This is a genomic window from Thermalbibacter longus, assembly GCF_023806485.1.
Classification (GTDB): domain Bacteria; phylum Chloroflexota; class Chloroflexia; order Thermomicrobiales; family Thermomicrobiaceae; genus Thermalbibacter; species Thermalbibacter longus.
This window is the reverse complement of the sequence record NZ_JAMSLR010000011.1, coordinates 1-57,671: the sequence shown is the minus strand read 5'-3', so window position 1 is coordinate 57,671 and position 57,671 is coordinate 1. Positions and strand designations below refer to the sequence as shown.

General features: G+C 68.0%; 51 protein-coding genes (1 of these 51 running past the window's edge). 36 read left to right on the top strand and 15 right to left on the bottom strand.

Going from position 1 to position 57,671, the window contains the following annotated elements:
• The 7 genes from NET02_RS13435 to NET02_RS13405 all read left to right on the top strand — a co-directional run.
• Positions 1-626, top strand: the 3' end of a protein-coding gene (locus tag NET02_RS13435; RefSeq protein ID WP_284057940.1) for a D-alanyl-D-alanine carboxypeptidase family protein. 1,150 nt of this gene lie to the left of the window's left edge; only the last 626 of its 1,776 coding nucleotides appear in the window; its start codon lies off the left edge, out of view; the stop codon is at positions 624-626.
• 327 nt (positions 627-953) lie between these two features.
• The gene (locus NET02_RS13430; RefSeq protein WP_284057939.1) at positions 954-1,310 is read left to right on the top strand and encodes a heat shock protein transcriptional repressor HspR; all 357 of its coding nucleotides are present in this window, start codon (positions 954-956) and stop codon (positions 1,308-1,310) included.
• 76 nt (positions 1,311-1,386) lie between these two features.
• Positions 1,387-3,999: an ATP-dependent chaperone ClpB gene (clpB, locus tag NET02_RS13425; protein WP_284057938.1), complete on the top strand. Its 2,613-nt coding sequence runs from the start codon at positions 1,387-1,389 to the stop codon at positions 3,997-3,999.
• 205 nt (positions 4,000-4,204) lie between these two features.
• Positions 4,205-4,339, top strand: a complete 135-nt coding sequence (locus tag NET02_RS13420; protein WP_284057937.1) for a hypothetical protein — start codon at positions 4,205-4,207, stop codon at positions 4,337-4,339.
• 87 nt (positions 4,340-4,426) lie between these two features.
• Positions 4,427-4,651, top strand: a complete 225-nt coding sequence (locus NET02_RS13415) for a DUF2905 domain-containing protein (RefSeq protein ID WP_284057936.1) — start codon at positions 4,427-4,429, stop codon at positions 4,649-4,651.
• A gap of 186 nt (positions 4,652-4,837) precedes the next feature.
• Positions 4,838-5,773 carry a DUF4349 domain-containing protein gene (locus NET02_RS13410; protein ID WP_284057935.1) on the top strand — a complete coding sequence of 312 codons (936 nt, stop codon included), beginning with the start codon at positions 4,838-4,840 and terminating at the stop codon, positions 5,771-5,773.
• 52 nt (positions 5,774-5,825) lie between these two features.
• Positions 5,826-6,572: a ribonuclease activity regulator RraA gene (locus NET02_RS13405; protein ID WP_284057934.1), complete on the top strand. Its 747-nt coding sequence runs from the start codon at positions 5,826-5,828 to the stop codon at positions 6,570-6,572.
• Here NET02_RS13405 and NET02_RS13400 read toward each other — a convergent pair.
• Positions 6,569-7,789, bottom strand: a complete 1,221-nt coding sequence (locus NET02_RS13400) for a M20 family metallopeptidase (RefSeq protein ID WP_284057933.1) — start codon at positions 7,787-7,789, stop codon at positions 6,569-6,571. The genes NET02_RS13405 and NET02_RS13400 overlap by 4 nt on opposite strands.
• Before the next feature lie 257 nt (positions 7,790-8,046).
• Here NET02_RS13400 and NET02_RS13395 point away from each other — a divergent pair, with 257 nt between their 5' ends.
• Positions 8,047-8,880, top strand: a complete 834-nt coding sequence (locus NET02_RS13395) for an HAD-IIA family hydrolase (RefSeq protein WP_284057932.1) — start codon at positions 8,047-8,049, stop codon at positions 8,878-8,880.
• Entirely contained in the window at positions 8,877-9,686 is an 810-nt protein-coding gene (locus NET02_RS13390; protein ID WP_284057931.1) for a class I SAM-dependent methyltransferase, read from the top strand. The genes NET02_RS13395 and NET02_RS13390 overlap by 4 nt, the downstream gene beginning before the upstream one ends.
• A 29-nt stretch (positions 9,687-9,715) precedes the next feature.
• Here the strand turns inward: NET02_RS13390 and NET02_RS13385 are convergent, their stop codons facing one another.
• On the bottom strand, positions 9,716-10,264 hold the full coding sequence (locus NET02_RS13385) for a hypothetical protein (protein WP_284057930.1): 549 nt from the start codon (positions 10,262-10,264) through the stop codon (positions 9,716-9,718).
• Between the two features lie 378 nt (positions 10,265-10,642).
• Between NET02_RS13385 and NET02_RS13380 the strand changes: the two genes are divergently transcribed.
• Both NET02_RS13380 and NET02_RS13375 read left to right on the top strand, forming a co-directional pair.
• A complete protein-coding gene (locus NET02_RS13380) occupies positions 10,643-12,904 on the top strand; it encodes an MMPL family transporter (RefSeq protein WP_284057929.1) in 2,262 nt (753 codons plus the stop codon).
• Between the two features lie 175 nt (positions 12,905-13,079).
• Complete coding sequence (locus NET02_RS13375) at positions 13,080-13,706, top strand: class I SAM-dependent methyltransferase (RefSeq protein WP_430981084.1); 627 nt, start codon at positions 13,080-13,082, stop codon at positions 13,704-13,706.
• A 7-nt stretch (positions 13,707-13,713) separates the two neighbouring features.
• Here NET02_RS13375 and NET02_RS13370 read toward each other — a convergent pair whose 3' ends face one another.
• The 5 genes from NET02_RS13370 to NET02_RS13350 form a co-directional block, all read right to left on the bottom strand.
• On the bottom strand, positions 13,714-14,589 hold the full coding sequence (locus tag NET02_RS13370; protein WP_284057927.1) for a sulfurtransferase: 876 nt from the start codon (positions 14,587-14,589) through the stop codon (positions 13,714-13,716).
• Positions 14,590-14,648: 59 nt separating this feature from the next.
• Positions 14,649-15,071 carry a helix-turn-helix domain-containing protein gene (locus NET02_RS13365; protein ID WP_284057926.1) on the bottom strand — a complete coding sequence of 141 codons (423 nt, stop codon included), beginning with the start codon at positions 15,069-15,071 and terminating at the stop codon, positions 14,649-14,651.
• The gene (locus NET02_RS13360) at positions 15,068-15,490 is read right to left on the bottom strand and encodes a secondary thiamine-phosphate synthase enzyme YjbQ (protein WP_284057925.1); all 423 of its coding nucleotides are present in this window, start codon (positions 15,488-15,490) and stop codon (positions 15,068-15,070) included. The genes NET02_RS13365 and NET02_RS13360 overlap by 4 nt, the downstream gene beginning before the upstream one ends.
• Before the next feature lie 274 nt (positions 15,491-15,764).
• Positions 15,765-17,252 carry a leucyl aminopeptidase gene (locus NET02_RS13355; RefSeq protein WP_284057924.1) on the bottom strand — a complete coding sequence of 496 codons (1,488 nt, stop codon included), beginning with the start codon at positions 17,250-17,252 and terminating at the stop codon, positions 15,765-15,767.
• Positions 17,253-17,257: 5 nt separating this feature from the next.
• Positions 17,258-17,821 (bottom strand): DUF1684 domain-containing protein, encoded by a 564-nt coding sequence (locus NET02_RS13350; RefSeq protein WP_284057923.1) that lies wholly within the window; start codon positions 17,819-17,821, stop codon positions 17,258-17,260.
• 813 nt (positions 17,822-18,634) lie between these two features.
• Between NET02_RS13350 and NET02_RS13345 the strand changes: the two genes are divergently transcribed.
• The 4 genes from NET02_RS13345 (at position 18,635) to NET02_RS13330 (ending at position 22,605) form a co-directional block, all read left to right on the top strand.
• Complete coding sequence (locus tag NET02_RS13345) at positions 18,635-19,171, top strand: OsmC family protein (protein WP_284057922.1); 537 nt, start codon at positions 18,635-18,637, stop codon at positions 19,169-19,171.
• 45 nt (positions 19,172-19,216) lie between these two features.
• Entirely contained in the window at positions 19,217-20,122 is a 906-nt protein-coding gene (locus NET02_RS13340) for a sulfurtransferase (protein ID WP_284057921.1), read from the top strand.
• Between the two features lie 335 nt (positions 20,123-20,457).
• On the top strand, positions 20,458-21,849 hold the full coding sequence (locus tag NET02_RS13335; protein WP_284057920.1) for a selenium-binding family protein: 1,392 nt from the start codon (positions 20,458-20,460) through the stop codon (positions 21,847-21,849).
• A 75-nt stretch (positions 21,850-21,924) separates the two neighbouring features.
• A complete protein-coding gene (locus NET02_RS13330) occupies positions 21,925-22,605 on the top strand; it encodes a hypothetical protein (protein WP_284057919.1) in 681 nt (226 codons plus the stop codon).
• Between the two features lie 69 nt (positions 22,606-22,674).
• On the opposite strand, the gene NET02_RS13325 is transcribed toward NET02_RS13330, so the two are convergent.
• The 6 genes from NET02_RS13325 to NET02_RS13300 all read right to left on the bottom strand — a co-directional run bounded on the left by NET02_RS13325 (position 22,675) and on the right by NET02_RS13300 (position 29,918).
• A complete protein-coding gene (locus tag NET02_RS13325; protein WP_284057918.1) occupies positions 22,675-23,664 on the bottom strand; it encodes a zinc-dependent alcohol dehydrogenase family protein in 990 nt (329 codons plus the stop codon).
• 51 nt (positions 23,665-23,715) lie between these two features.
• Positions 23,716-24,531 (bottom strand): cyclase family protein, encoded by an 816-nt coding sequence (locus tag NET02_RS13320; RefSeq protein WP_284057917.1) that lies wholly within the window; start codon positions 24,529-24,531, stop codon positions 23,716-23,718.
• Positions 24,532-24,551: 20 nt separating this feature from the next.
• Positions 24,552-26,933, bottom strand: a complete 2,382-nt coding sequence (gene cutA, locus NET02_RS13315) for an aerobic carbon-monoxide dehydrogenase large subunit (protein WP_284057916.1) — start codon at positions 26,931-26,933, stop codon at positions 24,552-24,554.
• A 29-nt stretch (positions 26,934-26,962) separates the two neighbouring features.
• Positions 26,963-27,478: a (2Fe-2S)-binding protein gene (locus NET02_RS13310; protein WP_284057915.1), complete on the bottom strand. Its 516-nt coding sequence runs from the start codon at positions 27,476-27,478 to the stop codon at positions 26,963-26,965.
• Positions 27,475-28,356: an FAD binding domain-containing protein gene (locus tag NET02_RS13305; protein ID WP_284057914.1), complete on the bottom strand. Its 882-nt coding sequence runs from the start codon at positions 28,354-28,356 to the stop codon at positions 27,475-27,477. Before NET02_RS13305 ends, NET02_RS13310 begins: the two co-directional genes overlap by 4 nt.
• Before the next feature lie 164 nt (positions 28,357-28,520).
• The gene (locus tag NET02_RS13300; RefSeq protein ID WP_284057913.1) at positions 28,521-29,918 is read right to left on the bottom strand and encodes a solute carrier family 23 protein; all 1,398 of its coding nucleotides are present in this window, start codon (positions 29,916-29,918) and stop codon (positions 28,521-28,523) included.
• Positions 29,919-30,324: 406 nt separating this feature from the next.
• Between NET02_RS13300 and NET02_RS13295 the strand changes: the two genes are divergently transcribed.
• Positions 30,325-31,326: a tyrosine-type recombinase/integrase gene (locus NET02_RS13295; protein WP_284057912.1), complete on the top strand. Its 1,002-nt coding sequence runs from the start codon at positions 30,325-30,327 to the stop codon at positions 31,324-31,326.
• Positions 31,327-31,335: 9 nt separating this feature from the next.
• On the opposite strand, the gene NET02_RS13290 is transcribed toward NET02_RS13295, so the two are convergent.
• Complete coding sequence (locus NET02_RS13290) at positions 31,336-32,958, bottom strand: bifunctional aminoglycoside phosphotransferase/ATP-binding protein (protein ID WP_284057911.1); 1,623 nt, start codon at positions 32,956-32,958, stop codon at positions 31,336-31,338.
• Between the two features lie 394 nt (positions 32,959-33,352).
• Between NET02_RS13290 and NET02_RS13285 the strand changes: the two genes are divergently transcribed.
• The 13 genes from NET02_RS13285 (at position 33,353) to NET02_RS13225 (ending at position 47,924) form a co-directional block, all read left to right on the top strand.
• Positions 33,353-34,921, top strand: a complete 1,569-nt coding sequence (locus NET02_RS13285) for a DUF8173 domain-containing protein (protein WP_284057910.1) — start codon at positions 33,353-33,355, stop codon at positions 34,919-34,921.
• Between the two features lie 9 nt (positions 34,922-34,930).
• The gene (gene folB / locus NET02_RS13280) at positions 34,931-35,311 is read left to right on the top strand and encodes a dihydroneopterin aldolase (RefSeq protein WP_284057909.1); all 381 of its coding nucleotides are present in this window, start codon (positions 34,931-34,933) and stop codon (positions 35,309-35,311) included.
• Entirely contained in the window at positions 35,308-35,862 is a 555-nt protein-coding gene (gene folE / locus NET02_RS13275) for a GTP cyclohydrolase I (RefSeq protein WP_284057908.1), read from the top strand. The genes folB and folE overlap by 4 nt, the downstream gene beginning before the upstream one ends.
• Before the next feature lie 44 nt (positions 35,863-35,906).
• Entirely contained in the window at positions 35,907-36,740 is an 834-nt protein-coding gene (gene folP, locus NET02_RS13270; protein WP_284057907.1) for a dihydropteroate synthase, read from the top strand.
• Positions 36,734-37,243 (top strand): 2-amino-4-hydroxy-6-hydroxymethyldihydropteridine diphosphokinase, encoded by a 510-nt coding sequence (gene folK, locus NET02_RS13265; RefSeq protein ID WP_284057906.1) that lies wholly within the window; start codon positions 36,734-36,736, stop codon positions 37,241-37,243. Before folP ends, folK begins: the two co-directional genes overlap by 7 nt.
• Positions 37,244-37,407: 164 nt before the next feature.
• Complete coding sequence (locus NET02_RS13260) at positions 37,408-38,907, top strand: gluconokinase (protein WP_284057905.1); 1,500 nt, start codon at positions 37,408-37,410, stop codon at positions 38,905-38,907.
• Between the two features lie 365 nt (positions 38,908-39,272).
• On the top strand, positions 39,273-40,328 hold the full coding sequence (locus NET02_RS13255) for a LacI family DNA-binding transcriptional regulator (RefSeq protein WP_284057904.1): 1,056 nt from the start codon (positions 39,273-39,275) through the stop codon (positions 40,326-40,328).
• 152 nt (positions 40,329-40,480) lie between these two features.
• Entirely contained in the window at positions 40,481-41,491 is a 1,011-nt protein-coding gene (locus tag NET02_RS13250; protein WP_284057903.1) for an ABC transporter permease, read from the top strand.
• Positions 41,488-42,411 (top strand): nickel transporter permease, encoded by a 924-nt coding sequence (gene nikC / locus NET02_RS13245; RefSeq protein ID WP_284057902.1) that lies wholly within the window; start codon positions 41,488-41,490, stop codon positions 42,409-42,411. The genes NET02_RS13250 and nikC overlap by 4 nt, the downstream gene beginning before the upstream one ends.
• Before the next feature lie 91 nt (positions 42,412-42,502).
• Positions 42,503-44,260 carry an ABC transporter substrate-binding protein gene (locus NET02_RS13240; RefSeq protein WP_284057901.1) on the top strand — a complete coding sequence of 586 codons (1,758 nt, stop codon included), beginning with the start codon at positions 42,503-42,505 and terminating at the stop codon, positions 44,258-44,260.
• Positions 44,261-44,443: 183 nt separating this feature from the next.
• Positions 44,444-45,289 (top strand): dimethylarginine dimethylaminohydrolase family protein, encoded by an 846-nt coding sequence (locus NET02_RS13235; protein WP_284057900.1) that lies wholly within the window; start codon positions 44,444-44,446, stop codon positions 45,287-45,289.
• A 7-nt stretch (positions 45,290-45,296) separates the two neighbouring features.
• Positions 45,297-46,580, top strand: a complete 1,284-nt coding sequence (locus NET02_RS13230) for an ArgE/DapE family deacylase (RefSeq protein WP_284057899.1) — start codon at positions 45,297-45,299, stop codon at positions 46,578-46,580.
• Between the two features lie 303 nt (positions 46,581-46,883).
• On the top strand, positions 46,884-47,924 hold the full coding sequence (locus NET02_RS13225; RefSeq protein WP_284057898.1) for a methyltransferase: 1,041 nt from the start codon (positions 46,884-46,886) through the stop codon (positions 47,922-47,924).
• 31 nt (positions 47,925-47,955) lie between these two features.
• On the opposite strand, the gene NET02_RS13220 is transcribed toward NET02_RS13225, so the two are convergent.
• The gene (locus tag NET02_RS13220) at positions 47,956-49,194 is read right to left on the bottom strand and encodes an HAD-IIA family hydrolase (RefSeq protein WP_284057897.1); all 1,239 of its coding nucleotides are present in this window, start codon (positions 49,192-49,194) and stop codon (positions 47,956-47,958) included.
• A 171-nt stretch (positions 49,195-49,365) separates the two neighbouring features.
• Here NET02_RS13220 and NET02_RS13215 point away from each other — a divergent pair, with 171 nt between their 5' ends.
• The 7 genes from NET02_RS13215 to NET02_RS13185 form a co-directional block, all read left to right on the top strand.
• The gene (locus tag NET02_RS13215) at positions 49,366-50,433 is read left to right on the top strand and encodes a glycosyltransferase family 2 protein (RefSeq protein WP_284057896.1); all 1,068 of its coding nucleotides are present in this window, start codon (positions 49,366-49,368) and stop codon (positions 50,431-50,433) included.
• Entirely contained in the window at positions 50,423-51,421 is a 999-nt protein-coding gene (locus NET02_RS13210) for a class I SAM-dependent methyltransferase (protein ID WP_284057895.1), read from the top strand. The genes NET02_RS13215 and NET02_RS13210 overlap by 11 nt, the downstream gene beginning before the upstream one ends.
• Before the next feature lie 132 nt (positions 51,422-51,553).
• Complete coding sequence (locus tag NET02_RS13205; protein WP_284057894.1) at positions 51,554-52,741, top strand: M24 family metallopeptidase; 1,188 nt, start codon at positions 51,554-51,556, stop codon at positions 52,739-52,741.
• Between the two features lie 72 nt (positions 52,742-52,813).
• Positions 52,814-54,598 (top strand): ABC transporter substrate-binding protein, encoded by a 1,785-nt coding sequence (locus NET02_RS13200; RefSeq protein WP_284057893.1) that lies wholly within the window; start codon positions 52,814-52,816, stop codon positions 54,596-54,598.
• Positions 54,599-54,695: 97 nt separating this feature from the next.
• Positions 54,696-55,655, top strand: coding sequence for an ABC transporter permease (locus tag NET02_RS13195; RefSeq protein WP_284057892.1), 960 nt, complete (start codon positions 54,696-54,698; stop codon positions 55,653-55,655).
• Between the two features lie 41 nt (positions 55,656-55,696).
• On the top strand, positions 55,697-56,596 hold the full coding sequence (locus NET02_RS13190) for an ABC transporter permease (RefSeq protein ID WP_284057891.1): 900 nt from the start codon (positions 55,697-55,699) through the stop codon (positions 56,594-56,596).
• Positions 56,597-56,786: 190 nt separating this feature from the next.
• Positions 56,787-57,671 (top strand): J domain-containing protein (locus NET02_RS13185; protein ID WP_284057890.1); only part of this gene is annotated, 885 nt, incomplete at its 3' end.

Below are 57,671 nucleotides of genomic sequence, written 5' to 3'. Positions count from 1 at the left end.
TACTGGGGCTCGGCAGCCTGCTCTGGCAGCGCCGGGAACGCGCCCGGCGACGCGCCGCCGAGCGCCGGTTGCTCAGGCAACCGGTAGCCAGGCGCTGGGACACGCGTGATGAGCGGCGGAGCCGTTACCGCGGCACAGCCAGGCATGGCATAGCAAGGGACCCGCTGGCACGGGGGCCGAGGCCCACCCGCACACGACCAGCCGGCCTGGAGCGGCCGATCTCTGCTCCAGCGAGCGGCTCCGGCGACCAGCCACGCGTCGTCGCGTTCAACGCCGCCGAGGCGATCACCGCCCGCGCGATCAAGCTGGCTCGCCGTGGCGACTACCATGCCGCCGAGAGCGAGTTCCGGCACGCGCTCAGGGTCGATGCCAGCTACGACTTCACCCGTTGCCCAGGGTTCTGGAGCATGCCTCCAGCCGGCTATGTCATGGCGGCCCGCGCCTACCGCGCCGTCCGCCGTGGCCGGGACGCCAGGACGTTGCTGACCGTCGTGCGGCTGAGCTTCGGCAGCACCCCGCTGCTCGAGGCGGAGCTCGACCAGGCTGCCGCCATCGTCGAGCCGTTGGAGTCACCCGTGTACAAGATGGCCAACCGGCCACTGGCGCGCAGTGGACAGCCGGGGTAGTCCTCTGCTGGGCGTGGATCTGCACGGTCGCGCCCGCATCCCGCGCGCCGGGCGCGTGCGCCGGTAGGCCCTCTGGCTGCTCACACGGAGGTATCGACCCTCGCAACACCGCCCTGCCCCGGGCGCGTTCTCGACGGCCAGCGATGAGTGGCACGCGTGACGTGTGAGGGGCGCCGGCCGGAGCTCGCTACCGAAGCGGGTGTGTACACACCGCAGCACGACCTCGATCGCTGCACCGCGCTGACTACGGCATTGGTTTGATACACTCCGTGTCAGGTGTGCTATAATCCGTCTGTGTCAAGATGGTGAAGTAGCCGGGGAGAGGCTATGCGACGATCGGAACCGCTCTATGTGATCAGTGTGGCGGCGCGACTGCTGGAGTTGCACCCGCAGACATTGCGCAAGTACGAGCGCGAGGGGTTCGTCGCGCCATCGCGGACGCCGGGTAACTTGCGGCTCTATTCAGCCGAAGACCTGGAGAGGCTGCGCCAGGTGAAGCACCTGGTCGAGGAGCGTGGGGTGAATCTCGCTGGCGTTCAGCTCGCGCTCGGGTTGACATCGCGCCTGCGACAGCTTCGGGAGCGGTGCCTGGCGATCTCCGAGCAGTATGACCGGATCTTCGACAGCGTCGTGGCGGAGATCGACACGATGCTACAGGAGATCGGCGCCAGCGTGGAGTCGTAACGCCCCGCGCTTCACCATACCGGTCGCACACTGAACCTACGAAGATGCGAGACGACAGGAGGGGTCGTTTTCTGTCATGAGCACGCAGCGATTCACCGAAAAGGCGCAGGAGGCGTTGCTCGCCGCCCAAAGGGCGGCTGAAAGCCATCAGCACGCTCAGCTCGATGTCGAACATCTGCTGCACGCGCTCGCGGCGCAGCCCGATGGGGTTGTGCCGCAGGTCTTGCTGCGCCTGCAGCTCGATCCACGAGCGGTAACGGCCGAGCTGGAACGCCTCGTCGAGCGCCTGCCGCGGCTCCAGTACGCCGCCCAGCCGACGGTAGCGCCGGCCCTGCGACGGGTACTGGAGCGAGCCGACGCTGAGGCCCAGTCGTTCGGCGATGAGTACATCAGTACTGAGCACCTGTTGCTGGCGGCGCTGGACGCGGCGCCGCGGTCGCCCGCGGTCCAGGCGCTGGCACGACTCGGCGTGACGCGCGAGCGCGTCCTCTCGGCGCTGAGCCAGATCCGCGGCGCCCAGCGGGTCACCACGCCGACGCCCGAGAGCACGTATCAGGCACTCGAGCGCTACGGGCGTGACCTGACCGCCTTGGCCCGGCAAGGAAAGCTCGACCCGGTAATCGGGCGGGACGAGGAGATCCGCCGGGTGATCCAGGTGTTGCTCCGCCGGACGAAGAACAACCCGGTGCTGATCGGAGACCCTGGCGTGGGCAAGACGGCGATCGTCGAGGGGCTCGCCCAGCGGATCGTCCGCGGGGACGTGCCCGAGGGCCTCAAGGACAAGCGGATCGTGCAGCTCGACCTGGCGGCGATGGTCGCCGGGGCGAAGTTCCGCGGCGAGTTCGAGGAGCGGCTGAAGGCCGTCCTCAACGAGATCCAACAGGCGGAAGGCGAGATCATCGTCTTCATCGACGAGCTGCACACCGTCGTCGGCGCCGGCGCAGCCGAGGGCGCGCTGGATGCCTCGAACATGCTCAAGCCGATGCTCGCGCGCGGCGAACTGCACGCGATCGGCGCCACGACCCTCGACGAGTACCGCAAGCATATCGAGAAGGATCCGGCGCTGGAGCGGCGCTTCCAGCCAGTCTACGTCGACGAGCCGTCCGTCGAGGAGACGATCAGCATCCTGCGGGGACTGCGCGAGCGGTACGAGCTGCACCACCAGGTTCGGATCCTCGACTCGGCGCTCGTGGCGGCGGCGGTGCTCTCTCACCGCTACATCACCAACCGCTTCCTGCCGGACAAGGCTATCGACCTGGTCGACGAGGCGGCAGCGCGGCTCCGGATGGAGATCACCAGCATGCCGGCCGAGCTGGACGAGCTGCTGCGCCGGATCACCCAGCTCGAGATCGAGCGCGAGGCCCTGCGCAAGGAGCGGGACGAAGCCTCGCGCCAGCGGCTGCAGGAGCTGGAGCGCGAGCTGGCTAATCTTCGCGAGCAGGAACAGGTGCTGCGCTCTCAGTGGGAGCAGGAACGCCAGGCGCTCCAGCGTATCAGCGAGCTGAAGCAGCAGATCGAGCAGACGCGCCACGAGATCGAGCAGGCGCAGCGCCAGGCCGATTACGCGCGCGCCTCGGAGCTCCAGTACGGCCGGCTGGTGGAGCTCGAGCGGCAGCTCCGCGAGGAGGAGCGACGGCTGAGCGAGGTGCAGACGCACGGCCGGCTGCTCAAGGAGGAGGTCGACGCTGACGACATCGCCGAGGTCGTGAGCGCCTGGACTGGCATCCCGGTGGCGAAGCTGATGGAGAGCGAGATGGAGAAGCTCGTCCACATGGAGGAGCGACTCCACGAGCGGGTCGTCGACCAGGACGAGGCGGTCACCGCAGTGTCCAACGCCATCCGCCGCGCTCGGGCTGGGCTGCAAGACCCGAACCGGCCATTGGGCAGCTTCATCTTCCTGGGCCCGACTGGCGTCGGGAAGACCGAGCTGGCCCGCGCCCTGGCCGAGTTCCTCTTCGACGACGAGCGGGCCATGGTGCGCATCGACATGTCGGAGTACCAGGAGCGGCACACGGTGTCCCGGTTGATCGGCGCGCCGCCGGGCTACGTGGGGTACGAGGAGGGCGGCCAGCTCACCGAGGCCGTACGGCGGCGGCCCTACTCGGTGGTGCTCTTCGATGAGATCGAGAAGGCACACCCCGAGGTGTTCAATGTCCTGCTCCAGGTGCTGGACGATGGCCGGCTGACCGACGGGCAGGGACATACGGTCGACTTCCGCAACACGGTCATCATCATGACCAGCAACCTCGGCTCGTCGTACATCCAGTCCAGCGGCCCGCAGGGCGAGCAGGAGATCCGGCGACGGGTCATGGAGGCGGTGCGCGCCCACTTCCGGCCGGAGTTCTTGAACCGGATCGACGAGATCATCATCTTCAAGCCGCTCACCCGCGAGCAGCTCGCGGAGATCGTCGAGATCCAGCTCCGCCAGGTGCGCAGCCGGCTGCAAGACCGTAACCTGACCTTGCAGGTGACGCCACGGGCCAAGGAACTGCTCGCCGAGCGGGGCTACGACCCGGTGTTCGGCGCACGACCGCTCAAGCGCGTGATCCAGCGTGAGCTGCTCGACCCGCTGGCCACGAAGCTGCTCCGCGGCGAGATCCGCGACGGCGAGACAGTGCTGGTGGACGTGGGGCCAGACGGCAATTTGAGCATCCGTGGCGTGCTGACCGAGGCCGAGGTGGTCGCCTGACCGGTGGCATGGGCTCGCGGAGGGGTCGGGGCACGAGATGCCTCCCCCTCCGCGCTCAGCTCGCCGGTAAGGGGCTGAGGCGGGCACGGTCACGGTTGCATCCGAAGTCGAGCAGAGCTGTAGAGCGACGCGAGGTTGCCGCGGGTGACGGCGCGCCGTACCCTGGAACGGAGACGGGCAGCGCGGCACTCCGGAGGGACGCACGATGGAGTTCGGTACCATCTTTGCCGAGCTGATCAAGTTCCTGCTGATCCCGATCGTCCTGCTGCTGGTGCCCTTGCTGGTCATGCTCATCTTCGATATCGCGGCACACCTCGGGGAGCTCTTCGGCGAGCGGTAGGCAGCGTGAACTCGCGGCGACGCCTGGAGAGCAGCCAAGCGTTGAATCGCATCTCTCGGCCCGGTCGCAGGGGAAAGCGGATCAGCGATGAGCGGGATCGACACACTGGCCAAGGCGATCATCCTAATGGGCGTGGCACTAGTCGTCATCGGCCTGCTGCTCTTGCTGGCCGGACGCGTGCCCTACCTCGGCCGGCTGCCTGGTGACATCATTTACCGGCGCGATAACGTGACGATCTACATCCCGCTGGCGACCATGCTCCTCCTGAGCATCCTCCTCACTATCGCGCTCAACCTCTTCTTCCGGCGCTGACGACCTGTGGAGATCGGCACGGGCGCACCAGCACCGCTGGGTCCCTAACAGCCCGTCGTCGCGGTCGTCGATGACCTGGAAGTTATCTCCGGTTCCCTGCGATCCAGTCCTCGCGAGGGAACCCTCTCCTCGCCGCCGTCGTCTTCAACGGTGACAGCAGAGTCGTCCACGACGAGGAGGCAGGAGATGGGATCGACCCGAACCGCACGGCCGTACTCCATGTTGCTCCTCTCGCTGCTGCTCACGCTGGCTGTGGTGACGGCCTGCAGCCGCGGCGAGCGCCCCGAAGGGCAATCGGCTGAACCTGTAGTGGCATCCACCGCTGTTGCCCCCGACCAGGCACGAACGGCGCCGGCGAGCGGGACGCTCGAGGTGCCCGCCCCAGCCTCGAGCGGAACGACGATCGGCGGGACGTTCGACCGGTTCGTTATCCGAACTGGCGAGCTCGAACTCCAGGTGAGCGACGTCGGGCAAGCGCTGGTGGCCATCCGGCAGTTAGCAATCGATGCTGGGGGCTTCGTGCTCAGCTCCTCCACTTACGCGCAGGGAGAGGAAGAGAAGCGGCAGACGGCCACGCTGACCATCCAGGTGCCGTCCGACCGCTTCGACCAGTTCCTCAACCAGGTGCGCACGAGCCCGCTCGTGGTAGAGGTCGAGCGGGAGCAGCTCCAGAGCCAGGACGTGACCGAGGAGTACCTCGATCTCGATGCCCGGCTGCGCAACCTCCAGGCGACCGAGCAGCGCTACCTGGCCCTCCTCGACCGGGCCAGCACTATCGAGGAGATCCTGCGTGTCGAGCAGGAGCTGAGCCGGGTTCGCTACGAGATCGAGCAGGTGACCGGGCGCAAGCAGTACCTCGAGCGGCACATCGCGTACGCGCAGGCGACCATTACCCTGGTCCCGGTACCGTCGGCCCAGAGCGCGACAGGCCCAGCGTTCGACCTCGCGCGCGCCGTCGAGCGCGCCTGGCAGGCGTCGCTGCGGTTCATCGGCGGTGTCGCCGAGATCACGGTGATGGTCCTCGTGTTCTTCTGGTGGCTGTGGCCGGTGCTAGCAGCACTCGCCCTGCTCGCGCTGCGCTGGCGCAGCCGCCGACAAGCGCCGGGCACGACCAACCCGTGATACGATACCCAGCGGCCCGTTCGAGAATCCGAATCCCGAAGGGAGGATCGTGGTGTCGGAGACCCGGCAGGCGCAGCCTATCGATCCGGGAGTACTGGAGCTGCTGCGCGCGGTCAGCACGGCGACGTTGAGCACCCAACTCTACCGCCGAGGCTTTCGCAACCTGTTCATGCACGACGTTCAGCCACTGCGTCCCGACCTGCGACTGGTCGGCCAGGCATTCACCCTGCGCTACATCCCGTTGCGGGAAGACCTGGAGCGTACCGGCGAGTTCGACAACCGGACGAACAAGCAGCGCATCGCGGTCGAGTCGGTCGGCCCAGGTGACGTGCTCGTGATCGACGCGCGGGGCGACACGCGGGCCGGCGTGCTGGGCAACATTCTGGCCGCCCGGATCAAGGCCCGCGGCGCGGCAGGCATCGTCACCGACGGCGCCTTCCGCGACACGCCGGAGATCCGTGAGCTGGGAATCCCGGCCTACGCCCGTAGCCAGAACGCGAACCTCTCGATCAGCATCCACCACCCGGCGGACATCAACGTCCCCATCGCCTGCGGAGGCGTCGCCGTCTTGCCGGGTGACGTGATCGTGGGGGATGCGGAGGGCGTGATCGTCGTCCCGCGCTCGGTCGTCGAGGAGGTAGCGCGCGCCGCCTACGAGCAGGAGCGGCTCGAGGCGTTCATCTTCCAGAAAGTGGCAGCGGGCAGCAGCATCCTCGGCGTCTACCCGCCAGACGAGGCGACGCTCGCCGAGTACGAGGCGTCGCGGAGCGGAGGCGATCCGGGGGATCCTCCTCGCTAGCCTCGAGCGCCGAGGAACGCCAGCGCGGCCAGCGCATACGCCCTGGTCGCGGCCATCACCTCGTCGATGCCGACCCACTCGTCCGGCTTGTGCGCCAGCGAGGGGTCTCCCGGGCCGTAGATGATCGTCGGGTACCCCTTGGCGGCGAAGAAGCGCCCATCGGTGCCCATGCTGAACCCGGTCAGCTCGGTGTCGAGCCCCAGGAAGCGGTTGACCGCGAGCATGCCCTGGACCACCGGGCTCTCTGGGGGGCTCATAACTGCCGGTCGACCACCCCACTCCCGCGCCGGGCCGACCTCGACTCGCAAGCCAGGCACGCCGGCCACTGCTCGCTCGGCCACCTCGCGCACCTCGGCGATCGCCTCCTCCGGCATCTCGCCCGGGATCAGCCGGCGATCGATAAAGATGGAGCAGCGGTCGGGAACCACGTTCGTCTTGACTCCACCCTCGATCAGGCTAATCGTGGCGGAGGCATGGGCGAAATAGGGGTGGGTCTTCCGCTCGAGCCTCGGCCACAGCTCCTGTTGCAGCGCGGTGATGACCCTGGCCATCCCCTCGATCGCGTTGACTCCCTCCCACGGGAGCGCGCCATGCGCCGTGCGGCCGTAGACCACCACGCTGATGCCGACTCCGCCGCGCTCACCCACACAGATGCGATTCAGGGTGGGCTCGCCGACGATCACGTAGTCCGGCTGGATGTCGGGCCGCTCGGCGATCAGGTGCGCTCCGAGCCGCCCGCCCACCTCCTCGTCGGCCACCTCGTTGACGATCAATGTGCCGCGGATGGGAACGCCCGAGCGCTTCAACGCGATCGCCCCCATCACCTGGGCGGTGACACTGGCCTTGTCGTCGTTGGCGCCCCGGCCGTAGACCCTGCCTTCGGAGATCTCGGCCGCGAACGGCGGGTGTGTCCAGCTCGCCTCCTCGCCGACCGGGACGACATCGAGGTGAGAGTTGAAGAGGAGAGTGGGCCCGTCCCCGGCGCGCAGCCAAGCGATCAAGTTCGGCTTGCTAGGTTCGGCGGTCTCGAACTCGGTCTCGAAGCCCTCGGCGGCGAGCGTGCGCCGGCAGTACTCGGCCGCGTCGCGGACATCGCCTGGTGGGTTGACGGTCGGGATCCTGACCAGATCGCGCAGGAACGCGATCACCTCATCCTCGCGGATCTCTGCCAGCACGCGCTCTGCAAGCGTCGCATCGAGCCGGGGGTCGGCGCTCATCGACCGAGACCTCCTCATCTTGGGCGCTGCCGCCACTCGATCGCTGGGACGACATACCCGGGCCGTGCTGCCCAGAGCGGCGGCCGGGGCTATGCTATGCTCGCCGATGGTGTGCAGAGCGTCAAGGACGACGCGATGCCCGGCAGGCTTGCGGTGTTCGAGACGCGATCCGGCACTACGATGCTAGCGGCCAGAGCCGCGATCGAGCAGCCGGAATCGGCGAGCGAGTCGAGTGATCGAAGCAAGGAGGAGGCCAGGTGACGGCTGTCCTGAGCGGAAAGGTGGAGATCGAGCAGGTGCTGCGCGACGTCCGCGCGCTCGTTTTCGACATGGACGGGGTGCTGTATCGGGGCAACACCCGGCTGCCGCACGTGCGTGAGCTGCTTGCGGAGCTCGACCGTCGAGGACTCCCCTACGCGATGGTCACCAACAACTCGACCCGCACGCCCGCCCAGTACGCCGAGAAGCTCGCCGGGATGGGGATCTCCACCCCGCCAGATCGCATCTTGACCTCGAGCCTGGTGACCCGAGCCTGGCTGGAGCAGCAGTACCCACCCGGCACTCGCATCTACATCGTCGGGATGGCCTCGCTGCAGCAGGCCATCCTCGGCGATGGCCACTTCGCGCCAGCAGAGTCCGATGCCGAGGTGGTGGTGAGCGGAGCCGACTTCAGCCTTACCTACGATAAGCTTCGAATCGCGACGCTGGCCATCCGCCGGGGAGCGCACTACGTGGCGACCAACCCGGACAAGACGTTTCCCTCGGAGGAAGGCCTGATCCCGGGGGCTGGGGCAATCATCGCGGCGCTGGTCGCCGCGACCGACGTCACGCCGGTCGTGATCGGCAAGCCGGAGCCGGCGATCATGCTCCAGGCCGCCGCGCTGCTCGGCGTCGAGCCAGCGCAGGTGCTTGCGATCGGCGACCGGCTCGATACGGATGTGCTCGCCGGGCAGCGCGCTGGCTTCCGAACCGCGCTGGTTCTGACCGGCGTCGCCACGCTGAGCGACGTGGACGACAGCCATGTGCGCCCCGACCTCGTGCTGCCGAATCTGGAGCCGCTCGTCGACTACTTCCGCGAGGAGCGTTCGTGAGGCAGGTCGGCCGCTACCACGTCGAAGATCCGGCCAAGATCCAGGGGCGGGATGACCTCCGGCCCTCAGACCGTAACCCGGGCGGTTTGCGGTTGCGCTACGCCTTGCAGGCGCTGGCCGAGGCTCGAGGGCGCGTCCTAATACCCGGCTGCGGGGCAGGACGCTATGTGCGGGCAATCGCCCAGGCTCGGCCAGATCTGGAGCTCATCGGCGGCGACCTGAGCCTGACGGCCGTGAGGGAGGCGTGCCAGCGCCACGCGGGCGGCCGCTATCTGGCGCTCGACGCTGCCAGGTTGCCCTTCGGTGACTGCACCTTCTCAGCAGTCGTCTTCTTCGATCTCCTAGAGCATGTGCCGGACTATCGGGGCATGTTGGCAGAGATTGCGCGCGTGCTCCGGCCCGGCGGCATCCTGCACGCCTATGTGCCGCTCGAGGCGCAGCCAGCGACGGTCTACCGGCTGCTGGAGCACAGCCAGCGCATCCCGATCCACCGTTGGAAGCGCGACCACGTCGGCCACATCAACCGGTTCGACGACGAGCAGGTGTCGCGGCTCGTCTGGGAAGCGGGCCTGGAGATTCGCCATCTTGCGTACAGCTTCCACCCCGTCGGCCAATTTCACGACCTGGTGGACTACTGGCAGCGCGAGCGCCAGGCCGGCGGGCCTGGCTGGCTCCCGCTGCCAGCGGTGCGCTGGGTAACCCGAGCCATCTTCGCCGTGACCTGGCGCCTTGCCTACCTGGAAGACCGGATTGCCCGCGGACGGATGCTCGCCTCCGGGCTGCACCTCACGGCCATTAAGCCGTAAGGGCGTGCCCTAATACCCTGCCCGACCGCTCACCGGCGCTTGCGGTTGGAGTCTCCATCGAGCATCGCGTTCAACGCGCGTACCCAGCGGTTCGGTTTGCCGCCTTGCCGCGTGCTCGCCATCCGCACGGCCGTGCCGAGCGCTCGGCCGATCGACTGCTCAGCCACCGGTCGTGCCTGCGCAGCGGGCTGGGTGCGAGGTCGCGACGATGCGCGGGCAGCCGATGGGGAGGGCGAAGGCGGCGAATTGGCCGGACGAGCGGGGGTAGCGGGCTTGGTGCGCATAGCGCGAAGCGCCCGAGAAAGCCGGTCATCAGCCGGCTGGAGATGGCCCCCACGGCGCTTCCAGCGATACCGGCTGACGATCATCCCGGCAAAGCCGCCGGAGTAGGCGACGGCCGCTCCAGGGCCGACCGGGTTGGCCGAGATGATGTCGATCCCTCCGACATCCGTGACCCAGATCACCCCTGCCGTCAACAGGTAGCCGATGATCCAGGCAGCGGTCTCGTTCACCGCCTGGCCGAAGCGGTGGCATGTCTTCCATGAAAGGAGAAAGACGAGCGGAACGATAAGCCACACAGTTGCACGCAGCCTCTGCTCAGAACCGACCTCCGGCTCAAGCGTACCGGAATCCTCGCGAACGCGCCAGCGTTCCCCCACTCTCGTCACCGGGTCCCTAGCGACCGGGTCGAATTGGCCGGTCGAGGGTAGTGGTATGCGGAGACCGCGGCGCGGCGAATGACATGGCGTTGGCAGGCCCGCGTGGTGGTGCGGATAAACCGGTGAGAGTTCAGGGAAAACGGTCACGCGATCGCGGGTGAATCTGCCGCAGTGGCCGTCGCCGGCGGCCGCGCTTTGGTAGCCTTGGGGCCGCCGGAGGGCGTACCCCTCTGAGGTCTTGTAGTATACGAGTATATAGGTAAACCAACGGGAAGTGGGAAGGGAAGGGAGCGATCGATGACCGGTATCCCATCGACGCGCTCGATCGCCAGGACCAGCGCGCGCTACCCTCAGCCAGTGATCGGCTTCTGGCTCCTCGCGCTCGTCCTCGCCGCCATGGCGGCGACCCACCTGCAACTCGACACCACCGCACGCTTCACGAACAAGCCCGAATCCGTGCGCGGGCGCGAGCTTCTGCTGCAAGGCTTCCACTCCGATAACCCTGCCATCGAAACGCTCATCGTCCGCTCGGACATCTCCACGGTCGATGACCCGGTATTCCAGGCCACCGTCCAGGACATCGTTCGCCGGCTCACCGAGCGCTCGCACCTTATCGACGCCGTCGTGACCTACTATCATCTCGAGGCGCTCGGCCATCCCGCCGCCGGGTCGATGGTCTCCCCTGATCGCCACGCCTTGCTGATGCGGGTTCAGATGGCCGGAACGGTCGAGCAGATCTCCGGGCGCGCCGAAGAGTACGAAGCACTGGTTCGCGAGCTTAACCGGCCCGGCTTCGAGGTGCTCTCCCTGGGATCGATCACTGTCCACCACGAGTTCAATCAGGTCGCCGAGTCGGATCTTCGCCGCGGCGAGGCGATCGGGCTGCCGATCGCGTTGCTGGTTCTCATCGCCGTCTTCGGCGCGCTGGTCGCGGCGGGCGTCCCGGTGATTCTGTCGATCGTCTCGATCATCATCGCGCTGGGGCTGACCACCTTCGTCGGCCGCTTCGTCGATCTTTCCCTCTACGTCGTCAACATGATCACGATGATCGGGCTGGCGATCGGCATCGACTACGCGCTGTTCATCATCTCGCGCTACCGCGAGGAGCGCAGCAAGGGCCTCGCGGTCGTGGACGCGGTGGGGAATGCCGGCGCCACGGCCGGCAAAGCGGTGCTCTTCTCCGGGATGACCGTCGTGCTGACGCTCGCCGGTCTTGTGTTCCTCCCCACGAACATCTTCCGCAGCCTGGGGGCAGGGGCCGTGGTGGTCGTGCTGGTAGCCATGCTCGCTATGCTCACGCTGGTGCCAGCGTTGCTGGGGCTCCTGGGAGACAGGATCGACTGGCCACGACGGCGTCGCACCCGGGTAATGACGCCGAGCATGGTATCCAATCAGGGCGCCGGCTCCGCCGGTAGGATTGGCTTCTGGTGGCGCATCACGCACCTGATCATGGCACGGCCGCTCCTGAGCGCCGCCGCTGCCGGACTAGTGCTGGTCGCGCTGGCGCTCCCCTCGCTCGATCTCCGGCGAGGGAGCGCGGACAACCTTTCCACCTTGCCCGACGGCGAGGTCAAGCACGCCTACCAGGCACTGGCGAGAGACTTCCCCACCGGATTGCTGGACCCCATCGAGATCGCGGTCGATGGGCAGCGCACGCCTGAGTCCGAGGCCGCCATCGCCAGGCTCGTCGAGCGCATGCGTCGAACCCCGCCGTTTACCCCAGCGGCCGAGGTCGAGTGGACGACTGCCGGCAACCTGGCCGTGATCAGGGTACCGCTTGCGGTAGACCCCTCGAGCCCCGAGGCGATTCAGGCGGTCAAGACCCTGCGCGGTGAGCTGATCCCCACCGCCTTCAACGGAGTGCCAGCACGGGTCTACGTTACCGGGAGTTCAGCCTTCAACACTGACTTCCTCGACCTGATGGACCGCTTCACCCCCTGGATCTTTGCCTTCGTCCTGAGCCTGAGCTTCATCCTGTTGCTGATTGCCTTCCGCTCGATCGTGATCCCGGCGAAGGCCATCTTGCTCAACCTGCTCTCGGTCGGCGCAGCGTACGGCACATTGACCATCGTCTTTCAGAAGGGCATCGGGAACGAGCTCCTCGGATTCACGCACACGCCGGTGATCGAAGCTTGGGTGCCGATCTTTCTCTTCTGCGTGCTCTTCGGACTCAGCATGGACTACCATGTCTTCCTGCTCAGCCGCATCCAGGAGCACTACCTGTTGACCGGCTCGAACCGCGAGGCGGTCGCCGCTGGGCTCACCGCAACCGGGCGACTGATCTCCGGAGCGGCGCTCATCATGATTGTCGTCTTCGCGGGCTTCGCCTCCGGCCGGCTCATCGTGTTCCAGCAGCTCGGCTTCGGGCTCGCGGTCGCCGTCCTGCTCGATGCCACCGTCATCCGCACCGTGCTGGTGCCGGCGACGATGGCGGTCCTTGGCCGCTTCAACTGGTACCTGCCCGCCTGGCTGCGGTGGCTCCCGGATCTGCGCATCGAGGGTCCTCGGCGAGTCCCGGCACACGAACCGGCACTGGCAACCGATCCTTCCGGCGAGTAGTGGCTAGCTTCACAGGGGCTTCCGAAGCGGCGATACTCGGTGACGAGTCGTTACCAGCGGTACTCCTCGTGCTTCGAGAAGGAGGCTTGCCTTGCGCGGGAGGCGACTGTTTCTCTCGGCTCTCGGGCTGCTCGGGGCCCTCACCCTCTGGAGGCTGGCCAGCCAGCGATCACCAGTGACGCCGGCTGAGGAGACTGAACAGGTGCGGCGCTTCTACGACCGGATAGCGACGCGCTACGACCGGGGAATCAGGCTGGGTGAGTGGGTCCTCTTCAAAGAGGGTCGCCGCTGGGCCGCCGCGCAAGCCCGCGGCGAGACGCTGGAGATCGGCATCGGTACGGGGCGCAACCTGCCGTACTACCCAGCCGAAGTCCGCCTGACCGGTATCGATGTCAGCCCGGCCATGCTCGAACTGGCTCGCGAGCGGGCGCGGCAACTGAACCGCCCGGTCGAGCTGCGCGCCGGCGACGCCCAGGCACTCGACTTCCCCGCTGCCTCATTCGATACAGTAGTCTCGACGCTCTCGCTCTGCACCATTCCTGACCCAGCACAGGCCGTCCGGGAAGCCGCGCGCGTGCTCAGGCCCGGCGGGCGGCTCATCCTACTGGAGCACGTGCGGAGCCCGCTGTTGCCGGTCCGGGTGATCCAGCGGCTGCTGGAACCGATCACCGTGCGGCTGGAGCATGACCACCTGCTGCGGGAGCCGCTCGAGTATGTCGAGGCGGCCGGGCTCGTGGTGGAGCAGCTCGAGCGCTCCCGGCTCGGACTGGTCGAGCGGCTGGTGGCGCGCAAGCCGGAATAACCGGGCTTCAGGTGCGGTCAGGGGGACCGGTCTCGACCGGCACGTCGTCGCGGTTGCCCCACTCCGCCCAGCTCCCCTCGTAGACCCGCACATTCCGGTAGCCGGCCAGCAGCAACGCCAGCGCCGCGTGGGCAGCGCGCACGCCTCCCTGGCAGTAGGTGATCACCGGCGTGTCGGGGGTGACGCCGACTGCCTCGTGCCGGGCCCGGATCTCCTCGGGCGACTTAAAAGTGCGGTCCCCGTCCCAGTCGAGATTCTCCTGCCAGAAGCGATGAATGGCGCCGGGCACATGCCCGCCGCGCCGCGACCGCACCTCCTCGCCGGTGTACTCGCTCAACCGGCGAACGTCGAGGATCACAGCCTCAGCGGTGTTCATCGCCTGGAGGACATCGTCGAGTGTCGCGATCAGCTCGGGATGCGCGTCAGCGGTGAGCGTGAAGCGGGCAGGCACCACCGGGGCCTCTTCGGTACTGACCGGACGCCCTTCGGCAAGCCACTTCGTCCAGCCGCCCTCGAGGATCCGTACCTGGTGCCCGCGGCCGTAGCGGGTGAGGACGAGCCAGACCCTGGCACCGAAATGCCCGCCTTCGTCATCGTACGTGACGATCAGGTGCTCATCGCCCACCCCGTGCCGACCCAACTCGGCAGCGACGCGCTCTGGTGGGGCCATCATGAATTCGACCGGGTGGTTCGGGTCGCTGAGCGCGGCGTCCCAGTCGAAGTAGATGGCCCCCGGGATATGCCCCTGGCGATACTCGTGGTAGGGATCTCGGCCATCGAAGTAGTAGCGGCAATCGAGGATACGCAGGCTCGGGTCACCAAGACGCTCGGCCAGCCATTCGGTGCTGACCAGGACATCTTCTCGGCGAAGCTCCAGAGGCATACCCGATCTCCGATCACGAGCCCGAATCGCCAAATGAGTATACGAGGACGCCAGGGCATTCACGATGTGGACTGCGGGTTCCCTGGCTCAGAACGTAATCGCTCTCGCCGCCAGCGGAGATAGGCCGCATAGCGCAACAACTCGGCCAGATCTTCCTGGGTCAGGCCGGTGAGGACATCTGGCGGAGCAGCCGCGGGAACCTCCTCGGCTGGAGCCGGCTCGAGCTGGTCAGCGATGGCCCGGAGCAGGCCGGCCAGCGAGAGACCATACGCACCAGCCAGGCTCTCCAGCGCTTCCGGTGAGGGGGCCTTCAACCCGCGCTCCAGCTCGCTCAGGTAGGGAACCGAGAGACCAGACCGCTCGCTGAGCTCGCGTAGCGACCACCCGTGACCGTGTCGCAACCCCGAGAGCGCTCGCGACAGCGCTGCCCGATACTCCGCTCCCGCAGCCGGATCACCGGTCGAATCCCCTCGCACGCTCACTGGCCCAGCACCTGGATAACGACGTTGCGGGTTCGGGGATGAGTATCGAAGTCGATCAAGACCACCCGCTGCCAGGTCCCGAGCAACATCTCGCCGTTCTCGAACGGGACCGTGACCGACGGTCCGAAGACCAGAGCCCGCAGGTGACTGTGCGCATTGTCGTCGTAGTTGAGCCGGTCGTGGAGATAGTCGCAACCGGCTGGGGCGATTCGCTCTCCTACCTGCTTCACGTCCTCGATCAGTCCAGGCTCGTACTCACTGATCGTGACACCGGCGGTCGAGTGAGCAACGAAGACGGTTACGATGCCGAGCTGGAGCCCGCTCTCGACGATCGCCTCGCGAGCGATCGGTGTTAGGTCGATCATCTGATCGTTCCCCTGCGTCGGCACCTGAGCGCGCGCCGAGTAGACCCTGCACATACCCGACATCCATTCCACTTCTCCACGGACTGCTCGCGGGCGAAACCTGCAGCAGGTCATCGACTGCGCCGCAGCCCTGGCTGCACGCTGCGCTCTGGTTGGCTAGACGATCGGGAACCGCCGCGCCCCTCTCCGAACCTTCTGCGCTCGTGGTCTCTTCTCCCCTGTCGTCCTCTAGCTCGCGTTTCCCCCCTCGCAGCGCCTACCGCGTCGACTGGCTACCGACCGAGCAGGCGACTGGAGCGGGACGCATCGAGCGACGGCCCGCTACTCGCTAGGAGCGGGCAGCGTACTCTTCGAGGAAGTAGAGCAGTGTCCGCACGCCGTGCCCAGTCCCGCCAGCAGGCCCGAGCGGTCCTCCCCGTTCGGCCCAAGCCGGCCCGGCGATATCCAGATGCGCCCAGCTCACCCCTTCGGTGAACTCGCGGAGGAAGAGCGCGGCGTTGATCGCCCCTCCCCAGCGCCCGCCGGTATTCTTGATATCCGCGTGCTCGCTCTTGAGCAGCTCTCGGTATTCGTCCCACAAGGGCATTGGCCAGAGCTTCTCGCCGGCACGCTGACCAGCGCGTACCAGCGCATCGACCAGGTCCTGGTCGGTCCCGAAGAGTCCAGTGCCCTGCTTGCCCAGCGCCACGACGCAGGCTCCGGTCAGCGTCGCCAGGTCGATCATCACGTCCACGCCCTGCTGGGCGGTGTAGGTCAGGGCATCAGCCAGCAGCAGCCGGCCCTCGGCATCAGTGCTGATCACCTCGATCGTCTTGCCGTTGAGCGCCCGGAGGATGTCGCCGGGGCGGAACGCCGCTCCATCAGGCATGTTCTCGGCTGCGGCGACGACGCCGTGCACGGCAATCGGCAGTCCCAGCGTCGCCACAGCCTGCATCACGCCGATCACCGCCGCCGCTCCGGCCATGTCGCCCTTCATCCGCTCCATGCCCTCGGCCGGCTTGATGCTGATGCCGCCGGTGTCGAAGGTTACCCCCTTGCCCACCAGCCCTACGCTCGCGAGCGGCTGCCCGGCGGGACGGTAGACGAGGTGGATCAGGTGTGGCTCGTGCCGGCTCCCCTGGCCCACAGCCAGGATGGCGCCGGCACCGAGCTCCTCGAGCGCGCCGCGATCGTAGACCCTGCACTCCAACCCGGCCCGCTCGGCGATCTCCCAGGCTATCCCGGCCAGTCGCTCAGGCGGCAGCTCGTTGCCCGGCCGGTTCACCAGATCGCGAGCGAGGCACACCGCCTCTACCGCCGTCCGCCCGCGCTCGATCCCCCGCTCGACTTGCCCGGCGGTGGCCAGGAAGATGACCTGTTCGAGCGATAGGGTCGTCTCCACTCTGGTGCGGTATTCCAGAAACCGGTACGTCCCCAGGCCAGCGCCTTCCACTGCCGCCTGGCAGACCCTTTCCGGATCGAGCCCAGGTACCGCTGGCAGCGGCGAGTAGAGCGTGCGTGCCCCTGCCTCGGCAGCCGCCTGCGCGGCCGCGCCCCAAGCCCGTCGAATATCGTCGGCCGTACGCGCTTCGGGTGACCCGATGCCAGCGATCACCAGCCGTTGGGCCGGGAGCTGTCCCCAGGTCGGCAACACGGTCACCTGGCCTACCCGCCCGGTGAGCCCGAGATCCCCTACGCTCTGGCATAGCTTTCCGTCAAGTATCCGATCCAATTCCTGGATCGAGGCATCGATGGAACCGCCGGCCTCGACAGGAACCAGCAGGGTGTCCGTGAGCTCGGCTGGGGAGCGCCGCTCGGCGGTGAAGCGGATGGTCATCGTGCCTACTCCTCCGAGCCCTCGATCGTGAAGCTGAACGAATGAACCGACACGTAGTCCGGATAGCTCTTCTCGCCGGCCCGGATCGGCACGTCGACCACGTTTTCGGCTGGCGGAATCGGGCAGGTCCAGCGATCGTTATAGGCGCAGTACGGGTTGTAGGCGTAGTTGAAGTCGATGACCAGCTTACCGTCGGGCGTCTCCTGTGGATCGAGGTAGCGACCGACCGGGTAGGTCTCCTTCCCGGCACTGGCATCGCGGAAGGGCAGGAAGTAGCGCCCTCGCCCCACCTCCCGATAGACGACGAAGCTGACTGGCTTGTCCTCGATCGTCACGGTGACCTTACCAGCCGGGATGAATTCCTTCGGCTCGCCCGTCGTCGTCGCCAGCAAGACCGGATCGTGAGACACGGCGTCCCGATCGAGTTCCACCACGAAGCGAAGCTGCGGATTCTCCGGATAATAACTCAATCCCGCAAAGCGCTCCTTCTGCTCCGGCAGAAGCGGTGAGTTGGCATGATTGCGAAAGAATTCGTCGCGGCGCCGACGAAAGTCCTCCAAGCGGCTCATGGGGCTACTCCATCCGTCTTCAGCTCAGCGGGCCGCCACGACCAGACCCGCAAGCTAGGATACCGCAGGTGAACGGCCTGCGGGGCAAACGGAAAGCCGGCCCATGGAGATGGCCGGCTCCCGGTTCTCTCGGGCGCTCACCGAGAAGTCCCAGATTGCGCTCACCGCGCCTGTGGCTAGGCGAGCTAGCTGGTGACCTCCACGGTGACGCCCGTCAATGTACCACTACTCATATCCGGGCATCACCTCCTTCCACCCTGCACGGTGTAGCAGGCTACCGATCAACGCCTCGAGCCTATCATGGTCCCCCCAGTAGTGTCAAGTTAGGCCATCTCACCAGCCTCTTCGGCACCCGGCGAGCCCATTCCGCAATTGACACCGATCGAGCATCCCCATATACTGTGGTATTGTGCACGTCTGAGCGGCGGCACGTCGCAGCGTAGCGCTCGACCAGGAAGGGCCTGCGTCCGGCATGACCGAGCGACCGCCACTCGATCGCTATGGCATCTCCCACTCGCCGGTGCCACCGTGCCCGCCGATGATCGGCGTCTTCTCCTTCTGGCCCCGGATCTGCTGCTGTACCTGCCGCTGACCGGCCGCTCCATCGAGCGACCTGGTCAGCCCCCTTTGTGCTCGACAAGCCCAGTTGATTGAACGTGAACTGGTCGCGGTCCACATCGCGACCGGTGAACCCTGTAACCATTCGGCCCGCCAGCGCCAGCATCTCGCGTCCTTACCATGCGCTGGAAACCTGGCGGGGCTGCACGACCGGCGCTTCGTTATCACGGTCAGGAAGGCGCAAAGAGGGAAACGATGAGCAGAAACGGGCACGTTATCGACGCGATCCGCACGTTGAGCTCGGCGATCCTGGCGAACCCGGCAATGGCGGAGGGTATCGTCCAGGCGCGGACTCGCTGGACGGGTGGGACGAGGGTTACCGGCAAGGTTCGCGAGTTCGATCCGATCACGATCGACGAGCCGCCAGGGCTCGGTGGCGAGGATCAGGGGCCGACACCGGTCGAGCTGCTGTTGCTCGCGCTGGGCTCCTGCCAGGAGATCGTCTACGCTGCCTATGCTGAGCAGCTCGGTATCCAGCTCGACGCGATCGAGATCGAGCTGACCGGAATGCTGGATCTGCGTGGCTTTCTCGGCCTCGACCCATCGGTGCGCCCCGGCTTCCGCCAGATCGAGGCTCGGGTCCGGCTTGTCAGTCCAGAGCCGGAGTCCCGGCTACGCGAGCTGGCTGATCTGGTCGAACGGTTCTGCCCGGCTCAGGACATGCTGACCAACCCGGTACCGATCACGACGACGCTCGCGATCGAGCGTCCTGCTCAGACCTCAGCGGCCTAGGACGTGGGGGCAGGATTCCGGAGGGAGAGGAAAGGAGGAATCGTCATGGCAGAGCGCGCGACCCTGGAAGTCGATCCGCGAGTGCTCGACCGGGGCTATGCCCACCCCGAAGCGCTGGTGACCACTGAGTGGGTGGCCGAGCACCTCGACGATCCGAATATCCGCATCGTCGAGTCGGACGAAGATGTGCTGCTCTACGAACTCGGGCATGTCCCCGGAGCTGTCAAGATCGACTGGCACACCGATCTTCAGGATCCACTGGTGCGGGACTTCATCGGCCCGGAGCAGTTCGCCCAGCTCTGCTCCCGACTGGGGATCAGCCCGCAGACCAGGGTGATCTTCTACGGCGACAAGAACAACTGGTGGGCAGCCTATGCCTACTGGTTCTTCCGCTACATGGGCCACGGCCCGCTCTCGATCATGGACGGCGGCCGCAAGAAGTGGGAGGCCGAAGGACGGCCGATGACCCGCGAGGTGCCGCAGTACCCACCCGCCGAGTACCCGGTGCCGACGCCCCACCCCGAGCTACGCGCCTTCCGCGATCAGGTGCTGGCGCATATCGGCTACCGCGATCGGCAGAAGGTTGCCGAGGGCAAGCCACTCGTCGACGTGCGCAGCCCGGGCGAGTACACCGGCGAGCTGCTGCACATGCCCGACTATCCCCAGGAGGGCGCGCTGCGCGGTGGGCACATCCCGGGAGCGGTGAACATCCCGTGGGGCCAAGCCGTCACCGAGGAGGGCACCTTCAAGAGCGCCGAGGAGCTCAAGCAGCTCTACGGCAGCAAGGGCATCCTCCCGGACAAGGACATCGTCGTGTACTGCCGGATCGGTGAGCGCTCGTCGCACACGTGGTTCGTCCTGCACGAGCTGCTCGGGTACCCGCAGGTCCGTAACTACGACGGTTCCTGGACCGAGTGGGGCAACGCGGTCGGGCTCCCCATCGAGCGCTAGACCGACGGAGAGAGGCGGGACGCCGAGCTCCACTCGGGCGTCCCGCCCCGGCTCTCGGGCCTGGGGTGGACGCCACAGGCGCGTCCTGGTCACTCGAGGAGGAAGCGATACCGTCGCGGTGATCCGCCGCTCACGGTTCATCCCGCGCGAGTTGATCGCTGTGCCCTCGACGGCTCTCTTAGGGCACGTCTTGCAGCGGGAGCGAGGCGGAGAGTCTGCGTCGCTTGACATACGTCACTTGACAGTTGTGTCTCGTGGTTCGAAACTGGCGTAAGCCAGCAGCCCGGTGACACTTACCCGCGCGCTGCGCGCGGCGATCTACGGAGGGAGGCACCATGGCAGTCTGGCGGCCCGACCCGACGTTCTACCCCTCTCCTCGCTCGGCAATGAAGGCTCCCCCGGAAGAGCTAGCCTTCGTGGTGCGGATCAATCCCAACGGCGACAGCCGGCCCGACGCCATCTGCGTCGTGGACGTCAACCCCCAGTCGAGCACCTACGGCCAGGTCGTCGGCGAGGTCGAGATGACCCACGCTGGGGACGAGCTGCACCACTTCGGCTGGAACGCCTGCAGCTCGATGCTCTGCCCCAACGCGCCGCACCCGCACGTCGAACGGCGCTATCTCGTCGTGCCCGCGCTCGGCTCCTCGCGGATCTACATCGTCGACACCAAGCCCGATCCGACCCGGCCGAAGATCGTCAAAGTCATCGAGCCGGAGGAGGTCGCCGACCGGGCCGGCTACGCCAAGGGCCACACGGTGCACTGCGGCCCGGACGGCATCTACATCAGCGCCCTCGGCGCGCCCGACGGTGATGGTCCAGGCGGGATCTTCATCCTCGACCACGACAGCTTCGACGTGCTCGGCCGCTGGGAGATCGACCGCGGTGACCAGTACCTCCACTACGACTTCTGGTGGCACCTCGGCTATGACACTATGGTCACCAGCGAGTGGGGCACGCCGAAGATGGTCGAGAACGGTGTCCAGGGCGACCTGCTGCTCGAGGGACAGTACGGCCACCGGCTGCACTTCTGGGATCTGCGCCGGCGGCGGCACGTGCAGACTATCGATCTGGGCAAGGAGCACCAGATCGCGCTCGAGCTGCGCCCGGCCCACGACCCGACCAAGTCCTACGGCTTCGTCAATACCGTCGTCAGCCTGAACGATCTCTCCTCCTCGATCTGGGTCTGGTATCGCAAGAACGGCTCCTGGGATGTCCGCAAGGTTATCGACATCCCAGCCGAGCCGGCGGAGGAGGACCAGCTCCCGGACATCCTGAAGCCGTTCAAGGCGGTTCCGCCGCTGGTCACCGACATCGACTTGAGCGTCGACGACCGGTTCCTCTACGTCTCGTGCTGGGGCACCGGCGAGCTGCGGCAGTACGACGTCTCCGACCCGTTCAACCCGAAGCTCACCGGCTCGGTGCACATCGGCGGCATCGTCCGGCGGGCCGGCCACCCGGCCGCTCCCGGGCCGCTCAACGGCGGGCCGCAGATGGTCGAGGTCAGCCGCGACGGGCGGCGAGTCTACTTCACCAACTCGCTCTACCTGCCCTGGGACGCCCAGTTCTACCCGGACGGCATCCGGGGCTGGATGGTCAAGCTCGACGTCAACCCGGAGGGAGGCATCAGCTTCGACCCGAACTTCTTCCTCGACTTCGGCGACCAGCGGGCCCACCAGATCCGGCTCCAGGGCGGCGATGCCTCGACCGACTCGTACTGCTTCCCGTAGTGCAGGTCGTCGTCGATTCTCGACCCACCCCTCCCGGCGACCGGGAGGGGAGGGCAGCCATGCTGGTGCTCGTTGATGGCTGATCTGGGCACTGCCTGGCCCTGGCTCTCACTGATCCTGCTCGGGGCGTTTCACGGGCTGAACCCGGCGATGGGCTGGCTCTTCGCGGTTGCGCTGGGCTTGCAGGAAGGGCGCCTGCGCGCGGTCGTCGAGGCGCTTCTGCCGATCGCGATCGGCCATGCCGCCTCGACCGGCTTGGTGGCCATCGCCATCGGCCTCTTGCAGCTCGCGGTCTCCCGCGAGCTCCTGCTGCTCCTCGGTGGGGCACTGCTGCTGGCGTTCGCGGCCTACAAGGTCGCGACCCGCTTCCGTCACCCGCGCTGGGTCGGCATGCGCGTCAAGCCGCACGAGCTGGCGCTCTGGTCGTTCCTGATGGCGACCGCGCACGGCGCCGGGCTCATGCTCGTCCCTGTGCTCGCCCACCTGCGGCCAGCCAGTGCCGTGCCAGCGCTGGCGACCGCTGGGCACGCGGGCCATGCGATGGCAGCCGGGAGCTCGATCGGATCGGGGCTTGCGGCCGTGGCGCTGCACACGCTGGCCATGTTCCTGGTGATGGGCCTTATCGCCGTGGTGGTCTACCAGGAGGTGGGCGTGGAGGTGCTGCGCCGAGCCTGGATCAACCTGGACCTGATCTGGGTCGGCGCGCTGGCGCTCGCCGGGCTCATCACGCTCGTCCTCGGCCTCTGGGCACTGTAAGGACAACCCGCGAAGACCAACACAATAGACTGTCGGGGCGAATGGTCATTCGCCCCGACAATGTTCCCCCTACGATGCCACCACCAGCACGGCGGCACCGTGGACGCGGCCGGCGCGCAGGTCTTCCAGCGCCCGGTTCGCCTCCTCCAGTGCGTAGGGTTGGATCGTGGTCCGGACCGGCACTCGCGGCGCCAGCGCTAGAAACTCCTCGCCGTCCTGCCGGGTCAGGTTGGCCACCGAGCGGAGCACCCGCTCGCCCCAGAGGATCTCGTAGGGGAATGAGGGGATATCGCTCATGTGGATCCCAGCGCAGACGACGACGCCACCCTTGGCCACCGCGCGCAGCGCCTGGGGCACCAGCCCACCGGCTGGAGCGAAGATGACCGCGGCGTCGAGCGGCTCGGGCGGGAGCTGGTCGGAGCCGCCAGCCCAGACGGCGCCCAGCTCGCGGGCGAACCGCTGCCCCTCGAGGTCGCACGGCCGGGTGAAGGCGTACACCCGCTGGCCGCGGTAGCGCGCGACCTGCGCCACGATGTGCGCTGACGCGCCGAAACCGTAGAGGCCGAGCCGCTCGGCCTCACCAGCCAATCGCAGGGCCCGGTAGCCGATCAGGCCAGCGCAGAGCAGCGGGGCAGCCTGCAAGTCCGGATAGTCCTCGGGGATCGGGAAGCAGTAGCGAGCGTCGGCTACCGCGTACTCGGCGTAGCCGCCGTCGCGCTGGTAGCCGGTAAAGCGCGCTTGGTCGCAGAGGTTCTCCCGGCCACCCAAGCAATACCGGCAGCGCCCGCAAGTCCATCCTAGCCAGGGCACGCCCACCCGGTCGCCGACAGCGAACCGCCCGACGCCCTCGCCCACCTTCATGACCACGCCGACGATCTGGTGGCCGAGCACTAGCGGCAGCTTCGGCTCCGGCAGCTCGCCATCGAAGACGTGCAGATCGGTCCGGCAAACACCGCAGGCCCGCACGCGGAGCTGTACCTGCCCCGGCCCAGGCTCGGGGGTGGGCACCTCCCGGAGCTCGAGCGGTCGGCCAGGCTCGGTCAACACCATCGCCCGCATCGTGACAGCTCCAGACCGCAGCCGCCCGGCCCGAACGCTCGTTCGGACCGCCTACTCCTCCGGCACGAAGGCCACGAACCGGCAGAAGGCCGCCTCGCCGCCCTTGAAGCGCCAAGGGAAGCAGCCGACCATCACCCGCCGGTCGAGCACCTGATCGATCTCCCCACCGGCATTCTCGATGTGGATGACCCCGCGCGGGAAGAGCAGGATGTGCATGATCTGGTAGTCCTCGTCGGGGAAGACCTCGCTCAGCGGCCGCCCGAGCTTGCGCTCGGCCTCGGCGGCCAGATCCGGCCGCACGCGGCGGATGACGGTGTTCATCGGGTGGTCGGCCGAGCCGGCGTCGACAGCCAGCCAGGAGATGCCCCGTTCGAGCACCCACTCGGCGAATGCGCGCGTCGGGCCGGGATGCTTGATGAAGTAACGGGTATCGTCGGGGTCCGACTCGGCGCATGCCGCGGCCCAGTCGCTCGGGTAGTGGCGATGGTAACCCGTGTGGATCACCAGGATGTCACCGGGCTGGATCCGGATCCCGGTGTCCCGCTCCCATTGCTCGAAGTGCTCCGGGCCGTAGATGTCGTAGTCGCCGATTCCGTAGCGAGTCAGGTCCACCACGCAGGCCCAGCCCACCAGCTTCGACAGCGGGATCGAGGCGATATCCAGACCATTGGTCTGGAAGTGGAGCGGCGCGTCGAGGTGCGTCCCGACGTGGAGCGTGGAGGTGATCCGCTGCCCACCCGCCTTGTCGAAGGCCAGTCGCTTGACCCAGGTCACCGTCGGCCCCTCGTACAGGGCGAACCCTGGCGTGTGGATGTCCCAGTCCTGCGAGAGATCGAGAACCCGCATCCTGTCCAGCGGTACGCTCACCTGCCTGCCCCTCCTCTGCTTCATTCCGTCGACCGCGCGATCAGCTCGAGCAACTCGCTGGGGCCGAGCGGCATCCGCGTCACCCGCACCCCCAGCGGGCGCAGCGCGTCGTCGATCGCTGAGGCCACCAGCGCCGGCACCGGGATGGCTCCCGCCTCCCCCACCCCCTTGACACCCAGCGGGTTGAGCGGTGAGGGGGTCTCCAGGTGGGCGATCTCGATCGGCGGCACCTCGACCGCCGTCGGGATCAGGAAGTCCATGAAGCTGGCGTTGACCGGCTGGCCGTTCTCGTCGTAGACGATCCGCTCGTAGAAGGCTCCTCCGATCCCCTGGGCGATACCGCCGTGGATCTGCCCTTCGACTACCATCGGGTTGATCACCCGCCCGCAGTCGTGGACGACGCAGAGCCGGTGGAACCTGATCATGCCGGTACCCGGATCGACCTCTAGGATGCAGGCGAGGGCGCCGCTCGCCCAGGTCGCGTGCGGCGGGCTGTAGTACTCGGTCGCCTCCAGCGCCGGCTGCCGGCCTGGCGGCAGCGCCGGGCCGTTCCACGGCCGCGGCTTGCTCAGCAACTCGCTCGCCTCCGTGCCGTAGGCATAGCGCAGCGGGTTGGCGAGCTGGGCCGCCTCCCAGTAGCTGAGCCCGCGCTCGGGCGCGCCCCGCACGAAGATGCGCCCATCCTCGACGACCAAGTCCGCCGGGTCGACCTCCAGCTCACGCGCGGCCAGCTCTAGCGCCTGCTCGCGCACCCGCCGAGCGGCCAGCGCCACCGCGCTGCCGGCTACCACCGCGCTGCGGCTGGCGTAGGTGCCCGAGCCGAAGCCGAAGTGCGCGGTATCCCCCTCGATCACCACGATGCGCTCGATCGGCACCTGGAGCTCTTCGGCCGCCACCTGGGCCAAGATCGTCTTGTGCGCCTGGCCCTGCTGCGGCATCCCGGTGGCGACATAGACATGCCCGGTCGGCTCGATGCGGACGTGCGCGCCCTCGTACGGGCCGATCCCGGTACCCTCGACGTAGCAGGCCAGTCCGATACCGACGTAGCGCCCCTCGGCACGCAGGCGCGGTTGCTCCTCGCGCACGAAGCGCTCGTAGTCGACCATCTCCAGCACCCGGGCCAGCATGGCCGGGTAGTCGCCGCTGTCGTAGCGCGTGGGAGCGCCGTCCTGAAAGACCAGCCCGACGTCGTAGGGGAACTCGTCAGGCTGGACGAAGTTGCGGCGGCGCACCTCGGCCCGATCCAGCCCCAGCTCATCGGCCACCCGGTCGATCAGCCGCTCCATCACGAAGCAGGCGTGCGGCCGCCCGGCGCCACGGTACGGGCTCACCGGCACGGTATTCGAGTAGACGGCGCGGAACTCGACGTGATAGTTCGGCACCTTGTACGGGCCGGGGAGCTGGCAGGCCGTGATCTGGGGCACGATGATGCCGTAGGGCGTGTAGGCTCCGGCATCGTGCAGGAAGATGTCGCGCACCCCCAGGATGCGGCCCTCAGCGTCGACCGCGATCTCGGCGTCGTGGATCTGCAGGCGCTCGTGGTTCGTAGCGATGAAGTGCTCGATCCGATCCTCGGTCCATTTCACCGGCCGGCCCAGCACCAGCGCGGCGTAGGGGATCAGGACCTCCTCCGGGTAGAACATGATCTTGCAGCCGAAGCCGCCGCCGACGTCCGGCGCGATCACCTCCACCTGGTGCGGGGCCAAACCGAAGAGAGCGGCGAGCGCGTTGCGGATCACGATCGGCCCCTGAGTCGAATCCCAGACCCGAAGCACCTCCCGGTACGGATCCCAGGCCGCCACGATCCCCCGCGTCTCGATCGGCATGGCGGCGCTGCGCTCGATGACCAGCCGCTCCCGGAACACGTGCGCCGCCTGGGCGAAGGCGCGCTCGGGGTCGCCGACCACCCCGACGTAGTGCGCAGCCACGTTCGTCCCGAGCTCCTCGTGCACCAGCCACGCTCCAGGCTCGACCGCCCGCTCGATGTCGACCACCGGCGGCAGCTCCTGGTACTCGACCCGGATCGCTTCCAGCGCGTCCTCGGCCACGTAGCGGCTCTCGGCAACGACCAGCGCCACCCCCTCGCCGACGTGATTCACCTCGTCGCGCGCGAGTGCATAACGAGTGTAGGGATGAGTGAGCGCCGGGTTGGGGATCAGGAGGGGCATCCGCTGCCGGGCCGGGCCGAGGTCGTCGTAGGTGAAGACGGCGACCACTCCCTCGAGGGCTCGAGCTGTGCTCGCGTCGATGCGCTCGATCTGGGCATGGGCGTAGGGACTGCGCAGCACCGCGGCGTGGAGCATGCCGGGGAGATCGATGTCGTCCACGTAACGACCGTGGCCGGTCAAGAGCCTCGGGTCTTCCCGCCGCTTGACCGGCTCGCCCAGCATCCGCGTCGGCACGAGACGCCTCCTCCCCGCCTGTCCCGAGATCATCCGGCAACCGGCTCACGCAGGAGCCGTGCCGCCTCCAGCGCAGCAGCCACGATGTTCTGATAGCCAGTGCAGCGACAGAGGTTGCCGGAGATGGCTTCCCGCACTTCCTCCTCGGACGGGCTCGGGTTCTCCGCTAGGAAGCTCTTGAGCAGCATCAGCAGCCCAGGGGTGCAGAAGCCACACTGTAACCCGTGCCTGTCCCAGAACGCCTGCTGCAGCGGGTGCAGGCGCTCTTCGTCGGGGGCCAGGCTCTCGACGGTCTCGATCGCCAGCCCGTCGGCCTGCACCGCCAGCATCAGGCAAGAGCGAGCCGGCTCCCCGTTCACCAGCACGGTGCAGGCGCCGCAGACGCCGTGCTCGCACCCCACGTGCGTGCCGGTCAACCCCAGCTCGTGCCGCAGGAAGTCCGAGAGCAGCAGCCGTGGCTCCACGACGCGCTCGTACACGACCCCGTTGACGGTCACCCTGATCGCCCGCCGCTGCGCGCTGCCGGCACCCACCTCTGCGCTCACTCCACCGTCTCCCTGGTGATCTGCCGGGTCGCTTCTGCCAGCGCCCGCTCGGTCAGCACCGCAGCGACCCGGCGGCGGTACTCGCTCGTCGCGTGGACATCGGTCTCAGGCTGGATCTCGGCGCTCACCAGCCGGCCCGCCTCGCGGAAGAGCGAGGTGGCGGGCCACTCACCGCGCAGCCGCTCCTCGGCCCGCCGCGCCCGCACCGGCACCGGCCCGACGCCGATGAGCGCCAGACGCGCCTCGCTGATGGTTCCATCGCCGTCGAGCGTTACCGACGCTCCGAGCCCCACCAGCGCGTAGTCGCCATGTCGCCGGGCGACCTCCAACCAGACCTGCCCTGTCCGCTCGGGGACCGCAGGCAACCAGATCTCCGTCACGAGCTCCTCCGGCGTGGCAGCCGATGCCAGCACTCCGAGGAAGAAGTCGGCCGGGTCGAGCACGCGCGTGCTCGAGCGGCTCTGCAGCGTGATCCGGCCATCGAGCGCCGCCAGCACGCCCGGCAGCTCGGCGGCCGGGTCGGCGTGCGCCACGCTACCGCCGATGGTTCCGCGGGTTCGGATCGGCAGGTGGCCGACGTAACGAATGGCTTGCGCAAGCAGCGGGCAGCGATCCCGGATCAGCGCCGAGCGCTCGACGGCGCGCTGGCGAGTCATAGCCCCGAGCGCCAGGCCACCGTCGCGCTCGGTCAGGTAATCGAGCTCAGCGACCCGGTTGAGATCGAGAAGGTGCCCAGGCCGGGCCAGGCGCATGTTGAGCAGCGGGACGAGGCTCTGCCCCCCAGCCAGTGGCTTCGCATCGGCCCCGAGCTCGGCTAGGAGCCCGAGCGCCTCATCGAGCGACTCCGGGACGTGATACTGGAAACGCGGCGGCTTCACCGGCTGCCACTCCCTCTCGCGGCCCGTCGTTATCTTGGCTCAAGCCCGCGCACCGGCGCAACGGCGGTCCACCTCTCTCGCAGGGTGCGCATCGTGGCCTCGTCCGCCCGGACGAGCAGTCTCCTCGCCGCGCGGCGAGGACTCGGACCCCAGCTCGGCCGGGCTCATCGCCCACCAGATCCGGACTGTCGACCCGGCTCGGGCTCGACTCCCGGCGGCGGTTCCACTGCCCCCGCCTCGGCCGGGGCCGCTTCGAACTCGCCGAACGCCTGCGGCGCGCCCTTGAAGAGCTGGTAGAGAATGATCGCGCCGAACGTGCCCAGCGCGATGCCGGCGAACTCGAAGTCACCGAGCCGAAGCTTGTAGTCGGCCGCGCCGAGGATCAGGGCCACGGCGGCGATGAACAGATTGATTCCCTTGGTGAAGTCCACGCCGCCCTCGACCCAGATCCGGCCTCCGGTGACAGCGATCAGGCCGAAGAGCACCGTGGTGATCCCTCCGAGCACGCCCGCCGGGATGGACTGCACCAGCGCGCCGAACTTGGGTGACAGCCCGAGCAGGATCGCAACCAGCGCGGCGATCGGGAAAATGATGGTGGAGTAGACCCGCGTCATGGCCATCACGCCGATATTCTCCGCGTAGGTGGTGACGCCTGTCCCACCACCGGTACCGGCGACCATGGTCGCTACCCCGTCGCCCATGAACGCCCGGCCGAGGTACTGGGTCATGTTGCGCGAGGTCATCGCCTCGACGGCCTTGATGTGGCCGAAGTTCTCAGCCACAAGGACGATCGCGACCGGGGCGATCAGCGTGACCGCGCGCGTATCGAACGCTGGGCCGACGAAGTCCGGCAGGCCGAACCAGGCCGCGTCGCGCACAGCCGAGAGATCGACACCTTGAACCTGGAAGAACCAGATCTGCCGCCCCTCCGGTGATGTCCCGCCGAGGATCAGCGCCACCACGTAGCCGATCACTGTACCGAGCAATACGGGGAGCCGCGCCCAAATGCCACGGGTGTAGAGCCCGACGATCAACACCGCGAAGAGCGTGACGATGGCTAGGAATGGCCCCTGCTGCACCAATCCCCAGGCTGCCGGAGCCAGGTTCAGGCCGATAATCATCACCACCGAACCGGTGACGACGGGCGGCATCAGCCGATCGATCCAGGCGGTCCCCGAGATGTGCACGATCAGGCCGATAATGGTATAGAGCAGCCCGGCCGCGATGATCCCGCCGAGTGCCTTCGGGATATCGGCCGGGTTGAAGTTGCCGGCTGCCGGCGAGCCGATGGCAGCGGCGATCGGCCCGATGAAGGAGAAACTCGAGCCGAGGTAGCTGGGCACTCGCCCGCCGACGAAGACGAAAAAGATGAGCGTTCCGATACCCGAGAAGAAAATCGCCAGATTCGGATCGAAGCCCATCACCAGCGGCGCTACCACCGTCGCGCCGAACATCGCCAGCACATGCTGGAGGCCGAGCGCTACCGTCTGCCCCCAGGGGAGCCGCTCATCCGGGGCGATCACGCCGCCGGTCTTCTCACGCCAGGTCAACTGCAGCACCATGGTCTTCCCCCTCTTCACGCCGCGCTTGCGAGACACCCCCGTCCCTTCCCTCGGCTCGACCGCGCACGAGCCGAGCAGCACCTCGCCCTGCCCCGGGGCGGGCTACGGGCAATGCCGTGAGCTGGAGCGCGGCCGCGAAGCAGGTACGCCCACCGGTCTCGGTGGGCGTCGAGTCGGCTCAGCATGCCAGCGCTCTTCTCGGGGCACATGGGCCACCGACGACGGCAATGACGCTGTCCGGTTCCGGCTCGCCCATCGGTCATTCCTCGCGAACAAACGACGCAAAGTAGTCTAGGACTCCACGGAGAGTGGTGTCAACACTGAAAGGACTGATCATGGCTTGACAGGATGCCAGGCGCTGGATAGGCTATGAGACAAATAGAACATTTGTGCCGAAGGATCGACGGTGCCGGAGGCTGCGGCGGTGAGCAAGCCACTCCAGACCGATGAGCCCGAGCGGAAGCCTCGCGCCCTTCAGCCACCACTCTTCGAACTGGGCGCCGATGGCCGGCTCCGCGGCCATGTCGGCTTGCTCCCCGACCTGACCGCAGATTCGAGCCTCGACGTCGCGCGTTACTGGTACCGGCGGTACCTGGAGCAATCTGGCCATCCGCCGAACACCGTCAAGTCGTACAGCTACGACCTCGCCGTGTTCGAGTCGCTGATCGGCCCCAAGCCGATCCGAGCGATTACCCGGCGGGATATCGCCACGTTCCTCAACGAGAGCCGGGGCCGCTCTACTAGGAAGCGGCGGCTGACTACTGTCTCCGGGTTCTTCAAGTTCCTCATCAACAAGGCCAAGGTGCTCGACAGCGACCCCACGGCGGCGTTCTACCCGGAGCACATCCCGCTCAAGACGCCCCAGCCGCTCTTCGCCGAAGAGCAGGAGCGGCTGCTGGCGGCCGCCGCCGAGGACGGCCCGAGAGCGCACCTGGCCATCTGGCTGATGCTCAAGCTCGGACTCACCCGCTCGGAGGTATTGGGGTTGCGGGCCTCGCACATCGACTGGTCCGACCCCGAGCGGCCGGTCGTGTACATCTTCTACGAGGGGCTGAGACGCCGGCTGCGCGAGCGCAAGCTGGCCGCGAGCGCCGAATTGACCGAAATCTACCACCGGCTGCTCCAGGACAGTGACGAGCCGGTCGACTACCTGGTGCCGATTCTCCCGCAGTCGCTGAACAAGCTCGTCGAGCGAGTGGCACAGGCAGCCGGCATCCAGAAGCAGGTCACGCCGCAGACGCTCCGGCACACCTTTGCTGTGGAGCAGGCCCGGCGGGGGGCCACCGAGGACGAGCTGCTGGAACTGCTGGGCCTGGCCGACGACGCCCGCAACCGGATGAGCGTTCGGCGCTATCTCAAGCTCGCCGCGCCGCCGCTGCTCGGGGAGTCAAGTCCCGATACGACCTGAGGCCTGGCATCAGAGCCGCCGGCGGAGGGAAAGCCGGCAGAGCACGTCCTCGAGCACTTCGGCCGAGGGCCGGTCGGTATCGACGACGATGTGCGGCAAGCCGGTTACCTGAGTGAACGTCTCGCCGTAGTGTGCGCGCTGCTCCTGGTAGATCGCCCAGGTGGCCTCGCTGACCTGTCCAGGCTCGTGAGCACGGTACAGCAGCCGGTGATGAACCACCTCCGGCGGGCAACGGCACTCGATCAGCAGCAGATCAGCGCCGCGCGACCGCGCCAGGTCGCGTGCCCGTTCCCGCCAGCTCGTGTCCAGGAAGGTTGCGTCCAGCACGACCGAGTGTCCTGTCCCCAGCGACTCGCCGGCCCGGGCGAGCAGGGTCTCGTAGGTTGCCCTCGTCAGCTCGGGGCCATAGATCCCCTCGCCGAACGGAACCGGGTTGCGGCTCTCGAGCGGCCGGCCGGCTAACTCCTTACGGATCACGTCGGAGGAGGCCAGCCGCGCCCCCAGCACACGCGCCAGCCGCCGCGAGAGCACGCTCTTGCCCGTACCAGCGAGCCCCCCGACCAGCAAGAGCGTCGGGCGCATCGGCTCGACGATGTACGAGGTCGCCAGGTCGATGTAGCGCTCGGCCTGGGTGCGCACCGCGAGGTACTCGGGCAGTTCCGGCGCGAGCTCGTCGGTGCGGAAGCAGTTAACCTTCGCCCGCACGTGCGCCCGGTAGATGGAGAAGAAGTGGACCAGCCGGGCAAGATCGTCGTCCGCCAGCCGCTCGGCGAGCAGCGCGACGAAGCGCGCGGCCAGGTCCGAGCGACCGTGGTGATCGAGATCCATCGAGAGAAATGCGATATCCACCGCGATGTCGCCGCACCGCAGCCGGGGGTTGAACTCGATGCAGTCGACGATCTGGAGCCCATCCGGCTCCGGCCGCTCGACGAACACGTGCGCCAGGTGCAGGTCGCCGTGCCCCTCCCGGATCTGGCCGCCAGCCACCCGGCGGCCGAAGAGGTCGGCCTGGCTCCAGAGGAAGTTGGATGAGGCGTCCTCGATCCAGCGAAGCTGTACCGGCGCGATGATCTCGCCGGCATAGGGAGCAGTCTGATCCAAGTTCTCGCGGATGTTGTGCCAGACCGCCTCCGGCGTTCCCCACTCGTCCACTCCAGGCCCGGTAGCCGCCTCCTCGCGGTAGAAACGCGTCAAACGGTCGGCGAGCGCTACGAGCACGCGCTCGTCCACCTCGCCCCGTCCGAGCATCCGCAGCAGCATCCGGTCGTCTGGCAGCCGGCGCATCTTCACCGCGTACTCGACGACCGGGCCATCGCCATAGAACTGGAGCTGGCCACCAACCTCCACGACCGGCACCACGCCTAGGTAGACATCGCGCGTGAGCCGGCGGTTGAGGCGCACCTCCTCCTGGCAGAATTGGTGCCGCCGCTCGAGCGTGGTGAAGTCGAGAAAGCCGAAATCGACCGGCTTCTTCACCTTGAAGACCAGATCGCCAGCCAGAAAGACGATCGAGATGTGGGTCTCTTCGATGTCGACGGCATCCACCGCGAAGGGATAGGCCTCGGGCCGGCTGAGATCGGCCAGCAGGCGGGCGACGTGCTGCCGCGCCTCGTCGTCGTAATCGATCGCCATGCTCGCGCTCCACCTCGTTGCCGGTACGCGGTCTGAGGGTCCCGAAGTCCACAGAACCCTACCGCGATTCTCTTCCACGATGCAAGCGGAGCTGGCCGATCCTCGCTGAGGGCTGGAAGTCAGCTCTTCGCACCTGAAAGAGACCTGGAGACTCGCGCCCCCGTGGCTGATGACCCGTCTATCGCTAGCGCTCCACGAGGGCCGGCGACGCAAGCCGCGTCTCCCAGAGAGGGGTTCGACCCGCCGGGTGGAGTTCTGCGCCGGATCCCTTTGGCATCCATTCGTCCACTCTCTCCAACAGCCGCCAGGCAAGCATGGTATTGTGTGTGTCGATCGAGAGCAGAAACGTGGGTCGACTTCGGCGTGGACGGCGTTTGTCGAGAGGAGCGGAAGCATGCGAAGCAGTATCGCGATCGCTCGCACGATCGCTGCTCTCCTGCTCGCACTGGCCGCCCTGGCGCTGCCGAGACCAGCCCGTGCGGCAACGTTCCTGGCCGATGGCCAGGTGGTCGTCGCACAGGGTCAGACCATCGATGACGACGTGTACGCGTTCAGCGGGACGATCACTATCGATGGGCGTGTCACGCGTAGCCTGGTGGTCGCCGGGGGAACGGTGACGGTCAACGGCCAGGTCGATGGCGACGTGACAGTGGCCGGCGGGACGATAACGCTCAACGGCCCTGTAGGAGGCACGGTTCGGGTCGCCGGGGGAACCGTGACGATCAACGGTCCTGTTGGCTGGGATGTCGTAGCCGCTGGTGGCGACGTGACCGTCGGCTCCGGGAGCAGGATCGCCAACGATCTCGTCCTGGGAGCGGGAACGGTGACAGTGGCTGGTCGCATCGACGGCGACCTCCGCGGAAGTGCCACCCAGGCGCGCCTGCTGGGCGAGGTACGCGGAGACGTGCTGCTCGACATCGATAACCAGCTCTCGCTCGGGCCGCAGGCGGTCATCGGCGGGGACTTGAGCTACCGCGCGCCGCAGGCAGCGAATATCGACCCCGGAGCGCGCATCCAGGGTCAAACACGCTTTACTCCGACAGGGGCGGCGACCGGCAGCGAGCGGTCGTTCACGGAGCGGGCACTAGCCTGGCTCGGCAGCCTGCTCTTGCGGCTGGCGTGGGCACTTGTCGCCGGCACGCTACTGGTGATGCTCCTGCCCCGGCGCAGTGCCACGATCGCCGACACATTGCGGCAAGCTCCGGTGGCAAGTCTACTCTGGGGCATCGCCCTGTTGATTGCCGTCCCGATCCTCGCGTTCATCCTCTTGATCACGGTGGTCGGCGTCCCGGCTGGGCTTCTCCTGCTCGGCTTCTACCTTGCCGCCCTCTACCTGAGCCAGGTGCTCCTGGGGCTCTCGCTGGTCCGAGGAGCGGTGCCTCTCTCGTGGCGCACCACCAGGCGCTTGCCGCTCTGGCTGGCAATGCTGATCGGCACCAGCTTGGTCGTGCTGATCAGGTTACTGCCGCTACCCTTCGGTATCGCCACCTGGTGGACAGCGATCCTGAGCTTTCTCATTGCCGTCCTCGCCCTCGGGGCGATCTGGACCGATCTGACCGGCTGGGGCAAGCCGGTGCCGGCGCTCGCGCCGGCCGCTGCGCCTCCGCCGCCGGCCGAGGAGACCGAGCTCAGGCCAGTGACTGGTCCACTTCCAGGGACGCCTGGACTCGGACCCGAACGCAGCGCCCAGATACGAGAAGAACGGCCGATCACCGAGCCAGCGATCACGTCGCAGCGCCCGGCACCCGAGCGGCCAGCTACCCCGAGCGAGGCCGAGCCGGCAGCCGGCCCAGCCATGACTGAGCCGGCGCAGACCAGCGCGCCCACGCCTGAGCGCCAGCAGCCAGCCTCGCCCGAATCGCCCGCGGGCCAGCCGCCCGAGGACACGCGCCCGATCGGGGAGCAACCTGCATCACCACCAGCCGGCCGACCGGAGGCCGAAGAAGATCGAAAAGAGCGGTAGGGGCCCTCGATGGCCGCTGATGTCATCATTCTGCGCGGGATGGTTTTCTATGGGTATCACGGCGTCCATCCCGAGGAGCAACGGCTGGGCCAGCGCTTCCTGGTGGACCTGGAGGCGCGCTGTGACCTGCGTCCGGCTGGTACCAGCGACGAGCCGGCACAGACAGTGAACTACAGCGACCTCTACCGGGTGGCCCGCGAGATTGTGGAGGGTCGACCACGCCAGCTTGTCGAGACGCTAGCCGAGGAGATCGCGGCAGGCGTGCTCGCGCGGTTCCCGCTCGTCGAATCGGTCACCGTCACTGTGTGGAAGCCTGGAGCGCCCATTGCCGGTAGCGTGTTGGAGCGAGTCGGCGTGCAGATCACCCGAGAGCGGGGCAGGGCGTCATGAGGGAGATCGACCGAGCGCGCTTGGAGACGGCTGTCCGGATGATCCTGGAGGCAGCCGGCGAGGACTTGGATCGACCGGAGCTCCGGGAGACGCCACGCCGTGCAGCCGAGATGCTGCGAGAACTACTCGGCGGGCTGGAGATCGACCCGGCCAGTTTTCTGGCCGAGCCGCTGGCCGAGCAACACGAGGGTCTGGTCGTCATCCGCGACATCCCGGTGCGCTCGGTCTGCGAGCACCACCTGGTGCCGATGGTCGGCCGAGCTCATGTGGCCTATCTGCCTGACGGGCGCATCGTCGGCTCGGACCGCATTATCAAGCTGGTAGACGCGCTGGCTCGCCGCCCGCAGCTTCAGGAGCGCCTGACACGGCAGATCGCCGAGGCGATCGAGCAAGCGCTGCGCCCGCAGGGAGTGGCGGTCCAGCTCGAGCTGGAGCAGATGTGCATGACGATCCGCGGCGTCCAGGCCCGAGAGAGCCGGGTCTTGACCGCCGTCTACCACGGCGCCTTCGACGATGACCCGTCGCTCCGCGCTCTGCTCGCCTCCTGGTGAAGGCGCATGCGGTAGACTACTTACGTCAATGATGGAGGGGAGCGATGGCGGCGACGCCAGCACGGTCCGCGACCGCTCTGGAGACGTGGGAGTGGGGTCGCCGGACCTACGTCATGGGAATCATCAACGTCACGCCCGACTCGTTCAGCGGCGATGGTCTGGCTGAGCAGCTCGACGCGGTGGTCGAGAAGGCACGGGCCATGGTCGAGGCCGGCGCAGACTTGATCGACGTCGGCGGCGAATCCACCCGGCCCGGGCACACGCCGGTTCCGGCGGAGGAAGAACTCCGTCGGGTCATTCCGGCTATCCAGGCACTGGCCCAGGCCATTCCGGTGCCGATCTCGATCGACACCTCGAAGGCGATCGTGGCCGAGGCTGCCCTCGAGGCCGGCGCCTCGATCATCAACGACGTGCGCGGGCTTCAGGGCGATCCAGACATGGCGCCTCTCGCCGCGCGAGCCGGCGTGCCGGTGATTATCATGCACGACCGGAAGATCGAGTCCGCTGATCGGCTGATTCCCGACATCGTGCGCGAGCTGGCACGGCGGATCGAGCACGCGCTGTCGGCCGGCATCGCCTGGGAGCGGATCGTCATCGACCCCGGCTTCGGCTTCGGCAAGACCCCGGACCTCAACCTGCTCCTCCTGCGGCGGCTCCGTGAGCTGACCGTGCTCGGGCGGCCGATCCTGGTTGGGACCTCACGCAAGAGCATGATCGGGCAGGTGCTCGGGACACCGCCGGAGGACCGGCTCGAGGGGACGGCAGCCACGGTAGCGCTCGCGATCGCGAACGGCGCCGATATCGTGCGGGTCCACGACGTGCCGCAGATCGTCCGGGTCGTGCGGATGACCGACGCGGTCGTGCGCGGGCGATGGTGAGGGCTTACATCGGCCTCGGCAGCAACCTGGGAGACCGGCTCGGCTACCTGCGCGGCGCCGTGCGCGGGTTAGCCGAGATAGGCAAGATCGTCGCCGTCTCCTCGCTCTACGAGACTACGCCGGTCGGCTACCTCGACCAGCCCTGGTTCCTGAACGCGGTGGTCGCGCTCGAAACCGGAGCATCGCCTGAGGAACTCCACCGGCACTTGCTAGGGCTCGAGGAGGCCGCGGGGAGGGAGCGGCCGTTCCCCAACGCGCCGCGCACGCTCGACCTCGACCTCCTGTTCTACGATGACCTCGTGCTCAACCGGCCCGAGCTGACGATCCCCCATCCGCGTCTGCACGAGCGGGCTTTCGTGCTGGTGCCACTGTTCGAGATCGCGCCGAACCTCCGGCACCCGACGCTGCACAAGCCGGTCCGCGAGCTGCTCGCCGCGCTCGGTGACGTCAGCGCCCAGCTCCTCCAGATCGCCGGGTCCGAGTGGGCTTCAGGGGAGAGTTGAGACCAACCTCGTCCTCGCGATGATAACCGCCAGCACGGACCGGCGAGATAACCTCCAGAAGGACAGCGTAGCCGACCCTCCTGGTAGGATTCGCACGGCAGGCGCGATCCGCAGGCTTTCCCACCCTCGGGCGGTATTTCGCAGCCTCAGCAGGGAGGAGCAGCGTGCAACCGAGCGACCACGAGCATTGCGGTGATCAGGGTCTCGTCCTAGCACTCGACATCGGCACGTCGTCGGCTCGAGCGGCGATTTTCGACTCGCGGGGCACACTGCTGCCCGGCACCTTGGCACGCGCCGCCTGTCGCCTACGCACGAGCGAGGACGGTGGCGCCGAGCTCGACCCTGAGGAGCTGGCAGAGGCGGTCGAGGGGCTGATCGACCAGGTCATCTCCGTGGCAGGAACGCGGCCGATCCTGGCGGTGGGGATGGCGACCTTCTGGCACAGCCTCCTCGGCCTCGACGCCAGCGGGAGGCCGACGACCGCAGTCCTGACCTGGGCCGACACGCGGGCCGCTCGCGTCGTGCCGATGCTGCGCGAGCGGCTCGACCCGGAGGCGCACCACCGGCGCACCGGGGCCTACCTGCACCCGAGCTATCCGGTTGCCCGGCTTGCCTGGCTACGCGCCGAGTACCGCAGCATCTGGGAACGGACGACACGCTGGGTATCCTTCGCCGAATATCTCTTCCTTCGCTGGTTCGGCCAGGCGACCTGTTCCATCTCGATGGCGTCCGGCACCGGGCTCTTCCACCACGAGACGCTCGGCTGGGATCTCCCCACGCTCGAGGCGGTCGGTCTCCAGCCCAGCCAGTTGTCCGCCATCGGCGACGAGCCGGCGAGCGGCCTACGCGCCACCTATGCCCGGCGCTGGCCAGCACTGACTCGCGCCGCCTGGCTTCCCGCCTGGGGCGATGGCGCGTGCAGCAACGTGGGAAGCGGCGCAGTGGGTACCGATCGGCTCGCCCTGATGGTAGGCACCTCCGGCGCCATGCGCCTGCTCTGGGAAGGTATGCCGCCCGAACCGCCGCAGGGGCTGTGGCTGTACCGGCTCGACCGCCGCCGGCCGGTGCTCGGCGGCGCGTTGAGCGAGGGCGGCAACTTCATCGACTGGGTGTGCCGCGAGTTCCGCCTCCCGTCGCTGGACGAGCTGCAAGAGGCACTGGCCGCCTGCCAGCCCGGCGCTCATGGGCTGGTCTGGCTACCGTTCCTCGCGGGCGAGCGCAGCCCTGGCTGGGCCGGGCACGCCCGGGCGACTCTCTCCGGCTTGCACCTGGACACGACCGCCCTCGAAGTCCTGCGAGCCGCGCTCGAGGCAGTGGCCTGCCGCTTCGTCCTCGTCTACCGCCTGATCCTGGCGGCCGTGCCCGGCGAGCGACTGATCGTCGGCAGTGGCAACGGGCTCGTCAACAATCCGGTCTGGGCACAGATCATGGCCGATGCGCTCGGGCAGCCGCTTGCCCTCTCACCCGAGCCAGAGGCGTCGCTGCGCGGGGCGGCGCTGGTCACGCTGGAACGACTGGGACTCGGAAGCCTGGAGGCACTGGCGCGCCCGTCGCTGGAGGGCGCTCACCAGATCACGCCCGACCCAGACCATGCCCCGGCCTACGAGGCGATGCTCGCCCGCCAGCAGGCGCTCTACCGCCTGGTGATCAGTGCAGGACTGTAAGTTTAACTGCGGTAGAGAATGCGCTGTGCCTTCGCAGGATCACTTTCCACAAACGTGCCTGGCTCCACCGAGCGTCCTCGTCTGCCCTCCGAACAGCGACCGTCTCTTTCAGGCAGCGAGCACGCCATCGTTCGAGGCTCAGGATCGATATGCTCCAAGCACGGTACTGCGAGAATTTCCACGCTCGCATGGGGGTATTGACTTCCGGGCGGATAACAGCTAGAGTGGGAGCGTGCTGGATACGTATACACCTTCCTGCCACCTTACCGTACTGAACCCGCACGGAGTCGAAACACACATCGCACCGGTCGCGGAGCGAGCTGGAGTTCAAGGCAATGATGCGCCTTGGTGACCAGGGCGGCCATGTGAACAGTCGCGTAATCGCGCAACTTGCCGGGGTCTCGCAGGCGACCGTGTCACGCGTGCTCAACAACCGGACGAACGTGAGTCCGCAGACGCGCGAGCGGGTTCTTCAGGTCATCGAGGCGCTCAATTACACGCCGAACGTGCTGGCGAGGAGCCTCGCCACTCGCAAAACGAATACGATCGGATTGGTCGTCGCCAACATCAAGAATCCCTTCTTTGCCGAGATCGTCGAATCGATCACGAACATAGCGGCGTCACAGGGCATGAATATCATCCTCTGTAGCACCTCTCAGGATCACCGGCTCCAGCGGCAGCACGTGCGCATGCTCATCGAGCACCGCGTCCAAGGGATCATCATGACCTCAGTCATGCTCGATGACAGCTATATCAGGACGCTCGTCCCCAATGGATTTCCCGTCGTTCTGGTCAACCGGTACCTGCCTGGAGTTCCAGCAGACAGCGTGGTGATCGACAACTACTCTGGAGCCTACGAGGCGACGCGACATTTCATCCGGCTCGGGCACGCGACTGTCGGGTACGTGCGAGGCGTCCGGAACACCTCGACTAACCGGGATCGCGAACGAGGTTATCGTGAGGCCCTCAACCAGGCAGGCATTCCCGTCCGTCGCGGCTGGATCTTCGACGGTCACTATTCCTGGCAAGGTGGCTACAACGCTGGCCTGCGGTTTCTCAGACTTCGCCATAGACCGACGGCGATGCTGTGCGCCGACGACCTGACTGCAATCGGTTTCATCGACGCACTTTATGATCGAGGCCTCCGGGTGCCGGACGCGGTCGCTGTGATCGGGTTCGACGATGTGCAAGAAGCATCGTACCGTCCCATCGGGTTGACGACGGTCCGCCAGCCTGTCACTGCAATGGCGGAGGCAGCCATGCGCCTGCTCCTCGACCGCATCGGAGGCTATTGTGGGGACCCACGACAGATCGTCCTTCCGGCGGAGCTCGTTATCCGGAAATCGTGCGGAGCCAATCCGCTCTGGTACCTCGCCAGAGGTGAAGAAACCCTCGTCGCTGACGCTGTCCCGGTGAACTGAGGAGACAGAGACGCGAGATGCTCGGTCGCTGCTTCCGCACACCGCGCTGCAGAGTTCACGAGGGGTTGCTGCGCCGGGCTTCCTGTGAACAGCCATCGTTCGATCTCTTTGCGAGGCGGCATGCTACCGCTGCAGGGCGGAGGAGATAGAGTATGGTGCTGCACTTGATCATCAGAAGGCTCTTCTTCCTCGTCTTCGTCCTGCTCGGCCTCTCCCTGATCACGTTCACGCTCTCGCACGTTGTTCCGAGCGACCCGGCCAGGATGATCGCCGGCCCGCGCGCCAGTCCCGAGGCGGTCGAGAAGATCCGCAAGGACTATGGGCTCGACCGGCCGCTGCACGAGCAGTACATCCGCTACATGGCTGGCGTGATCCGGCTGGACTTCGGCGAGTCGCTCTCGTCGCGACGCCCAGTGAACCAGGATCTCAAGCGTTACCTCCCGGCGACGGTCGAGCTGACGCTCTACGCCATGCTCTTTGCGGTGGTGGCAGGCATCCCACTGGGGGTGCTCTCCGCGGTCAAGCGGAACTCGCTGCTCGACGGCATCACCCGGACGATCTCGGTGCTCGGCCTCTCGATCCCGTCGTTCTGGCTGGCGCTCATGCTCCAGTTCGTGCTCTTCGCCCAGCTCGGGCTCTTGCCCGATGGGCAGCGCCTGCCGATCGGGGTGAAGGAGCCGCCCACGATTACCACGCTCTACACCGTGGACGCGCTGCTCAGCGGGCAGTTCGGTTTGTTCCTGACCGCACTCAAGCACCTGGCCATGCCAGCGTTCGTCCTCGGCTTCGGCTCGCTCGCTATCGTCACCCGGATGGTGCGTTCCGGGATGCTCGAGGTGTTGGGACAGGACTACATCCGGACGGCGCGCGCGAAGGGACTGGAACAGAAGACGGTCGTGATCCGGCACGCGCTTAAGAACGCTCTGCTGCCTGCGGTGACCGTGATCGGCCTGCAGATCGGCCTGCTACTCGGCGGCGCGGTGCTGGTCGAGATCATCTTCTCCTGGCCGGGGATCGGCCGCTATGCGTTCACCGCCATCCAGAACTTCGACTACAATGCCGTCATCTCGGTGACGCTGATCATCGGCTTCGCCTACGTCACCGTGAACCTGCTGGTGGACATCGCGTATGTACTGCTCGATCCGAGGATACGGGTAACATGACGGCCGAGCCGAGAGTCACGCCAGAACCACAGATCCTGCCACTCGGGCTGACTGAACGCGCAGCCCGGCGGCGGGGACCGCTGGTGACCCTCGTCGACTTCGCCCGCCAGAGCCCGCTCAACCTGCTGGCCCTCGGGCTGATCGCCCTGTTCGTCTTCCTGGTTGTGTTCGGCGGCACGCTGGCGCCCCACGACCCAATCAAGCCCAACATCCAGCTCAAGCTTCACGCACCGTCGTCCACCTACTGGTTCGGCACCGACGAGCTGGGACGGGATGTCCTGAGCCGGGTGATGAGCGGGGCCAAGTACTCGCTCGGGGTCGCCGTGATCATCCTCTCGATCGCGCTGGTGATCGGCGTCGTCGTCGGCGCGCTGGCGGGGTATCTCGGCGGGCTGGCCGACGAGGTGCTGATGCGGCTCACCGACCTCTTCCTGGCGTTTCCGGCCCTGATCCTGGCCATGGCGATCGCGGCGGCACTCGGGCGCAGCTTGCAGACCGCGGCAATCGCGCTGACCGCCGTCTACTGGCCCTGGTATGCCCGGCTGGTGCGGGGGCAGGTGCTCGCGCTCAAGGAGCGGGAGTTCGTGGAGGCGGCCCGGGCGCTGGGCGCGAGCCCGGGGCGGGTGCTGCTGCGGCACATCCTGCCCAACACCACGGCGCCGGTGATCGTCCAGCTCACGATCGACGTCGGCTACGCGGTGCTCGCGACCGCCGGGTTGTCGTTCCTGGGGCTGGGAGCACAGCCGCCGACGCCGGAATGGGGGAGCATGATCGCCGGGGCGCGCACGGTCTTCCGCGAGGCCTGGTGGTATATCAGCTTCCCCGGGCTGGCGCTGACGCTCACCGTCGTCGGATTCAACCTGTTAGGGGATGGGTTGCGCGACTACATCGACCCCCGCACCCGGCGCCGGGCCTGGTGAGCGGGCACGGCGAAAGGAGGACCACACAGCCTCGATCCATCCCTGGCGAGGAGTGTGCGCTGAGCGTGGCAGACGAGTGAGGAGGGGCACGATGGAACGCCGACATCCGGAGCACTACCTCGACCTGCTGCTGGGCGCCCGCGCCGGCCGACTGACGCGCCGGCAGGTGCTGACTCGCGGGCTGCGGCTGGGGCTCTCCACCCCAGCTATCCTGTCGCTGCTGGCAGCCTGCGGACAGCAGGAGGAAGGCGGCGCCGCGCCCGCACCGACCAGCGCCCCAGCGGCCGGCCAGACGCCGGCGCCGGGGGCGACCGCGACGGGCGAGCGGCGGCTGTCGGACAACCGCGACTTCGTGGTGGCCTTCAGCGGCGGGGTGCCCGACCTCGACCCGCAGTCGGCCTACGACAACCAGGCCAGCGCCCTGTTCCTGGCCTGCTACGAGATGCTGATCGCGCTCAAGGGGGAAAGCACCTTCGAGTACGAGCCGATGCTAGCTCGCGAGTGGTCGCAGAACGACGACCTGACCGAGTTCACCTTCAAGCTGGCCCCCAACGCCAAGTTCCATGACGGTACCCCCTGCGACGCCGAGGCGGTGAAGGCCTCCTTCGTCCGCTTCCGGCGGATGGAGCGGGGACCATACAACGTGATCAGCCGCTTCGTCGACAACCCGGAGGAGCAGATCGAGGTCGTCGATGCGACCACGCTGGTGTTCAAGATGACCAAGCCAGAGCCGCTATTCCTGGCGGCGATGGCCTCGGAGTACGGGCCTCTGGTGGTGTCGCCGGCAGCGATGGAGCAGCACAAGACGGCGGACGACCCCTACGCCCACGAGTGGTTCGCCCAGAACATCGTGGGGACGGGGCCGTACAAGGCGGTGGAGATCCTGCCGCAGGAGCGGTTCGTCTTCGAGCGATTCGCCGACTACCACAGCGAGCCACCCTTCTTCGACCGGATCATCGCCCGGGTGGTGGTGGAGGACGCCACCCGGCGCCAGCTCATGGAGAGCGGCGAGGTCCACGGCTGCGCCTACATCAACCCTGAAGACTTGCTCGTAATGAGGGACAACCCGGCCCTCCAGGTGGTCGAGTACGACACGACCGAGGTGGACTGGATCCGGATGAACTACGCCAAGCTGAACGCCAAGGCGCGTCAGGGCTTTGCCTATGCCTGGCCGTACCAGGAGGTGATCGAGCAGGTCTTGCGTGGCTACGGGAAGCCGATCAACGGGCCGATCGCCGACACGGTGATCGGCTACGATCCGAGCATCCCGACCTACACGACTGACCTGGAGAAGGCCAAGCAGCTTCTGACCGAGGCCGGCATCCGGGAGGGCGACACCTTCACCTACATGTTCGCTACCGGCGACGCGACCGACTCGGCGATGGCGCAGCTCTTCCAAGCCAACCTGGCGCAGATTGGGATTACCCTCGAGCTCCAGCAGGTCGACCGCGCCGCCTTACTCGAGCTGGCTTACGGCGACTCCCCTCCCGAAGAGCGCCCGCACTTCATGTCCGCCGGCTGGTGGCCGGACTACAACGACTCCTGGAACCAGATGTACCCGAACTTCCACTCTGATTCGGTCGGTTCGAAAGGGTCGAACGCCATGTTCTACCAGAACGCGGAGTTCGACCGGCTGATGGATCAGCTCCAGGTGGCCGAAAGCGAAGAGGAGATCCGAGAGCTAACCGGCCAGATCGTGAAGATCCTGACCTGGGACGACCCGGCGGCGATCTTCTACGCCCAGATCAAGAAGGCGACGGTGCTGCAGGCCGATATCCGCGGCTTCACGCCGAACGGGATCTACATCAACTCCTTCCCCTTCTGGCACATGTGGCGCGAGGCCACGTAGGGGACAGACTAGGAGCGGATCCGGCAGGGGGCACAGGCGGCTGCCTGTGCCCCCTGCCTCGTTTCCAGGCTTGCCGCGAGCGTCACGCTCGGGTATCGTGGCGACGGCGTGGTACGCGCGTGCGCGGGGAAGGAGGATCGGGTGAGCGCGCAGGCCTCTGCTCGTCTCTGGGGAGGACAGTCGATGGTACGCCCGCTGAAGCGGGTGCTGGTCTTTCCTCCTGTCCCTCCAGATGCATCGGTCTCCTGGGAGGACTTCGGCTATTTCCGCCCGATCGACCACGCGCGTGCCGTCGCCGAGCACGCCGCCTTCCGGCAGCTCCTAGCTAGAGCCGGCGTGGAACTCGTCGTCGGAGAGATCGACGACCCTGCGCTTCAAGACGCGATCTTCCCCTTCGACCCGGTGCTCATCACCGACCACGGCGCGGTGCTCTGCCGGATGGGCAAGCCTCTGCGTGCCCGCGAGGTCGAGCTAGCCGAGCAGACGATGGCCGACCTCGGTATCCCAGTCATCGGTCGCATCCAGGAGCCCGGCACGCTGGAGGGCGGCGACTGCCTCTGGCTCGACGAGCGCACGCTCGTCGTCGGGCGCGGCTACCGCACCAACAGCGAGGGGATCCGGCAGCTCTCCGAGATCCTCTCGCCGCTCGGCGTGACCGTGCTCAGCGTCGATCTGCCGCACTGGCACGGCCCGGAGGAGTGTCTCCACCTGCTCTCGCTGATCAGCCTGGTCGACGACGACCTCGCCGTCGTCTACCTGCCGCTGCTGGCCGCCGAGATGGTTCGCCTCCTCCGGCAGCGCGGCGTCGAGCTGATCGCGGTACCGGACGAGGAATTCCCGACCCAGGGCCCCAACGTGCTGGCGCTGGCGCCGCGCCGTTGCCTGATCCTGGAGGAGAACCGGGAGACCATCCGCCGGCTGGAAGCGGCCGGCTGCGAGGTACTGACCTATACGGGTCACGAGATCTCCCACAACCGGTCAGGTGGGCCGACGTGCCTCACCAGGCCGTTACTACGCAGTGAGGAGTAGACGACTGATGGCTGGAGACATCGACCCGCAGCTCGTCCGCGCTATCCGCGAGGCCGTCGAGGCCAGGCGCGAGGATCTGGTCGCGCTGCTGCTCCGGCTGGTCGGCACGCCCTCGGTAACCGGCCATGAGGGGCCAGTACAGGACGTCATCGAACAGGAATTCCGGTCCCGGGGTCTGGCGGTCGACCGCTGGGAAGCCCGACCAGAGGAAATCGCTCCGTATGTCGAACACGTCGGCGAGCAGGCACGGTACGAGGGCCGGCCCAACCTCGTCGCCCGCTGGCCGGGCAGCGGAGGCGGCCGCTCGCTGTTGCTCAATGCCCACATCGACACCGTTGAGGTGGGCGATCGCTCCGCCTGGAGCCATGACCCGGCTGGTGAGGTCGCCGGCGATCTGGTCTACGGGCGCGGGAGCTGCGACATGAAGGGCGGCCTGGTCGCCTTCCTCGGCGCGCTCGAGGCGCTCCGCTCGCTCGGCGTCCGGCCGCGGGGCGATCTGTTGCTGAACACCACGGTCGGCGAGGAGGACGGAGGACTCGGCGCGCTCTCGACGGTGCTGCGCGGCTACCGGGCCGATGCCGTCGTAATCTCCGAGCCGACGCGTCTCGCGCTGGTACCCGCGCAGGGAGGCTCGCTCGTCTTCCGCCTGACGGTCACCGGCAAGGCCGCCCACGCGGCCATGCGCGACGAGGGCGTGTCGGCGTTCGAGAAGTTCCTGCCGCTCTACCAGGACCTGATGGCCTTCGAGGCGGAGCGCAACCGCCGGCTGCGACACCCGCTCTATGAGCGCATCGAGAACAAGGTGCCGATCAATATCGGCATCGTCCGAGCCGGAGTCTGGCCCTCGACCGTGCCGGAGACGCTGGTAGCCGAAGGGCGCGTCGGCCTGGCGCCGGGAGAGGATATGGCCTCGTTCAAGCGTGAGGTGGAGCGCAGGGTCGCCGAGGCTGCCGAGCGCGACGAGTGGCTCCGTCAGCATCCCCCGCGCCTGGAGTGGTTCAGCGGCCAGTTCGCTCCAGCGGAGGTACCGGCCGACGCCGAGATCTGCCGGGCCATCGTCCGGGCACACGAGGCCGCGCACGGCTCGGCGCCGTCCGTCGAGGGGGTGACCTACGGGGCCGACATGCGGCTGTTTATCCTCTTCGGCGGGATGCCCTGCGTGATGTACGGCCCTGGCGACGTGGCGGTCGCCCACCAGGCCGACGAGCACATCTCGGTCACCGAGCTCGTGGCGGCAGCCCAGACGTTCGCGGTGCTCATCGCCGGGTGGTGCGGGCTCGCCGAGGACTGAGCCTGAGCAGCTCTCGGCTGCCCTGGAGGCAACCCTGTCCCATCCTGCACTCCTCCGCGGGGACGATGCCGGAGCGTGGTGGCGCTCACGCTACCCTCGCTGGTGCGCGGAGGCACGGGCCTGCGCTCGAAAGGGTCCGGACTCCCGCGGCCAGTGCGATGAGACGGCGAATGGGGAATTGCCTGCAACCGTCGGCTGGGAGACAACGTGGCTCTTCTGTGGGCCGCGCAGCAGTGCCCGGCCCTTCGACACACGCTGGGCCCTTGCCCTCGGCGCCAGCCCCCGGAGAACCGGAGGTGGACGATGTCCCATGCGTCCGCAGGCCACCGGCAGATCGTCGCCCTGGCCCAGGGCTATCAGACCGCCGCGCTGCTGATCGCCTACGCCGAGCTGGGTATCGCCGACCAGCTCGCGGGCGGCCCGCGCTCGGCCGCGGAGGTCGCCCAGGCGGTAGGAGCAGACCCGGCGGCGGTCGCGCGCCTGCTGGCGGCCGCTGAGGCGCTCGGGCTGGCGGCGCGGAGCGGAGACCGCTGGCAGAATACGCCGCTCTCGGAGGAGACGCTCGTCAGCGACTCGCCGCGCTCGCTCGTCAACTTCCTGCGACACCAGGGTGCCTTCTACCGTCGCTGGAGCCGGCTAGCCGAGGCGGTGCGCACCGGGCGCCGGCCCGAGGAGAACCGGCAGGACGAAGCCGCCGGGGACTGGGTTCGCAGCTTTACCCTGATGCTCTACGACATCGCCCGCGTGCAGGCGCCGCTGGTCGCCACGGCCCTGACCCCGCTCCTCGCCGAGCTGCCGCGGCCACCCACGATCATCGACGTCGGCGGCGGGCACGGGGAGTACGCGATGGAGCTAGCCCGGCAGGTGCCCGGGCTGGAGGCGGTCGTCTTCGACCTGCCGCCGGTGATCGCCGTCACCAGGGAGCTCATCGCCAGGGCCGGGTTGCAGGATCGGGTGCGGGCGGTGACCGGCGACTTCCACCAGGACTCGCTCGGCTCCGGCTACGACCTGGCGCTGCTCTTCGGCGTGCTGGTGAGCGAGGACGAGCCCTCGGCCCTCCGCCTGCTCGGCAAGGTGCGCGAGGCACTCGCGCCGGGAGGCTGGATCGCGATCACGGCGCATGCGCCGGACAACCCGGAAGCGCGCCTCCGCCAGGCGCTGCGAGACCTCCACATGCTCCTCTCGACCGAGCGCGGCCGCGTGCCGGGCGTCGCGACGATCGAGTCCTGGCTGGCGACGGCGGGCTTCGCCGAGTCCCAGCGCCTGCCAATCGAGGGCGACCTGGCCAACCAGGTACTGGTCGCCCGCCGGCCGACCGCGAGCGAGCCGACGCCGCCTTCCTGATGTCACGTTGCGGAGCGTCGAGACCGAACTGCTATCGCACGAACGCCGCCGTCTGACCTGCCAGCGCGTCGGCCAGCCACCGAGGGTGCATCGACAGCAGATCGTCCGGCAGGGCGTCCGGCGGGAAGAAGGCGGCATCGAGGATCTCGGCGTCGTCCGCGCGCAGAGCGCCACCGGAGATCTCGCAGAGCAGGCAGCAGGTCACGAACTGGACGGCCTCTCCGGAAGGGTAGACGAACACCTGCGAGGCCGGCTCAGAGTAGACGCCGACCAGCCGCAGGACGCGTACCTCCAGCCCGACCTCTTCGCGCAGCTCGCGCGCCACCGCCTCGGCTACCGTCTCACCGCGCTCCACCTGCCCCATCGGCAGGCCCCACCGGCCGTTGTCGGCCCGCTTCACCAGGAGCACGCGTCCGTCGCCGTCCAGCACGACCGCAGCGACGCCCGGGGCCACTCGCTCGGGCCAGGGATGGGAGGGTCTCGTCCACTGCCGGATCGAGCGTCCCGGCTCGAAGAGGTCGAGCAGGGTGCGGATGCATGCGTCCGGGTTGCGGAAGTCTCCGGCCGTGGGATAGCGGGGCGGTTCCTCGGCCACCAGGATAGCGGGGATCCCGGCCTGGTGCGCGCCGAGCACGTCGGACTCAGGGGTATCGCCGACCATCACGACCCGCTGGCGACCCGGGAGGCTCGCCAGCGCCAGCTCGAACATCGGCAGAGACGGCTTGCCGACGACGATCGGACGCCGCCCGGTGGCCGCCTGCACCGCGCTGACCACGGCGCCGGTCGCCGGGGCCAGGCCACCGGGGACGGGGAACGCCCCGTCGACGTTGACTGCGACGAACCGCGCGCCCTGGTGGATCAGCCGGCTGGCCCGCAGGATATCGAGATAGCCGAGGTGCTCGTCGGCACCGACCACGACCGCCTCCGGCCGCTCCCGGTCGACGACCGCGATCCCGGCCTGCTCCAGCTCCGCCCGCAGCCCAGCGCTGCCGACGACGAAGACCGAGCGCACACCCTCTCGCCGGAGGAACTCAGCCGTCGCCCACCCACAGGTGATGACCTCGTCGGCGCGGGCCTCCACGCCGAGACCGGCCAGCCGCTCCGCGAGCTCGCTCCGGGTCGGCCGCGGATCGTTCGTCAGGAAGCGGATCGCCTTGCCGGCCTCGCGGAGCCGGCCGAGCGCCTCAGCGGCACCGGGCAGCAGCTCGGCTCCGATGTAGACCACACCGTCCAGATCGAGGAGAAAGGCATCGAACTGCTCGGCAAGCACCCATCACCTCCCGCCGCGGGGATCGCCGTGCCGCGATGCGGCAGCCTGTGCGCCGGAATCCGGCGGTCGCCGCGTCCGATTATGCCCCACCGGGTGACCGGCCTAGCCGATCCGCCGGGCGACGATCCTGTTAAGATGTTCGGGGGAGCAGGTCGCCTCGGGAGGGGAAGGGTGTTGCTCGCCGGATCGACAGCGCCGCCCCGGCCGGTAGTACAGGCGGATCGGGTCGTCACCAGCGGCTCCCTGGAGGCGCCGGGGCTCTCGGTCGTGGTTCCGGTCTACGACGAAGCCGAGAGCCTGCCGCTCCTCTACGAGGAGCTGCGGGAGACGCTCAGCACGCTGCCCTGGCCGGCCGAGATCATCTTCGTCGACGACGGCAGCCGGGACGGCTCGACCGCCGTCCTGCGCCAGCTCTTCGAGCGCGACCAGCGCGTGCAGGTGATCGAGCTGCGGCGCAACTTCGGCAAGGCCGCCGCCCTCCAGGCCGGATTCGCGGCCGCTCGCGGCGAGCGCATCGTCACGCTCGACGCCGACCTTCAGGACGTGCCGGCCGAGATCCCCCGGCTGCTCGCGACGCTCGAGCACGTCGACCTGGTGAGCGGCTGGAAGCGGCCCCGGCGCGACCCGCTCTCCAAGCGCTTGCCCTCCCTCTGGTTCAACCTGGTCGTCCGGCTGCTCACCGGCGTGCCCCTGCACGACTTCAACAGCGGTCTCAAGGCCTACCGCGCGGAGGTGCTGCGGGAGCTGCCGCTCTACGGCGAGCTGCACCGCTACATCCCAGTGCTGGCCTACGCCCGCGGCTTCCGGGTCGCCGAGCTGCCAGTCGAGCACCGGCCCCGGCGCTTCGGCCGCTCCAAGTTCGGCGCCGGTCGCTTCGCCAGCGGCTTCTTCGATCTGCTGACCGTGCTCTTCCTGACCCAGTACACCCGGCGGCCGCTCCACCTCTTCGGCTGGTTCGGCCTGCTCTCGCTCGGCCTCGGCACCCTGATCAACGCCTACCTGAGCGCGCTGTGGTTCCTCGGCCAGCCGATCGGCCACCGGCCCCTGCTGACCCTCGGCGTGCTCCTGATGACCATCGGCGCGCAGTTCTTCCTCACCGGCCTGCTGGCCGAGCTGATCGCCCACGCCGCGCCGCGCCGGGACTACAGCGTCCGCCAGCACCTGCGCCACGACGGGTCAGCGGGCGAGGACATCACCCAGCGCGTGCCGGGAGATGGGAGCCTCCCGCATGACCAGTAAGCCGACGGAGGAGTCTCCCTTCGGCCAGCCGGGCGCTACCGCGAGCCGTACCCAGCGGGCCCCGACCGCACCGATAGTGCTGGAACCGGTGGCCTGCGACCTCTGCGGCGCCGACGACACTGAGCCAATCCTCTCTCTGCGCGACCTGATCCACCGCACGACCGGCCTGCCCTTCACGCTGGTGCGGTGCCGTCGCTGCGGCCTGCGCTACCTGAACCCGCGGCCGATCCTGGCACAGCTCGACCGCTTCTACCCAGTGGACTACGCGCCCCACCGGCGCGGCAGGCTGGCCGCCGCCGCCCGACGCTGGCTCCTGCGCCGGGAGCTCCGCGCCCTCTGGCCCCTGCTGGCGCCGCCGCGCCGCGTGCTGGAGCTCGGCTGCGGCTCGGGCGACCTGCTCCAGATCGTCCGCGAGCTCGGCAACCCGAACGTGATGGGGATCGAGCCGAGCGCGTCCGCCGCCGACCTCGCCCGCCAGCGCTGGGGGCTGGAGGTGGTGCGCGGCACGCTCGAAGAGGCTCGGCTGACCAGCGGGAGTTTCGATGTCGCGCTGGCGCAGCACGTGCTCGAGCACCTGCCCTCGCCTTCCGCCACGCTCGCCGAGCTCGCCCGGGTGCTGCGCCCCGGGGGCACGCTCGTCCTCTGGCTACCCAACGCCGGCTCCTGGGCAGCGCGGGTCTGGGGCCCCGCCTGGATGGGCTACGACGCCCCGCGGCACCTCTACACGTTCGACCTGGAGACGCTCCGCGTCCTGCTGGATCGGCACGGCTTCGGCGTGGCCGCCGTGCGCCACGAGTGGGTGGGCATCGAGTGGTCGTGGGGCCTGCGGCTGGCGCTGCGCCAGCGCGGGCACGACGGCGACGCGCTCGAGCGCCTCCTGGGCCGGCTGCACCTGCCGCTCACCGTGGCAGCGACGCCGGTCTCGCTGGCCGCCGCGCTGGCCCGCCGTTCCGGCCGCGTGCGGGTAGTCGCCCGGCTGCGCGCCTAGCCATGTTTTGCCCATCATAACCAGCTCTTGTCAGCCTCCGGCACACTCTGCTATAAGGTGGCTGCTGTCGACCCGGCCAGCCGTCCTGGTTCATCCGGGTGACCGTTCTGGCGACGGAAGGAGACCGCGACGATGCCCCGCTTGCGCCTGAGCGACGCTGAGTACCTGCGGCGTCGCGCCACGATCCTCCAGCGTCTGGGCGAGCGCGACATCACGGCAGTGGTGGTTTTCGGCCCCAACAACGTCTCCTACTTCAGCCGCTTCGGCTTCATCCCGACCGAGCGCCCCATCGCCTTCGTGCTCACGCGAGACACGTCGGCCCTCCTGGTGCCGCGCCTCGAGCTGGAGCACGCCCAGGAGTTCGCGCTCACCGACCGGATCGTCTCGTATCCGGAGTACCCCGATCTGCGCCACCCGATGGAGTTCCTCAAGGACATCCTGGTCGACCTCCGGCTGAGCCGGGCGAAGATCGGCGTCGACTCCGACGGCTACGGCCAGCTCTACGGCTATCGCGGCCCGAAGGTCAGCGAGCTCTTGCCCGAGGCCGAGATCGTCAACGTGGCCGACGACATCGAGTACATGCAGATGATCAACTCGGAGGAGGAGCTGGAGCTCCTGCGCGAGAGCGCCCGCTGGGCCAACCTGGCCCACGCCTACCTCCAGGAGTACTGCCGCGTCGGCGCCACCGAGACCGAGATCTCGATGCGCGCCTCCTACGAGGCCTCGCAGGCGATGATCCGCACCCTGGGCCCGGAATACCGCCCGCTAGGCCGCGGGTTGGCCTCGGCCGGCTTCCGCGGCCAAATCGGCAAGGACTCGGCCCTGCCGCATGCCATGACCAGCAACGCCCGCCTCAAGCCCGGCGACATCCTGGTCACCGGCGCGACGGCGTACATCTGGGGCTATAGCTGCGAGCTGGAGCGCACCATGATCATGGGCGAGCCCAGCCCGGAGCAGGAGCGCTTCTTCAACCTGATGCTGGAGGTACAGACCCTGGCCATCCAGACCATCAAGCCCGGCATCCCCTGCTCGGCGGTGGACAAGGCGGTGCGCGACTTCTTCAAGGAGAACGGGCTGGAGCAGTACTGGCGACACCACACCGGGCACGCCAAGTCCACGCTCGTCCACGAGGCCCCCTTCCTCGACGTCGGCGACCAGCAAACCATCGAGGTCGGCATGGTCTTCACCGTCGAGCCGGGCATCTACGTCCCGGAGCTGGGCGGGTTCCGCCACTCGGACACCGTCGCGGTGACGCCGGACGGCGTCGAGATGATCACATACTACCCGCGCGACCTCGCGAGCCTGGTCATCCCGGTCTGACTCCAGCGCCCGGAGGTCGCCGAACTGTCACGCGCCTGACCGTGGTCTAGCTTGAAGCGGAGGAGGAGAACGATGGGAGAGCGAATCTCACGCGAGCGAGCGGAGACGATCGTCCGGCAGTTCCGGCGCTATGAGCAGCACTTCGCCGAGCAGGGCATCGACCGGCGCCAGTTCCTTCGCCTCATCGCCGCGGGTAGCGCCGCCGCGACCGTGCTGCCAGTGCTGGTGGCCTGCGGCGAGGTCAGCGAGCGAGAGGCGACGGAAGCGACCACCCCGGCCCCGACGGGGGCTCAGACCCCCGCGACCGGCGCTGCGCCTACCCCGGCCGCCGGGGCTTCCCCCACCGCGGCCGGTGGGCCGCAGCGGGGCGGCACGATCGTCATCGGCACGCTCGGCGAGGCGCAGACCATCAACCCGCTGCTGACCAACGAGACCGAGGGCCAGTGGCGCGCCCGCATGCTCTTCGACGAGTTCCTCAAGCTCGACCTCGAGACGCTCGAGCCCGTGCCGAACATCGCCAAAGAGTGGACGATCGACGGCGAGACGACCTATACCTTCACCCTCCAGGAGGGCGTCACGTTCAGTGATGGCACGCCGCTGACCGCCGACGATATCGCCTTCACGCTCCACGCGATCCTCAAGAAGGAGACCGCGAGCCCGTTCGTGCCGCGCTTCATCGGCATCGAGGGGGCCGAGGAGTACAACAAGGGCGAGGCCGACACGATCAAGGGCGTCGAAGTCGTCGACGAGCAGACCATCAAGATCACGCTCAAGGAGCCGAACGCCGCCTTCCTGGCCAACCTGCGCTGGCTGAGACCGCTGCCCAAGCACCTGCTCGAGGGCAAGAACCTGACCGATGACCCGTTCTTCCAGCAGCCGGTCGGCGCCGGCCCGTTCGTCTTCAAGAGCTGGAACATCGGCGGCGACTTCGTCGCCGAGCGCAACCCGCACTACTGGCAACAGGGCCTGCCGTACCTGGACGGCTTCACCCACCGCACCATCGCCGACTCCCAGTCGCTGGTCATCGCCCTCGAGACCGGAGAGATCGAGGCCTCGATGTACGCCCAGCCGACGCTCGCCGACCAGTTGAAGGCGCGTGAGAACCTGGTCGTGCTGGTGCGGCCGCCGGGAGTCGACATCAACGGTTGGAACTTCGGCGAGAAGAACATCGAGGCGCTGGCCGATCCCCGGGTGCGGCGCGCGATCGCGATGGCGATCGACGTGGATCGGTTCGCCAGCGACTTCCTGCTCGGCCTGGGCAAGCCGGCGATCGGGCCGGTGCCGCCGGGGCACTGGGCCTTCAAGCAAGACCTGCAGCGGATCCCCTACGACCCGCAGGCCGCTAAGCAACTGATCCAGGAGGCCGGGGCGACCGGCCTGCGCGTGCGCCTCACCGCCAACGCGGGGAACAAGTTCCGCGAGGACTGGGTGACCTTCACGCAGCAGGCGCTCGCCGAGATCGGCCTCGAAGGCGTGCCCGACCTAAAGGAGTGGACACAGGTAGTGCAGGAGGGCACCAACGGCACCTTCGAGCTGATCTGCCCCACCTTCGCGAGCATGACCGTCGATCCGGACGAGCTGTACCTGTGGTTCCACTCCCAGTCGCCCCGCAACGTCTCCGGCTACTCGAACCCGGAGATGGACAAGCTGCTGGAGGAGGGCCGCCGCACGCTCGACGTCGAGAAGCGCAAGCAGATCTACGCGCAGGTGCAGGAGCTGATCCAGCGAGACGTGCCGGTGTTCTACGCCTGGGATCGCCCGTTCATCAACGTGGTCACCAAGGACTTCCAGGGCTACGTCAACACCGTGCTCTCCTTCTTCGAGCGGCTGGAGGAGTGGCACCGGGTCAGCAGCTAGCCGTTCGACCATCGAGCGCGGCGCGGGGTGCGGCGAGCCGGCCTGAGGCCCCGCTCCGCGCCGCGGAGGCCGATCCGGGAGCGGAGGTGGCGGCGTCGTGACGCCGGCGAGCCGTGCCTACATCGTGCGCCGTATCGTGCTCTTGCCGTTCTTGTTAGTCGGCTTGAGCATCGTCGTCTTCGCCTTGATCCACCTCGCTCCCGGCGACCCCGCGCTCGCCTTCATCTCCGAGCAGGCGATGGATCCCGAGCTCGTCGAGCAGGTGCGCAGGAACCTGGGGCTCGACAAGCCGCTCCCCGTCCAGTACGCCGTGTGGGCCTCCCACGTGATCCGCTTGGACTTCGGCACCGCCTACACGTTCAACCGGACACCGGTGATCGACCTCGTCCGCGAGCGCCTGGGGGTGACCGTGCAGCTCCAGGGGCTGGCCCTGCTGGTCGCGCTGGCGCTGGCGATCCCGATCGGGGTGATCTCCGCGCAGCGGCGCTACTCGCTCTTCGACCACACGACGACGGTCGGCGTGCTGCTCGGCCTGGCGCTGCCCAACTTCTGGATCGCCCTGCTGCTGCAGCTCCTGTTCGCCGTCAAGCTCGGCTGGCTCCCCGCGTTCGGTTCCGGGGCCGACGCCCACGGGCTCCAGAAGGTCGCCCACTACGTGATGCCGGTCACCGTGCTGGCGACGACGGTGCTCCCCATCTTCGTGCGCTTCATGCGCTCGAGCATGCTCGACGTGATCTCGCAGGACTACGTCCGCACCGCGCGGGCGAAGGGGTTGCCCGAACGCGCGGTGATCTACGGGCACGCGCTGCGCAACGCGCTGATCCCGATGGTCACCGTCGTCGGCAACCAGCTCGCCGGCCTGCTCAGCGGCTCGGTGATCGTCGAGTACATCTTCGGATGGCCGGGGCTGGGCTCGCTCGCCTACGAGTCGATCCTGCGCCGCGACTACCCGGTCATCCTCGCGCTCACCCTGCTGGCGGGTAGCTTCATCCTGATCGTGAACGTGCTGGTCGATATCGTCTACGCGCTGATCGACCCGCGCATCTCGTTCGACTAGGCGCCGGAGCGCGGGTCGCGGGCTGGAGGCACGAGAAGATTATGGCCGAGACCGCTGCGACGCCTGCCCTCGGGATCGACCGGCTCAGCCGGCCGCCGGAATCGCAGCTCCGGCTGGCCTGGCGGAGCTTCCGGCGCAACCGGCTCGCGGTCGCCGGCGGCGTCGTGCTCCTGCTGCTGTACGTGGTCGCGCTGTTCGCCCCGGTGCTCGCCCCGTACGATTACCGGGCCTTCAACCCCGGCCAGCCGCTGAAGCCGCCGAGCGCGCAGCACTGGATGGGGACAGACCGGCAGACGCGCGACGTCTTCAGCCGGGTACTGGTCGGCTCGCGGGTGTCGCTCGCGGTCGGCTTCGCCGCGGTGTCGCTGATCATGCTGATCGGGATCACGCTCGGCGCCGTCGCCGGCTACCTCGGGGGCATCGTCGACAACGTGATCATGCGCTTGACCGACATCATGCTGGCGATCCCGCTGCTCTTCCTGCTGATCGCCGCGGCGGCCCTCTTCACGCCGGGGATCCGGACGACGGTGATCGTGATCGGCTTCACGTCGTGGATGACGACGGCCAGGCTGGTGCGCGGCGAGTTCCTGCGGCTGAAGGCGCTCGACTACGTGCTCGCGGCACGCGCGCTGGGGGCCTCGACCCCGCGGATCATGGCGCGGCACCTGCTGCCGAACGCGCTCCCTGCCATCATCGTCCAGGCGACCCTCTGGCTCTCCTACGCCATCCTGCTCGAGTCGAGCCTCTCGTTCCTCGGCCTGGGCGTGCAGCCGCCGACGCCCTCCTGGGGCAACATGCTGGCCGACGGGCGAGTCGACATGCGGATGGGCTGGTGGGTGGCGGTCTTCCCCGGCATGGCCATCTTCGTCACGGTGCTGGCCTTCAACCTCGTCGGCGACGGGCTACGGGACGCGTTCGACCCCTGGCGCCGCGAGCGGTGACCCACCCGTGGAGAGGCCGTATACCCGTCTCCCCTCGGGGAGAGGGGGGAAGGAGTGAGGGACACCCCTCACCTTGCTATAATCCGTAGCAGAGGCGACGAGGCAGCGGCAGCGCGCGGGTTCCCGGCGCTGCCGTCTCACCGTTGCCCCAGGCGGCGAGCGACCGCACCGGCGGCAGGGAAGAGCAGGCATGGCGGTCAAGCGCGACTACTACGAAGTCCTGGGCGTGAGCCGCAACGCCTCGGCGGAGGAGATCCGCCGCGCCTACCGGCGGCTGGCGCGCCAGTACCACCCGGACGTCAACAAGGATCCCGAGGCTGAAGAGCGCTTCAAGGAGATCAACGAGGCCTACGAGGTGCTCAGCGACGAGCAGCGCCGCGCGGCCTACGACCGCTTCGGCCACGCCGGCGCCGGCGCTGGCGTGGGCGCCGGCGGCTTCGAGACCGGCATGGGCGGCGACCCCTTCGGCTTCGGCTCGCCCTTCAGCGACCTCTTCGAGACCTTCTTCGGCGGCATGACCGTGGGCACGCGGCGCCGGCCCAGCCGGGGCGCCGATCTCGAGGCCGAGGTGACGCTCGACTTCGAGGAAGCGGTCTTCGGGGCCGAGAAGGAGATCGAGATCGAGCGCCTGGAGCTGTGCCCGGACTGCCGCGGCACGCGCATGCGCTACGGCGCGCAGCCGAGCGTCTGCCCGGTCTGCGGCGGCACCGGCCAGGTGCGGCGCTACCAGAACACCATCCTGGGCCAGATGATCACCGCCACCACCTGCAGCCACTGCGGCGGCGAGGGGCGCGTGGTGACCGACCCCTGCCCCACTTGCCGCGGGCGCGGGCGGACGGTGCGCAAGCGCACGCTCAGCGTCACCATCCCGCCTGGCGTCGAGGACGACGTCACCCTGCGGCTGACCGGCGAGGGCGAGCACGCGCTGGGCGGCGTGGCCGGCAACCTGTACGTGCGGGTACGGGTGCGGCCTCACGAGTTCTTCCGTCGCCAGGGCACGCAGATCTACCTCGACCTGCCGGTCAACATCGTGCAGGCGGCGCTAGGGGCCGAGATCGAGGTGCCGACGGTGGAC

What these genes read in the sequence shown, in the direction of transcription:
- NET02_RS13420 (WP_284057937.1), top strand. Translation starts at nt 4,205, where the DNA reads ATGGAGTTCGGTACCATCTTTGCCGAGCTGATCAAGTTCCTGCTGATC.
- NET02_RS13330 (WP_284057919.1), top strand. Translation starts at nt 21,925, where the DNA reads ATGGCTGATCTGGGCACTGCCTGGCCCTGGCTCTCACTGATCCTGCTC.
- NET02_RS13230 (WP_284057899.1), top strand. Translation starts at nt 45,297, where the DNA reads ATGGCTGGAGACATCGACCCGCAGCTCGTCCGCGCTATCCGCGAGGCC.
- clpB (WP_284057938.1), top strand. Translation starts at nt 1,387, where the DNA reads ATGAGCACGCAGCGATTCACCGAAAAGGCGCAGGAGGCGTTGCTCGCC.
- NET02_RS13355 (WP_284057924.1), bottom strand. Translation starts at nt 17,252, where the DNA reads ATGACCATCCGCTTCACCGCCGAGCGGCGCTCCCCAGCCGAGCTCACG.
- NET02_RS13350 (WP_284057923.1), bottom strand. Translation starts at nt 17,821, where the DNA reads ATGAGCCGCTTGGAGGACTTTCGTCGGCGCCGCGACGAATTCTTTCGC.
- NET02_RS13345 (WP_284057922.1), top strand. Translation starts at nt 18,635, where the DNA reads ATGAGCAGAAACGGGCACGTTATCGACGCGATCCGCACGTTGAGCTCG.
- NET02_RS13240 (WP_284057901.1), top strand. Translation starts at nt 42,503, where the DNA reads ATGGAACGCCGACATCCGGAGCACTACCTCGACCTGCTGCTGGGCGCC.
- NET02_RS13360 (WP_284057925.1), bottom strand. Translation starts at nt 15,490, where the DNA reads ATGTGCAGGGTCTACTCGGCGCGCGCTCAGGTGCCGACGCAGGGGAAC.
- NET02_RS13300 (WP_284057913.1), bottom strand. Translation starts at nt 29,918, where the DNA reads ATGGTGCTGCAGTTGACCTGGCGTGAGAAGACCGGCGGCGTGATCGCC.
- NET02_RS13415 (WP_284057936.1), top strand. Translation starts at nt 4,427, where the DNA reads ATGAGCGGGATCGACACACTGGCCAAGGCGATCATCCTAATGGGCGTG.
- NET02_RS13235 (WP_284057900.1), top strand. Translation starts at nt 44,444, where the DNA reads ATGGTACGCCCGCTGAAGCGGGTGCTGGTCTTTCCTCCTGTCCCTCCA.
- NET02_RS13205 (WP_284057894.1), top strand. Translation starts at nt 51,554, where the DNA reads ATGCCCCGCTTGCGCCTGAGCGACGCTGAGTACCTGCGGCGTCGCGCC.
- NET02_RS13340 (WP_284057921.1), top strand. Translation starts at nt 19,217, where the DNA reads ATGGCAGAGCGCGCGACCCTGGAAGTCGATCCGCGAGTGCTCGACCGG.
- NET02_RS13380 (WP_284057929.1), top strand. Translation starts at nt 10,643, where the DNA reads ATGACCGGTATCCCATCGACGCGCTCGATCGCCAGGACCAGCGCGCGC.
- NET02_RS13325 (WP_284057918.1), bottom strand. Translation starts at nt 23,664, where the DNA reads ATGCGGGCGATGGTGTTGACCGAGCCTGGCCGACCGCTCGAGCTCCGG.
- folE (WP_284057908.1), top strand. Translation starts at nt 35,308, where the DNA reads ATGAGGGAGATCGACCGAGCGCGCTTGGAGACGGCTGTCCGGATGATC.
- folB (WP_284057909.1), top strand. Translation starts at nt 34,931, where the DNA reads ATGGCCGCTGATGTCATCATTCTGCGCGGGATGGTTTTCTATGGGTAT.
- NET02_RS13335 (WP_284057920.1), top strand. Translation starts at nt 20,458, where the DNA reads ATGGCAGTCTGGCGGCCCGACCCGACGTTCTACCCCTCTCCTCGCTCG.
- folP (WP_284057907.1), top strand. Translation starts at nt 35,907, where the DNA reads ATGGCGGCGACGCCAGCACGGTCCGCGACCGCTCTGGAGACGTGGGAG.
- NET02_RS13210 (WP_284057895.1), top strand. Translation starts at nt 50,423, where the DNA reads ATGACCAGTAAGCCGACGGAGGAGTCTCCCTTCGGCCAGCCGGGCGCT.
- NET02_RS13285 (WP_284057910.1), top strand. Translation starts at nt 33,353, where the DNA reads ATGCGAAGCAGTATCGCGATCGCTCGCACGATCGCTGCTCTCCTGCTC.
- NET02_RS13290 (WP_284057911.1), bottom strand. Translation starts at nt 32,958, where the DNA reads ATGGCGATCGATTACGACGACGAGGCGCGGCAGCACGTCGCCCGCCTG.
- NET02_RS13430 (WP_284057939.1), top strand. Translation starts at nt 954, where the DNA reads ATGCGACGATCGGAACCGCTCTATGTGATCAGTGTGGCGGCGCGACTG.
- nikC (WP_284057902.1), top strand. Translation starts at nt 41,488, where the DNA reads ATGACGGCCGAGCCGAGAGTCACGCCAGAACCACAGATCCTGCCACTC.
- NET02_RS13410 (WP_284057935.1), top strand. Translation starts at nt 4,838, where the DNA reads ATGGGATCGACCCGAACCGCACGGCCGTACTCCATGTTGCTCCTCTCG.
- NET02_RS13400 (WP_284057933.1), bottom strand. Translation starts at nt 7,789, where the DNA reads ATGAGCGCCGACCCCCGGCTCGATGCGACGCTTGCAGAGCGCGTGCTG.
- NET02_RS13190 (WP_284057891.1), top strand. Translation starts at nt 55,697, where the DNA reads ATGGCCGAGACCGCTGCGACGCCTGCCCTCGGGATCGACCGGCTCAGC.
- NET02_RS13250 (WP_284057903.1), top strand. Translation starts at nt 40,481, where the DNA reads ATGGTGCTGCACTTGATCATCAGAAGGCTCTTCTTCCTCGTCTTCGTC.
- folK (WP_284057906.1), top strand. Translation starts at nt 36,734, where the DNA reads ATGGTGAGGGCTTACATCGGCCTCGGCAGCAACCTGGGAGACCGGCTC.
- NET02_RS13370 (WP_284057927.1), bottom strand. Translation starts at nt 14,589, where the DNA reads ATGCCTCTGGAGCTTCGCCGAGAAGATGTCCTGGTCAGCACCGAATGG.
- NET02_RS13225 (WP_284057898.1), top strand. Translation starts at nt 46,884, where the DNA reads ATGTCCCATGCGTCCGCAGGCCACCGGCAGATCGTCGCCCTGGCCCAG.
- NET02_RS13200 (WP_284057893.1), top strand. Translation starts at nt 52,814, where the DNA reads ATGGGAGAGCGAATCTCACGCGAGCGAGCGGAGACGATCGTCCGGCAG.